This is a genomic window from Lachnoclostridium sp. An138 (assembly GCF_002160765.1).
Taxonomy (GTDB): Bacteria; Bacillota; Clostridia; order Lachnospirales; family Lachnospiraceae; genus Laedolimicola; species Laedolimicola faecalis.
Window position 1 is genome coordinate 1 of sequence record NZ_NFLF01000020.1, and the last position, 57,671, is coordinate 57,671.

The following is a 57,671-nucleotide window of genomic DNA, read 5'->3' on the forward strand; positions in this document are numbered from 1 at the left end:
CATGGATCGTATTTCTTACGATTCATATAAGATTAACATTGAGAGCATCGATCCATCGAAAGACCTTTCCATGAGAGAGGTCTATGGTCTGGATCCTGCTCAAGCTGAGTAACTATCAACCGTGGCTCCGTTAGTCCGGACAGGTGGCTCACGCCACACCGGACTGGCGGCTCCGCCGCACCGTAATATTCACCCTGCCGGTCATGACAGTATTGTCTGCTGTGAAACAGAACACATCGACCATATCCAACCTCATGATAATTTCCCAGCTCAATCATTTCACTTTCGTTTCGGCTCTGCTGCTCCCTGCTGTCCTACGCTTAAGCCTGGCGTTACCGCTTCGGTTCCAAGGACTCGGTACAGGCGGTTGGCTAGACCTTACCTGATAGGATTTTCCTACAGTATTGTTATCAGCTTACCAGGGCTTGCAGAGTTTCCTCCGCTTGCCAGGGGAAATCAGCTAGGCTGATTTCACAGCTCGCACCTGATTATTATCATACCTCAACTTTTAACCTTTGCAAATAAATATTGAAACAAAACTTATTCTCTGAATTTCTTCTTTCTGCCCCTTTTCCTATTTCCTCTTCAACAGGAATAAAATTACAGAGATACCGCCCGCAACATCCTTTAGGCGATATCTCTGCGTAAAATTTCTTTTTATTATTACATTTTATAGTGTTTCCTCTTCGATTTTCCCGAAAGCAGTCTTAATTTCTTTTTCAGTCCTCCAGCGAGAAATACTCCGAAATTCTTCCTGTACTTTTGAGCAATGTCGTGTTGAGTTTGATAAATTCATTTACTTTTTATGTGTAAAGTTAATAAATGGTATGTTATACGCACCAAATGGCGATGCTGCTGTAATTTGAGTTACAATCGGCCTGACATATGACAAAAGCAATGAAGGCGCATTTTGATTTAATAACTTATTTACCAGGGCTTCCTCCATTTCTTCTCCCCATCTAAATCTTGCAGCTTCCAAAGCAGTAATAAAAAATGGCATTTCAGAACTCTTTTCACCAAGTTCAATCTTGAGAGTTACCTCTGCTTCATTTCTGCTTTCATTCCTATTTACAGATACAGACATATTAATCTGAATTTGTACTTCTTTATTTTCTTTGCTGTTAAATCCCTCATTCAATCCAAATTCTAACCCGGTTAAAGCCGGGTTGGTAAACTGAAACATACTTTCCATATCAACCTCACTAAGCAGCTATTTGCGCTATTTCATTTGTATTGCAGGATGTAAATTCTGTCTTTGAAGCAGGAACAAACATTTGCGTAACCATCTGGGGTAAGGAACTCTCACTTACAGAGCAAAAGTCATTTGTTTGCACTTTAACAGACACCGTAACTGTGACACTCACCCGTTCTTCCCTTAACTCCTCCTTTAAAAACGACAAATCCAAATCAGCAGCATCTCCTATGAAACCATCTTGCGTGCTTTTTACATTCACTTGCTCGCTTCTTCTTGCTCGTATAACTTCACGTTCTCTGATTTCTTCAACAGATGGACAAAAAAATGAGTGTACAAAGCTCGCAGCATCTTCGCCTGTCAAATGCAAAGTTCCAATTCTGCCATTTCTCATAATCTACCTCCTTTATATTAAGCCTTCATACATTTCTTCAATATAAGCCTGTAATTCTTCTGGATGTCTAATGCAGCTGTCCCAATTTTCCTTTTTTGATATTTCTTTTTTATTGCAATAAATCTGATGTGAATTGCTGACAACATGTTTTCCTTTACACCCGTATCTATATCTGATATATCGTCAGGAAAATACTCCAGTTCAACATCTCTAAATAAAAATTGTATATACCCCAAGGTCTTTCCTTCACCAATAATGCAATATGTATACGCATGTTGCGCAAGTGAAGGGTAATAAGAATCCTTCACATACTCATTAATTGATTCTATACCACAATCAAAATCATCATTCGCGACTGTATCTTTTGTTACTTTTTTAAAATCCAGTTTCGCCATGCTTCATCTCATTCTTTATAATATATTACGAACCCATATAAATATTTACCATATTATCTCTTTTATCTATGTTCGTCTTATCTTTCTCTAATCCTGTACCAATCATTATTTGAAATTATTATAGCATAGTTCGATTGCTGTTGAAATAACAGCCTGGCAGATTTAATATATAAATTTTATTATTGCCATAAATCTACCGCCCTTATACACAAGTCCGGCATTCTATTATTTTACCGTATATAACATTTGATAAAGACTATATACCTGTCCGTAATATGTCAGCACATACTCCTGTGCCATTTTCTCATATTTAAGCTGATTCTTTTCTTTTATCTTTCCAAAGGGATTCTCTTCCTTTTTTGTTTTAAAATCATCCCAAAACTCGCGGAATGCCTGCTGTCTTTCGCCTGATAGCTCCTGTTCCATCCAAGTGTTTATCTGCTCTTCTGTCTTTCCGCTGTCCTGAATCATTCGTTTAATGATTTCGACAGGATTATTAGACACAAAATAGTCCACTTTCATCTTTGGAAAGAGGGATTGCCCTTCGAGCATCTTCTGGATTTTTTCCATATCGCCTGCAGTTTTGACAATACAGCTATAATCATCCAGCAGAATCTCCAGTTGTTTTAAAAAATGGAATTTTGCCAAAATGTTTACGCTTTTCTCTCGTTTCTCAATCTCCAATTCATCGCACAGACAAATATAATTAAGCTTGCGGTTCTGAATCATAGTCACTTTTTCATAACTCTGCCCACATTTACACTGGTAGAACCCATTCTTTTCCTTTATCAGCCTGCCGCACTGCCCACATTGCAGAAAATTATGCTTTTCATTTATAAGAATCTTAAAACGGTTCCACTCCTGCATGTCATCACAGAGTCTTACCATATAAGAAACCGGATCTGTCAGATACACCATCCGCATTCCCTCAGGAAACCGATCTGTATGGTGATAAATAGCTACTGCCGTCATCTCAATAATGCACCTTTCTTCCGGTTCGAGAAAATAAATCTTCCCATTGTGATAAAAGTGCATAAGCAGGCTTAAAGCCGACAATACCCCATGATCATCTACCGCATATTTCTCCTGAATCTTTTTTGCATCCACATAACGGAACAGCCAGCTGTCTAAAAGACTGGACTTGATATCTGCAAATTCTGCCTTTACCGTCGGACACAAAATTTTCAGGTACGGCGGATACTCTGTCATCTGTTTTGCGGAACGCAGATAATAAGCCAGTGGATATCCTATATCATGCAGCAGGGAAGAAACCATAAATATTTTATAGCACAACTCCTCCAGTTTCTTTAGCACTTCTTTTTCTTCCGCTTTCTTCAAAAGACATCTCGCTTCACGCGCTAAACGCCGGGTAATCGGACTCTGCTCCTGATAAATTTTCTTTGCCATATCTGGGAGATATCCGCATTCCAGCAGAAGAACTGAGCCCAGATAGGCATTTTTCATCTGATGTTTTGCGTGTTCCCGTATGTTTCTGGAATTGCCTGCCGCGTCATGCTCCAGAAATATACTGTTTTCAATTTCACCATAGTTATTAATGAAAAGCTCTTCCAGTCCCTTTATTCCTATATATTCATGCAGAAATTTTTCCAGTGTTTCCAGAAGACAGATCTGTCTTTCCGCATCCTCTTCTCCATATAGCAATTCTTTTGTTCCAATCAGTTTTGAAACATTGCGCTCAGTCAGGCCATATTCCAGCTCATCCTGCTTCACCTTCCATCTCTTCAAAAGCTCTGTTTCTTCTCCATAGAGCAGCTGTTCAAAATACTGGTACATCTCCGCATCATTGATCAGAAATTCTTTGTTTCTTTTCATATCACTTTACACCTTTCTCTTCTAACCTCTCATCTCCTTGTCTTTCGTCTGGTAAACAGTCTGATAATTCTCATCTGTAAAAATATACCATTCCGGATGATTCTCCACTGCGCATTCACTTCCATAGATACTCTGCTGCGCAAATTCCTGAGAATATTTCCATTTTCTGATTGTGACCCGGCTGTCATGGATATTTCTGCATATTTTGCTGACAATATCTTTCCATTTTTCTTCAAGTGTTCCCGGTTCTACCTCGTCCACGTAGCCGGAATAATTTTGCAGATCATTAATAACTATATTTATATTTCTATACTCCATGGCAACCGGGATTCCAGACGCAATTCCGTTCAGGCATTGAATGCATTTCTGCATATGGGTAGAATCCAGCGTTGTGACATACTCCTCATCTACTTCTACCTTTCCCTGCAGCATCAGATAATAACATTCCTGCAGGAGTGCCTGCTCCATACTTGAAAATCCAGGTGCACAGTCCAGCACAAGCAAAGTTCCCGGTACTTTTCGTATCTGCTCTTTCATAAACTGGAGTATTTTGTTTTTCAGGAATTCCTCTGCCAGCCTCTGATGATTTATAAAATATTCTGTACCAAATACAGATTTATTTTTTAATTCCGGATTCAAGTGGGCGATATAGATGCTCCCTGTTTCATCCCCCAGTTTCAGTTCTATTTCTACTGGTTTCCCCGTTTTTTCGAAGCAATTCTCCTCTGTCAAACGACCCTCGCCGAAAAGATAACAGGTCCCCGTTCCCAGTACGTCCAGATCCATATATATCACATTTTCATACTGTCCTTTCTGATAAAAAACATGATTGATACAATACATCAAGGCAAGCGTGGTTTTTCCTGCTCCTCCCTTAAAAGAATTTACAAAGATTACTTTGCTCTTTTTGTCCATTCCGCTATTCCTCTCCGATTTTCTTTTGTATTTCCAGCAGTTTTTGATAAAGTTCCGTTTCCAGAAGTTCCTCTCCCTGATCGCATCCCAGAATACGATCCAGAAGTTCCACATCATACCTTTCGCGGAATTCCTGAACCGTCCGGCTGTCAATAGCAGCTTTTTTATCTGCAAAACTAAGAATTTCCTGTATTTTTACTGCCTCCATACAGTCTTCTTCCGGAATGATTTCCCTTTTCAGCTCTGATACGTTCTTTTCATCATAGAATACTTCTATATGAGCTCCTTTTCGCAGCCTTCCTGCCATAAGTGCAGCCGGAACACTGCGCGCTCCTTCCACCCACTGATTCATCCACAATTCACTGAAATATCTGCCCAGAACATTTTTCTTCCCAAACAGTTCTTCAAACTGCCAGTGAATCCAAGTATCACATTCTTCCTGACCGTCTTCTTCTCCGCTTTCTTCTCTGTACAATGTAATGATACAGTGGAATTGTACATCCTTCCAGTATAATTCCATTGTGATATCTTTAATCTCTTCTGAAAGGAAATAAGCAATATTCTCAATATCCAGAGATGTATCATAAAATTCAGACAAAGAATAGGAAATACTGGCCTTATCATCCAGAGGTAGCTTCCATGTCATATTCTCTTTTGCAAAGTTTATCACTGTAATATTTTTTCCATTGTATTTCCGTCTGTGAGCTTGAATGTACCGGCTATTGTGAATTTCATTCAAAATATTATCGTTGGAACTGAGCACAACTATAGTACAGTTCTGTTTTTCTGAAACTGCCTGATTAATATATGCCAGAACCTCGCCATTTATCTCCTGGCTTTTCCAAAACCAGAAACCTTCTTCCCTGCTCCGCTCCGCATGCTGCAGCGTATCCCATAAAACAGCTATGTCTGACTCGCCATATATATAATAGTGTTCTATCTGTTCCCGGATATTGATTTCCATCAGACGATTTCTCAGAGGATTGGCACCTTCTCTGAGCTGCTCCATACGTGATTCGTAGTACAGAACTGAACTGTCCGCAAACACTGTCATATCAGCTTCCGCTATGATCGCTCTGACATCATACCCCTTTTCCCCATAAAACTGGTTTCTTCCAAACCGAAAACGAACCTTCTCTTCTGTACCCAGGGTATCCCACATCTGAGAAAGCTGCTTTTTCAAAAGCTCTTCTTTGGAAGACAGAATCCAGAAATTTACTCTTCCTATATTATATCGATCCATTCGTGACATATGGAGAATTTTTTCCACAGTCTGCGGCAGTCCGTTAAGATTGCTAATCTCTACCAGCGCAATGGTTATCTCTGTAGCCAGCGGATTCCTGCTGAGATATCCTGTAATTTGCTTTTCTATTACTCTGAAATCCAGCGCTGAATAGGTCACCTCTGCCCTGGCATCTGTAAATTCCACCTTTCCTTTATTCCAGACTGTAGTATAGTCAAGGGCATACAGTCTGTTATTTCCACTTATAAACTCAATTGGAAACTGCATGCTCTGTTTTTTCAGCAACGCATAAAATATTGTCTGTTCCAGGTTTCGAATCTTCTGGTCCAGTTTCTGCCCGCCTATATATTCATACATCCTTTTCAGACCAGTGTAATATACCACATTGACCGGATGGTAAAAAGGCATTGAAATTTTTGTTTCATCAATTTTACAAAAAAGGGTCTCCAGGCGGGATATAATCTCAGAGTTTAGTAATTCCTGACACAGCATCCTTTCTGACAGAATATAAGAAAGCAGTTCAAAATACTTTTGCGTATAGGCTTCTGCTTTATTACAAAATCCATGCAGACAAATGGGGGTATACTTTTTCACTTCAGGAAGTGCCTGTTCAAATATTTCTACAAATTCAGAAAATTTTTTCTGAAAAAGTTCAATTTTATTCTCCGGCAGATTCATAGCAGCAATCCGCTTTTTCAATTCCTGTATCTGCCTGTGGCGTATATTATCTTCCGGAATATTATAGATACTCCAGTTCAATCCTGGTTCTCCTTCTTCTTCCTCCCTTTCTTTCAGCCACAGAGTCTCAATTTCTTCAATTGCTTCCTCAGACTGTTCCCGCATTTTGTATTCATAAGAGCAGCTATAAATCTCGTCGTCCTCTGCCGTCTCTTCTATGCGGGATAATTCAGCGTTACCATCTCTCGTAATCCCCTTCAGAGACTCTTCCACTTTACTGTAAGGAACTTTTTCTATAATCTTTTTTATCTCTCCCTTTGCAAGGCTGCTCTCAATAACCCCTTTCGATTTTCCCCAGGCTTCTGTTCTTCCGCTCATCAGCGCCCTGGTTAGCTGCCGTTCCACTACATCCTCTTTTGACTTTTTTATCATGCTGCGGATTCTGCCTTTTGTGAGAAGTCTTCTTTCTTCGCTGTGCCAGATTCCCAAGCTTGACAGATTTCTGTTCAGTTTCTGTACTTTTATCTGCCCTGCGTCAATACAAGAATAAAGATACCGAAAGAACTCCAGAAAAGAAGCTGGTCCCTCCCGCAGCAAAATATCCAGAAAATCCCGGATATCCCTGCTGATCTCAATTTGAAAGGCATCCTCAATACATGGCCAGAATATATTTTTGTCCTCTGCACACACGGAATACTCATTAAAATCCTTCAGAGAATCAATTTGCTGCACTCCTTCTCCCGACATCAGAACAATCCTTTTTATCTCAAAGTCGTTCCGCAGCCTCACTGCTTCGGAGTAATCCTTTTTATTTATGACGATCGTAACGTATTCCTCAGACATGTTATCATCTAGGCTGTCCAGAAGCCCTTCTTCCATATCGCAGATAGAAAGAAAAAACTCCTGCCTGCCCTCTGTCAGTTCTTTTATATATCTCTTCAGATAGCGTACAAACAGCTGCTGTAGATTTCTTTCCTCCATCCCTGTCATATAAGTTTAAAAGCCCCTTTCTCTTCCGGGAGAGTCACTACGTAACCACTGTCTGATAATTTAATCAGACAATTAATATTATTGAGTACATCAATAAATGCCGCCTGATTCTTCGCATACTCCTGAGCGTTCAGAGTAATACGCATTGATCTCAGCATTTTTTCCCCTTCCGCAGATTTTTTAATCACAATCCTGTATCTGTTCTGCAGATCTTCTATAAAATTATCCAGGTAATCATACTTCTGATTCTTCCTGGCCAGGTACAGCCTCACGTAAAATTCTGACAGCGTCTCAGACATGGCAAAATATTTCTGCCTAGAACGATTTCTCGGAAAAATCATGTCTATCTGCCTGCCGCTGGTGGGCAGTGTCGAAGATATTTTAGTAAGTGTTGACCCTCTTCTGCTCCCTGTCAGATCAATATACCGCATAACCAACTCCTCTACAGACAACTTTCTTTCTTCTCCTTCTCCCAGTTCAAAGGTCTTCCGGATGTCTTCATAATGAAGGTTTGTCTTTCTTGCCAGATTATTTTCCCGAAAAAAAGCGTTGAACTCTTTATTGTTAATGTAAATCTCCTGTTCGGAAGCTCTGATTCTTAAAATTTCGTTCTCAGGATTCTTTGTAATAGCATCTTTGTAAAAATCTGTAAGCAATTTAGGGAACAACTTGCGAATATTCGCATAATTATTACAGCTCGCCCTGTGGACAGCTCCATTCAGTCTGCTGTCTATCGGCGCTCCCTGGCAGAGAATACAGGCAGAACTTCCTGCTCTGCATACGATATACTGAATCACATAGCTTGTCAGCAGTACCGCCAGATAATTATAACGACGGTAAAAATCCAGCCCACAAAAGTACCGATGTGTCAGCAGCGTTTCCAGATCCCCGTTTAACTGTCCACCAAGCTTAACCATCCTGCCACGTTCCGCAGACTCGAGCATACTCCAAAAACTATCTACAGCTTTTTTATCGACCCCGCTCTTTAACCGACTTTTTTCCTCTTGATTTTGGAACAAAATCCGAAAGATATGATTAATCCCTGTATCGTCCTGAAAAATATATTGTTCCAAAAGAGCCTGGGTTTTCTTAAAATCAAAATTTTTTCCAATATTCTGCAGATAGAACAACATATGCCGCAGTGTAGGAGTACTGCTCGCCAACATGTTTTGTGTAACAGGAAAATAATAATGCCTGTTTCTATTCAACCGGCTGTTTCCCTCGCGAATGCTGTCCTCACCCAGATATTTTCTCAGGAACCGATCAAAGGAATAACGCAGCTGGCGTTCGTTTTTTTCATCTTCTGTGTACAAAGTCTCCATTGCTATACATGTCTCATAATTATATTCCTGCTCTGCCTTTCCGAAAGGCTCAAAATACTCAAGCAGAAAATTATTCGCCAACAAAAACCTGGGTGTCTCCGGAGCAGTGATTCCCACATATGCCGCCAGGCCTTCATTTGCTATTTCTCTTCTGTCTGCCATTTTCCAAAGCACTCCTCTCAGTCTTCCTTACGTATCCGGACTGACCGTGTCTTTTCCCCTGTAAAAAAGTCCTCGCTTTCATGCACTGTCAGCGAAAAATCACAGGTCCCATCCTCTTTATTATCAAACCGAATCAAAATAGAATCATACACCTGCTCCCTTTCCTGCAGAATTTTCCGGTAAAAAGTATTGACTGCATGTTCTTCTACTGTCAGTTCATTTCTGTTCACAAAATAATCTTCGCTGCACAGCATCAGATATCGAAACTGCTGATAATCAATCAGCAGGCTTATCAGTCTGCGATCCTTAGGAGAACGGTAGCTTAGATAAAATTTATTCCAAAATTTCCCTGTTTCCTGGCCCGCTTTACTGTCTTCGATATCGTATTTATGCCATATCATATTGATATCCTGCATGACCATAAACTCCGTCCGGATCTGAGTTCCTAGAATTACAGGTGTATCTGTGACAACCAGTCCCGTATCGCTCTTTCCCTGGCTGCTCATTTTGTTAATTCCTTTTTTCAGGCTTTGTAAAACCAGGTTTTTGTCCTGTATAGTATCATAATGGTACGGCGGAGTATTCATATACTTTAAGACCTGATAGAAAGGCACCAGGTAATCCACATTCAGCATTTCATAGTAATTTACCTGTGCTTCGAAATAATTTTTTCTTCTGTAATTAATATACTTTTCTTTCGTGTCGATTTCTTTTGGACAACTCCCCTTTTTCAACGCCGGATCCATCCTGCTGACCTTTTCCAGAAGCGCATCTGCTTTTGGCTCAAATATCTGATAATACTTTATCTTCTCTTCTTCTCCCCCTGCCTCAATATATCGTCTCCGCTCTTCACAGTCCTGACCAAATGTAACCATATAGGAAATCAGCGACAACAGTTCGCGGAAGGTAAGATGCCCTCCTGTCAGATATATGGCATTACAGATTGCACGCAATGCTTCCCGGCCGGGAGCCGATAATACCTTATGGATATTTTCCCGGAAGCCACATTTTTCATAATGAATGCAGGAATAATTTTTGCAGACAATACTCTCTTTCCCGTCGCCTGCCAGAAAATCTTCTACAATTTTTTGAAAAACATCTTCATTTTCCGCCAGATTACGATTCTCAAAATTGCACAAATAAACATCTTCTCGTTTCTTTGTCAATTCTTCCATCAAAGACAGATCAAATTTTAGTACTGCCTGCGTAAATGCTCCTATGTTGGCCGCTACTACCATTTTATCCTTAGCTTCTCCGCTCAGTACAGCCCGTATTTTCTTTATTAACTGTTCTTTTTCCGCTGCTGTTAATGCAGAAAAATCAATACACAAATCATGAAATTCATATTTTACAAATACTTCTTTGAGATTCCGCATAATCCGGGTTTTTCCGTCACCTGCTTCTCCCGTAAAAAGTATCAGATGAAGCTTTTCGATATTTTGGCGTATGAATTTTTCCTCTGGCAGCTCTACATTAAACCCGTCATTTAAATTGCGCTCATCCATCATATATCCATGCGCCTGATACTGCCTGCAGTATCTTACGATTTTATCTATATTTTCTTTTAACATTTATCTGACAATACCTCCAAAATGCCCTCTTTCTGGAAATCCTCTCTCCTCTATCATTGTATTTTTTCTATTTCCTATTGTCAATCATTATTATTCCTGAGCTTCCGCAGTCTGTCCGCAATGCTCAGACCCTGCCTTACTGATTACGATTAATATAACAAAAGAGGTAACATAAAGTCACCTCTCGCTACAAATGATAAGGACTCCTCCGCCCTTATCGTTTCCCAATTATTTCTTTATCGTATAGGTAGGCACAATTTCCTGCACCATCTGTCGGATAGAATCAGAATCCTGATCCGCCATTTTCTTAAGAGCGTCCAGCTGCTTCCGGAATTTCTCCTCGTCAAACTCAATGGGCTTTCCGATGTGGATCAGCTTGTTCGATGTCTCCTGCAGGCCCTCCTCGCTCATCAGAAGCTCTTCGTATAATTTTTCCCCGGGACGTAAGCCTGTAAACTCAATATCGATGTCCTCATAGGGCTTGTACCCGGAAAGACGGATCAGATTTTCCGCCAGATCGAGAATCTTTACAGGCTCTCCCATGTCCAGAACAAAAATCTCCCCGCCTTTGGCAAGAGCGCCCGCCTGAAGAACCAGAGACACCGCCTCCGGAATTGTCATAAAGTAGCGGATGATATCCGGATGGGTTACCGTCACGGGACCTCCCTTTTCTATCTGTTTCTTGAAAAGCGGAATCACACTTCCATTGCTTCCCAGCACGTTTCCGAATCGTACCGCCACAAATTCTGTCTTTGAATGACGGTTCATCATCTGAATCACCATTTCACAGATACGCTTGGAAGCTCCCATGATATTTGTAGGATTTACCGCCTTGTCTGTGGAAATCAGCACAAACCGCTTCGTACCGTACCGATCGGCAGCCATGGCTGTCTTGTAGGTTCCAAACACATTGTTTTTAATGGACTCGTTGGGGCTGTCCTCCATCAGCGGCACATGCTTGTGCGCAGCCGCGTGGTAGACGATATCCGGACGGTACTTTTCAAACACGGAATTGATGCGGTGCGTGTTGCGCACGGAACCGATCAGAACCACCAGATTGAGCTCCGGAAATTTCCGTTTCAGCTCCTGCTGAATATCGTAGGCGTTATTTTCATAAATATCAAAAATGATCAGCTGCTTTGGATCGTGTGCCGCCACCTGCCGGCAGAGCTCGCTTCCGATGGAACCGCCTCCGCCTGTCACAAGCACCACCTTGCCGGACACATAATCCATAATCTCATCCAGACGGATACGGATGGGCTCGCGGCCCAGCAGGTCCTCGATCTCCACCTTCCTCAGCTTGGAGATGCTGACTTCTCCCCGGATCATCTGGTAAAGACCGGGCAGCACCTTCATTTCGCAGCCTGTCTCCTTGCAGATATTCAGAATATCCCGGATCTCAGACTGCGGAGCAGAGGGCATCGCCACAATGATCTCGTCGATCTTAAGTTCCTTTGCAAGACGAATGATATCCTGCCGCCCGCCCATGATTTTAATACCGCGCAGATATTTTCCCTGCTTTGATACGTTGTCATCGATCACACAGCAGACTCTCTGATTCAGATAATCGCTGTTCTGGAATTCTTTGATAATCATAGCTCCGGCTTCTCCGCCGCCTACAATCATGGTATTTTTTTTCTGCTTCTCGCCTCCGAACAGCCGCTTTTCCTGCAGCATCCGCAGAATCCGGTAGGCAAAGCGTAGAGCGCCCACACCGACGATCAGCAGCACATATTTCATCAGGTAATAGCTGACCGGCATACGCATTTCCAGAATCCCCATGCCGATAATCTGCAGAATGATACTGCCGGAACAGGCCCCTATTACGTTCAGAAGCTCTGTCGAACTGGCAAAACGCCAGACGCTTCGATACAGCTTAAACAGTACAAACAACAGCAGCGTCACCACAAGATTCACCGGAAGATACAGGATCTCATAGTCCACATATCTCATATCCATCTGACTGAATCGGAAATCATAACGGATATATAACGCCAGGAATCCGGACAGGGTGATCAGAAAAATATCTATGATAACAAGCAATGCAATCCGGTTTCTGGGCGCATTTTTCTCAATGAATTTCTCTAAATTCATGACTTTTCTCCTTTCACACAGTCCACTTATTATATCCCATTTTCCTTAAAATAACAATACCCCGCGATACCCTGAGCAGTTTTGAACGGTAAAAAACTTTTTGCAAAGATTACAAACAGACGGAATATGGATAACGAGCAGTAAAATCACTGACATGGAAAAGTTCTGCCGGCAGCACTGGGATAATTCCTCTGTGAGGAGATATTACATAGATCTGTGCATGAAAGCGAAGGATTATGAGCCGTCGCTGGAAGCTCTCATCTCTGGGACCTTCGCTCTGGTGATGATATTCGTAAGATTATGGATCAGATTCAACTCATCATCCAGTCCCGCAAAGGTAAAGCGGGTTGTTTCTCCCAGATCTCTTTTTATACTTTCCGTCATCCCCGTAACCATGCCAAACTCATGGAGATGACGTGTTTCTGAGGGGGCGCAGTCCAGCAAAACCGCGCTTCTTACTCCCTGACTTATCGGATTGAGATAAAGTCCCTGCATCAGCACCTTACAGCTTTTGCAAAGGGCGTTGGAAGAACTTTTTTCAATAGCTATCACGTTTTCATTATTGAGGACAATCAAATATAGAACCCCTTCTTTGTTATGCTCTTCTCCTCACCCCATGCCTCCACCGCTGCAGATACATAGGCTCATCATTCCGCCGTTTTTAAATATCTCCAGGCTTTTCCGGATGGCCGTCGCATTGGTCTGGGCTTTCGTGTCCCCTCAAAATATGCCGTGTAAAACTCCTGGTGTTCAGTGGGGCGCAACACTGTTTTTATTTCAGTTTTTCCTCTGTTTCCAACGCCACTTTTTTCAGATACTCTTGCATCTCCAAAAGCCTCGCCTGACAAAAATTGAAATCTTCTGAATCAATTCCATCGTCTTTTACGGCATCACCGCTAATATACGAATTGATGTAGGCTTGCAAATTAAAGTCATCCTTATTCTGCAATTGCCGAATCTGTTCTGAATAATCTGCCGGTATGTTCGAATTAATTTCATTCAAACTTGCATTGAGTTCCTGTCCAATATCACACAATGTATTGTATAAACTAAACCCTTTTCTCTTTCGTCTCGAAAAACTTGAAGCAGATAATGCTTCCGGTAGCTTTATTAACATCTTCTGTATTTCAACTAATGCTTTGTTTATCTGTGCAAAAATTGTAAGGTTCTTACTTTTTTGAAAGTACTTAACTGACTTATATGCTCCTAGACCGGATACGATTGCAAGGAGCACATTAATAATTGTTAAAATAACATCCAACATGCCCATCTATTCTACCAGTCTTCCCAGTCTTGTATTTTTATAGTACTGAAGAATTCGAACATAGTTATCATACTCAGATGCTAATTCTTCCGCATTTTCTTCATTCCATGCAAACTGTCCAATTACACCTGAAAATCCTTTTTCTTTCTTTCCCCAATACTCCTCATCCTGTAAAAATTTAAACAAGGTATCATAATCAAATATTTTACCATCATCCACTGTTTGACAAATAAAATCAAACCAGCGTTCTTCATCACAAGGATGCGATGAACCGGTAGATTTATTTGCAGCGTTACAAAAAAGAGTCAATTTCTTTAATGCTTCTTCAGAGATATAATCAAGCGGATTAAACTGACCAGATGATGGTCCGACAACTTTAATGTCATCATGTGTTTCACCATACACCCTGGCTATATCATTATAAAACAAGTCAAGCAACTGATTATATTCATCAATTGTCAGCTGATTTTTTTGTAGTGGAACAATATTGCAGACTTTGACATATCCTTCACGCCATGTATCTTTTCCATAGTAAATTGATACCTCTGCATGAGGAGCTTGTTTCCCGATATAATCTGCAAGAATATAATCTTTCAGCATCTGATTGCTTTTAGGCTTAACCCAATCCGCCGGAAATACATTGTATATATCTCTTGCCAGTTTATCCAATTCCGGTTTGCCTCCAACAAAACTCAGTTCTTTATATACCTGCATGCATCATTCCTCCTCTTACTTTTATCATATCTCAGCAGATTATAAATCGTTTCCTTCATATAAAAAACCATCATTCATGTTTTTTACACTCACTTACCCGCTTCTTCTTGTAAATTCCGGCCGACCAGTACGTCCATTCCAAAATCAGCGGCGCGTCTATTCTAAAATAGCAGTACGCTGATTCCATTCTAAACGGTGTGCTTTCTTTTACTATAAACAATGGAACTCGTTCATTACAAGTCGAAAAAGGGACACCAAATACAAAAATAATCAACAACCATTTGTATGATTGAATTACGCCAGAGCATCATTAATTTTCTCAACCTAACTGCTGTCACTGCTCTCAAAAAGCTTCGAAAATTTTCAAAAATTACTGCTTCCAGCAATCGAATCTGTCATGCTCAGTTCCTTTCGCCGGCAAATATCCCTTTCCTGTATTTCTCCATGACATCGGGTGTGTCTCTTACTCCCTGCTTCGCTGTGAAATATGCAAGCAAACAGACATCCCCCTTCCGCATCTTTGTGCACGAACCAGATCTAAAAACCGTTTCAGTCCTAAAACGGAAGATCGTCGTCATCCCAGTCTCCAAAAGAATACTCATCCTCGTCATCCATATCAAAATCTGCAAGTTCTGCCTCCAGACGCTCCCCGTATTCCTTTATCGCCCTGTCAGTCTGCTGCTTTTCCTTTTTTCGTCCCATTGCTTCATACAGCTTCGACGCTGCAGTAAACATGAGCTCATTTTCTTCCGTGCATTCTGTGGGATTCAGAATAAACCCGGCGGCCAGCTTTTCTGCTTCCTCATATTCTTTTGTTCTGATAAACGCATAGACTCCGGCCGTAGAAGCCACGACATTCTCCGGCTCCTTCTGGATCCACTTCCTGCAGTATTCCACTGCCTCCCTGTTCCTGCCAAGCTCCCCCAATGCGGATACCTTCAGAAACTTAATGTCCGAACCGGAGTATTCAGGCCAGCCAAACATCTTAAGCAGATCGTCGCACATCCTCAGCAGTGTCTCATAGTCCTTCCGCATATCCATCTCATCCAGGCAATCCTCGAGCCATCCCTGCACATCGTGTTCATAATCTGTAGCATCGTCCACCAGTTCCAGCTCAGACATACTGGAAGGATTCTCCTGCCGTTCTTCTCTGATAATTTCTTTCAAAAGTTCAAATGCCTGCTGCCAGCAGCTTCCGTCTTTTTCTGAAGCAATCAGATTATCGTAGCATTTCTCTGTCAGCCTGTCGAATGTTCTCCATTTTTTACTGTGCATTTTTTGCTCCTTTTTATAATCAAACAGCCGAATGATATCTACTTTATTTTACTTTAAAATGACAGAGATTTCAATGCAATGACGGAGATAAAATCTCTGTTTCCTATTACAAAATGGTCGAATACAGATAATAAACCAGCAGATTTCGCATTGACCTGTCTCTGTTCACACGATACAATAATAATATCCATTTATAAAGAAAAGAGTTGTTTACCCGCTGTATCAGCGAATAGCAGTATATGAAAGGGAGTGAAATATGGAATATACGAACGCAAAACAGGCTATGAAAGAACTGACTATGGCACTGATCTATTTGTCAAAATTCTGCGAGCGGGATAGGTTTTCCAATGCAAATGACTTTTACGCCTGGAAAGGATACGATTTCGATGTATTGAATTTTCTGGACGAAAAGGATTATATCCGGCAGGGAAATCATCCTTCCCGGACAAAAAGCGTGTACATCACAGAAACAGGAAAAGAATATGCAAAATCTATACTCGAAAAGTACGGCATCAGTGACTGGAAGTCAAACACCCCACAGCAAACTGACGAGGCAGGAAAATAGTTAGCGCAGCAGAGCTGTGGGGTATTTGACCCTCGCGGCGCTCGCCAAATGGACGCGCGATCGCGCCCGCTTGGCTCGCTGCCCGTGGGAATAAAGATCAGCAAGCCGCATAGTACAGGAGATCCGAAATGAATATTCTTCTCTTTGGCATATCCAACGTTGGGAAAACTACGACAGGCCGGCTGCTGGCCGGCAAATTGGGATATAAATTTTACGATATGGATGAGGAAGTAAAATCCTGTCTGCATATCACGCTGGAGGAGTTTGTGAATACAGTCTGGCCATATGAACGTGATAAAATCCGTGGTAAGATTCTGGAAAATCTGGTCCCCCGTCCGGAAAACAAGGTCATAGCGGTCACGCCAATGTATTACTCCCGCTGGTTTCATAAATATCTGCAGCGAGACGACGTGCTGGCAGTCGAACTGCAGGACGCGCCGGAGCACATATTCAGCCGCCTTGTGTTCAGTGATGAGAATGATCAGGTATATAAGGATGATAAATACAGAGACGCTCATGCCTCTCACTATCTTGGGGAGATCAAAAAAGATATCACATATTACAGGAAAGCTTTTTCAAAGATCACAAATAAGCTGAATATAGATGGTGACTCGCCAGAAAAAGTGGTTGAACGCCTGATGAAGCAATTTAATCTTCAGCCATATTCATTATCCGGAAAATAGGTTTTGATAATAATGGCACCCTTATATCAAAGAATGAAAGAACTACAGGAGCCGAAACATCATGAACTGGAAATCACGATTCGCAAAACATATCCTGGAACGGGGATACAATTATTACTGCATGGACGCAGTAGAAAATCTGGATATTTCAGAAGAGCTCGTCCGGGCTGACGTAAGCGGCACGGAAGACTATGAAGTGGAGATTTCTCTGGAGAACGGGGAAATCACAGACATGTACTGCTCCTGTCCCTATGCAGAAGATGGAAGGAACTGCAAGCACATGGCGGCTGTCTTATATGAATGGGAAGATGCCCGGCAGGAATATGAGCAGGATGAGAGCGCCCTGTTCATCCAGGCACATACGGCAGAGGCGTTCCGAAAAAAGCAGGACGCCATTCAGGCCCTGGTGGAACAAGCTGATATTTCCATTGTAAAATCTTATCTGGTGTCTGCTCTGGCAGAAAATGAAAAGACTCTGTTACGGTTTTACAGCGCCGTCTGCGGCGGAGAACAGGAAGAAGATGTAAGATCTTATACCAGACAGGTAGACAGGATTGTCCGAAGCTATCTTGGAAGAAATGGATATATTGAATACCATCGGACGGGCAGGTTTATAATGGAACTGGGCGAAATTCTGGATAATGACGTGAAACGCATGATGGATAACAGACATTACAGGAGCGCGTTTCAACTGATGAATCATATCTTTGTGCTTATTGGCGAAGTAGACATGGATGATTCCGACGGCGGTACCGGAATACTGGCGGATGAAATTTATGATCTTTGGACAAAATTGCTGGAGCAGGCCGGCGCGGACGAAAAGCGGAAAATGTTCCAGTGGTTTACAGAGCATCTGGACGGCAGCGTGATTGATTATCTGGAAGAATACATCGAGCGGATTCTGATGGAAGGTTTTTCAGAAAAAGAATATATGCCGCAGAAGCTTTCCTTTGTGGAAGACATGCTGGATAAGGCGGAAAAATCGGAATCCGACTGGAGCAGAAGCTACGCTGTCGGAAAATGGGCTCTGAAATATCTGAACCTGCTGGAGCAGCAGAAAGCCAGCCGCACTGACATGGAAAAGTTCTGCCGGCAGCACTGGGAAAATTCCTCTGTGAGAAGATATTATATAGACCTGTGCATGAAGGCGAAGGATTATGATCTGGCGCTGGAAGCTCTGGATGAAAGCCTTGTTCTGGATAAAGAGTATGCCGGGCTTCTCGCAGATTACGCAGACAAGAAGAAGGAAATTTATCTTCTGCAGGGAGACCAGGACGCTTATGTAAAGCAGCTTTGGGATCTGGTGCTTCGATACCGTCCAGGAGAACTGAAGGTATACAAAGAGCTGAAAGCACAGTACGCAGAAGAGGAATGGACACAGGAAAGGGAAAAGATATTCCAGGCGCTTCCCAGATACACGGATGTGAATGAGTTGTATAAAGAGGAAGGTCTCTATGACAGGCTGCTGTCTTCCGTACTGAGAAGTCCGGCGCTCTATCAACTGGAGAGATATGAAGACGTCCTGAAGGCAGAATATCCGGAGCAACTGCTGGATAAATACCGGGAAGAACTGGAAAAGATGGCGTTCCGCACCAGCAACCGGAAAACCTACCAGGAGATCGCCGGCCTTCTGCGCAGAATGAAGAAAATCAAGGGCGGTTCCAGAATTGTCAGTGACATCCTCGCGGACTGGAAGGAAAAATACAGAAACCGCCCGGCGATGATGGATGAACTGAGCAGTCTGTAGGCAGACGGAGAATAGCGGTTGATTTTACAGAATTTTTTCAGAGAAAATGCCTGATGGAAAAAAGGAAGCCTGCGGGCCTCCTTTTCCGTTAACCTGATTTTACTGTGCAGACAACACCATGAAATATGCTGCTACATTTACATAAAAATGCATATCTTCAAATCTTTTCATATCTCTTCTCCTTATTCCAGACAATCATTAATTTTCTCAATCCAACTGCTATCGTTGCTCTCAAAAAGCTCCAGGAATCTTCCGAAATTACTGCTTCCAGCAGCCGAATCTATCATGCTCAATTCCTTTACCCGCCGGCACATATCCGGATAATTCTCTGCCGTGATACATTCCATTATTCTGCAAATCTGATCTGCCCTTCCTTTATAGTTTTCCACCCCGGTAAATTCCTGGAGCAATGGAGCATTTACCGATTTAGATGGAGATCTTATCAACTTATCCGTCCAATGTTTTGCTATAATCTGCATTGTACATGGATTTCCAAAAATAATAACGGCATCAGATGCGGTATCCGTTCCATGAAATTCATTCACTTTACGTTTAATATCTGTATACTGTTCATGCGGTTTTTTCTCCGTGTCACAAAATATAAGCACCAGTTCATATGCCCCATTTTGATACCTGTCCTAATATCTGGCCGGTATGTTTCCGTTTCCTCCGGCATTGTCAAGCGTTATCTCATATTGCTGATTCCAGACTTTTAACTCCTTCAGCTTTGTAAGATACGCATATTCTTCGTTTCCTTCACAAATAATGCATATTTTATGCCCGCTGTAAAGAGCAGGAATTCTATTCGCCATCCTCAGCCGCTCCCTCCTCATCATCTTTGATACTTAAAAGGGAATTTATCAGCTCCGGTTCCGGGATCGCACCAAATACCCCTTTCCTGTATTTCTCCATGACATCGGATGTATCCCTTACTCCCTGCTGCGCTGTAAAGTCTGCAAGCGAATAAACATATACCCCATCCTTATCTTTATGCACAAACCATATCTGTTCCTTACGAAACATCCTTTTACAATCCATAAGATCGATATCGTGTACTGTAAAAATAAGCTGTGCATCCGTATTAAGTTCATTGTTAAACATTGCCACAATAGCTCTCGTAAGCTTAAAATGAATACTGCTGTCCAGTTCATCTACAACCAGCATTCTTCCCTGCTCCAAAGCTTCTATTACATAGCTTGCAAGTGCTGCTATCTTTTTGGTGCCTGTAGAATCAAACAGCATACTTGGTACGGGAACACCTTTATAGGTCGATACCAGTCGAATCTGGTCCATAATCCTATCCGGAATATTTAAAACTTTTTCTTCCGGCTTTTCCTCCTCTTCCCCAAATTTAAAATGTATCTGATCTATATCGAGATACTCAAAGTTATCCATATATAAATCTGCATTTTTAATAAATTCCACAACTTTTTTCTGCAGTTGATTTTTATTCTTCATTAAATCAATTGTATGCTGCATTGGAATGTTATTCATATTAATCACATCAATTTTATTTGCAAATTCAATAAGAATACGCTTCATTTCATCAAGATGAGGAAATTTTCCTGTGTCTATCAGATAGCATAGCAGGTTTTGCTTTGAAATGAGTGGAATCATTTCCTGCACACCTTCATCTGCACAGTAATATTGGCCTGTTTCCGCATTTTTCTTCAGCCAGCATACCTCTTTTTCATTTCCATAGCTGTCTTTGAAAATCTCGGAAAATGCTTCATAAGGATATTCTTCTGTCTCCGTATTATAGCTGAAGTCATAAGAAAATTTTCTTCCTGACACCATAAATGTAACGCCCAGTTCACATACAGCATTACCCGAAAATATATTGGACATTAAATTTATCTTTTTATTTAGCAGCGCCTCCCTGATCGTTCGGATACACTTTATCAGGCAGGTCTTTCCACTATTATTCGGTCCATATATCCCTGCAGACTTCAGTACATTGAAATTATTTTCTCTATGGACATTAAAAGCAAACTTTTTATTCCTCATGTCCGCTTTCATAGAAAACACAATCTGTTCTTCAAAGGAAAAACAATTTTTTGCCCTTATTTCTATAATCATAATATCTTTCCTCCTGATTCTTATCCTCTTCTTACAATCATAGTATATCTCAACTCATTTTTTATGCAACTATTTTTCACAAAAAATATAATCTCGTTTTTACTTTATCATTAAAACATACTCGTTTTAATAAATACGTATAAGAAAAAGAGGCAACATAATGTCACCCCTTCGCTGCAGACAGTTTCCGAAACGCACCGCCTATACCTCACGATATTTCCCTATCTCTTAAAAACAAACACCGGCATCGGCGGACAATTCCCCCGGTTATAATACTCATTCACAATCACCGTATACTCCCTGGAAGAAAGCCCTTTCACATACTCCAGTATCCTCTCCTTCTCCTCAAATCCCGTGTCTCCGCCGCTGTAGATACACAGGCTCATCATTCCGCCGCTTTTCAGTATTTCCAGGCCCTTCCGGACAGCCGTCACACTGGCCTGGGCCTTCGTGGCAATGGCATGATCTCCGCCCGGAAGATATCCGAAATTAAAACATATCACGTCTGCTGTCTGTGGGGCGAGATACCGGTCCATGTTTTCATGTCCGTCCTTTATCAGATGCGCGTTTTTCCCATATCCATGTTCCGCCAATAAAGCTTTTGTTGCCTCCAGCGCCTGTTTCTGAATGTCAAACGCCCATACGCTCCCCTTATCACCGGCCATCTGGCATAAAAATAAAGTATCATGTCCGTTTCCCATGGTTGCGTCGATATAGGTGCCCCCGCTTTCAGCCTGGGACTTTATAATAGAATGGCACCAGTACGTAATCTGGGACTGTTTCAGATGTTCTCGCTTCATTTTCTACTCAATCCCGCTCAGCTCCCGATACAGCGTCCGCGCATAGGTATCTGTCATTCCGCTGATGTAATCTGTGACCATCAGGAGGCGTAGGTACAGGTCATATCCTTCCTTATGAGTTTTCGCGTTCATGTAATCCTGTTTATAGTTCTCCGAAAATATGGAAAAGTACTTTTTGTCTGCCTTCGTCTGAACATAACCATGCTCTTCATCTGCATATTCGGCATCAAAGTATAGGGCCGCGTTCACAAATTTCTGCAAAAGGAAGGACAGAATCGTCTCGGAGGACAGTTCCAGCTTCAGGATATCTGCCGAGTCAAACACAAATGCAGGCATGGCTTTTTTCAGAATCTTGATCGTCAGACTGTGATTTGTAGCATAGAACAGGTCCTGCTTATAGGTTCCGTCTTTGATTTCCCCATAGCTCTTTGAAAACCTGTATATAGCCACAAACATCAGCCAGCGCCGGGTATAATTCAGCCATGTGCCGAAGGCAGCTGAGTCCTTCATGCTCTCACGCCGTTTTTTCAGGTCCAGGATCAGCTGTTTCGTGTAGTATTCCGGCGACTGATGGGCGGCGATTTTGGAAGCATCATAAGAGTTTTCATAGAAATCTGTAAACTCATCCAGTGTAAACAGGTTTTTCTTAAAGGCGTCTTCCAGGTCTGCGGTGGCATAGGCGATATCATCCGCCGCTTCCAGCATGTATGTCAGCGGATGCCTGCACAGGTTGTTTCCGGCATCCATGGTTCCTGTTATTTGGGAAAGGGTGCGGAGAGTCTCTTCTTCCGCCGCAAAATAGCCGAGTTTATGTTTCTTAATATCCGGACTGTCCTTATCAAAGGAGCAGGAATCGGTGGGGTATTTTACCAGAGTGCTGATGACGGCTGCAGACAGATTGATTCCTGAATGATATCTCGCCTTTGCCAAAATCCTGAGCGCCTGCGCATTTCCTTCGAAATTTTCCAGATCTCTGGCCATCTGCGGCGTCAGCCATTCCCGGAGAGGTTTCTTCTTATATCGGATATCGTCGAGATGCTTTTTGAACCAGTCGCCGATGGTCGTTTCTCCAAAATGGCCGAAGGGAGGATTCCCCAGATCGTGAAGAAGCCCCGCGCAAAGCAGGACCGAGGAGATCCCTTCCGCAGCCTCCGCATTGATATCTGCCGGCCTGTACTGGGTTCTGTTTTTGGAAAGCATGATTCCCAGCTGGCGCGCCACTGTGGAGACCTCAATCGAATGAGTCAGCCTGGTCCGGATAAAGTCGCTTTTATCCAGCGGAAAGACCTGCGTTTTGTCCTGCAGCCTGCGGAATGCAGAGCTGGAGACAATTTTGTTATAGTCTTTTTCGAATTCATTCATGGGATAACGGCTGAATTCTTCCGGCTCCTTTTCATCGTTACCCAGTTTCTGTGTTGACAGCAAAGCTTCCCAGTTCATGGACGTTCCCCTCTCTTCTTTTGTAGTAAATGTTCTTTCCAAAATCATTCGCTGCGGTACAGCGCTTCATACACCGCCGCCTTCCAGGTATTCATTCTGGTCTTTTGCTCGTCCTGCATCCGCTCCAGTATTTCCTGTCTTGCAATCTCTTCCCCGCACCGCTGAAACAATCTGTGAATCCAGCGGATTTCCGTCGTAAGCATCTCTGACGCATACGGTTTTTACAGTTCATTCAGCTTAAATACTTCCAAATGATTTTTTTCTCGATTATATTTCTCATTTGTCCAGGTGTCTGGTCTGCATACATAAAAACGGAAGGCCACGGGTTCTTCCTCAATGACCTCTGCTTTGATCCACACCGCATCATCAAGCATATCGTGATACGAATGTATGGTTTCCAGTTCCCACGAATCCGGCGCTTCAGCCTGCTTGGCCTTATTGCAGTCAGAGCAGCATGGAATCAGATTATAGGGGACCACGGCCAGCAAAGGATTTAACTCCCTGAACCTTGGAACGACGACCTGTTCAAATGCCTCCTGTTCCCTGCGCCGTCTTTCCCTATTAAAATATGAATATTGGGTGGCGGCTTTGCCTCGCATTCTACATTAAATGACAACTACGCTCCATCCTCCGCAAGCTCAGAGGGCAGTCTGTATATAAAATCATAATCCATAACCTGGTACTCTTCCAGCTTTGCGTTATAATAAACAACCTTATATGCCGTCTCAAATTTAAACCAGTCGTCCCAGTTATCGTGAATCAAATATATGGTATTCTGTATCGGTCCCGCTATGCTGAATACAACCCTGATTTTATCACGTTCTTTTTTCTATTCTTCATGATTGAGCATTGTGTACCTCCAGCCTGTCTTCTATGATTTAGGCCTTCTCCTTCACCGCCCGGTACACTTCCCGGTAACTCTTTCCACTCTTCCGTGCCAGCTCCCTCACACTCTCATACTCCGGATAAAAAACCTCTCCGCCGTCCGGCAGCGTACACACCTTGACCTTCGCCGTTCCCAGCGGCGTCTCGACTTCCGCAAGCCGCCGCTCCAGAATGTCGCGCTCTACCCGGCAGCGCCGCACGCCGATGGTGGTCGTCTCCCGAAACAGGATATCATCCATCTCCCGGATATGCTCCTCATCACAGAGCACGGAAAGCTTGTAGGCCGGCCGGTTTTTCTTCATGTAAACCGGCGTGAAAAACGCGTCTCTGGCTCCTGCTTCCAGCAGGCATTCCATGGCATAGCCAAGGGTCTCTCCGGTGCAGTCGTCGATATTGGTCTCCAGCAGCCACAGGTCTCCCTCCGGCTCTTCCTCGATCAGCATGGCCCGCAGGATATTGGCTTTCGGGAATTCTTTTTTGCCGGCTCCCAGGCCCACCTTCTTCACGCGGAAGCGTGAAGGCCGCTGTCCTTCGGACAGCGCGGCGATGGCGGCGCCGGTAGGCGTCACCATCTCGCCCTGCTGCTCCGTCAAACGCAGGGTGAGGTGGTGCGCCGCCGCAATCTCCAGCACCGCGGGCACGGGTACGGGCAGCACTCCGTGCTGGCAGCGCACGTGCCCGCTGCCTTCCCACAAGTCGGAGACCAGCACCTTCTCCACGCCCAGCTCTTCCAGGCAGGCTGCGGTTCCTACGATATCCACGATGGAATCTACGGCGCCCACCTCATGGAAGTGCACCTTCTCCGGCGGACAGCCATGGGCTTTTCCTTCTGCTTCCGCCACAGAGCGGAACATCTGTCTGGACAGCTCCAGAACCCGCGGCTTCAGATCCGCGGCTTCCAGAATCTCTTCGATGTCCCTCCAGGTCCGGTGTATGTGCGCATGCGCATGACCGCCGTGGCTATGATGATGTTCCTGGCTATCCCCGTGAATATGTTCGTGGCTGTGATGGTCCTCATGAGCTTCCGTATCGTGGACATGCTCATGGCTGTGCTCTGCCTCTTCCTCCAGAATCACGTCAAAATCACAGACTTCCAGCCCGTTTTTTATCAGTCTCTGCACTTTTATCTCATACCCGCCCACCGGAAGCTTGGCAAGGGTCCGGCGCAGGTTCTCTTCAGTGGCTCCGAGATCCAGAAGAGCCGCCACAGTCATATCTCCGCTGATGCCGGAGCGGCACTCCAGATATAAAGTATTTTTATCACTCATGTCTTTTTTTCCTCCTGCAAAACAATTTCCAACCCGGGGTAACGGAACATACGGAATTCTCTCTATCCGCCATGTTCCTCTCTCTTCATCATAACGGAAATCCGGATTATTTCAAGTTATTTTTCCCGACTCCCGGCACAGCTTCATAAATGCTTTCATATTTTTGGTAAGATACTTACCCTTATGGTAAATGATATTCAGGCTGCGCTGCAGCGGATGCTTCAGAGGGATCTGCTTTACTGTCTGCGCTTCGATATCTTTCTTGATGAGAAGATAAGGCAGCACCGCCACGCCCAGTCCCTCGGCCACGCTGCGCACAATGGCCTGGGTGCTGCTGCTTTCCATCCTGGGCCGCACAGAAATCTGTCTGACCGCAAAGCAGGCGTCCAGAATGTCACGTCCGGCGCTTCCCTTTTCCCGCATGAGAAAGGGATATTGGGCCATTTCTTCCAGCGCAAGCTCCTTCCGGCAGGACAGAGGATGCCCGACCGGAACGATGGCGCACAATTCATCCTGCATAAACGGCCTGGAACAGATATCCGGATGCTCGGGCTGGTTTTCAATCAGGCCGATGTCTATGGAATTGTCCAGGATCTTTCTTTCTATGAACGCGGAACGGTTGACGACTACTTCTATCGTAAGCTCCGGATACATTTTCTGATACCGTTCCAGAAGAATCGGAAGAATGTGCGTGCCGATGGTGATGCTGGTTCCCAGACGCAGGGTACCCAGCGTATCCCAGTTTTTGATTTTTGTCTCCATTTCATCGAACAGGGAGACGATGTGGAGCGCGTACCCGTAAAATTCTTTTGCCCCTTCTGTGGGAGAAATCCCGCGCCCTATCCGCTCAAACAGACGAATGCCATAATATTCTTCCAGTTCCTTGATCGCAAGGCTTACCGAGGGCTGCGCCAGATGCAGCTCCTCTGCCGCCCTGGTAATATTGCTGTTTCGAAAAACAGCCGTAAATATTTTCATATGTCTGAGTGTCATTTCTATCCTCCTTATCGATGTTCTTCGTTGATATTCTTCATTGCCGCTTTTTATTCATAACAAATTTATTATCCTTATAATAGATTAATACTATTTTACATATGAATCAAGACTGAATATACTGAGTGCAAAGGAGGAAAAGTGAATATGAAAAACAAAAAAGAAGTACTGTTCAAGCTATTTATTTCCACGCTGTATCTGAGCGCCTTTACCTTCGGCGGCGGATATGTGATTGTAACGCTGATGAAGAAAAAATTTGTAGATGAGCTGCAGTGGATCGAAGAAGACGAGATGCTGGATCTGGTTGCGATCGCCCAGTCTGCTCCGGGCGCGATCGCGGTAAACGGAGCCATCGTGGTAGGCTATAAACTGGCCGGGATCATCGGTGTCCTTACGGCTATTATCGCCACAATTATTCCGCCTTTTGTTATCATCTCTCTGATTTCCGTTTTTTACGCCGCTTTTCGGAGCAATGTGATTATCAGCCAGCTTCTGGAAGGAATGCAGGCCGGTGTCGGAGCCGTCATCGCCGCGGTCGTATATGAGATGGGCCTTGGCGTCGCCCAGAGCAGGAACGCCGCGTCCATCCTGATTATGATAACCGCGTTTGTTGCGGCCTGTGTGTTCCAGGTCAATGTCATATACATTGTGCTGATATGTATTCTGATTGGTATTGTCAGAACCTGTATCCATCATAAGAAGGAGGCGGTAAAATGATTTATTTGCAGCTGTTTTTAAGCTTTCTCCAGATCGGCCTGTTCAGTTTCGGCGGCGGATACGCAGCCATGCCCCTTATACAGGGACAGGTAGTGTCCACCCATGGCTGGCTCAGCATGAGCGAGTTTACCGACCTGATTACGATTTCCCAAATGACTCCCGGACCTATCGCTGTCAATTCCGCCACGTTTGTGGGAATCAAAATCGCCGGCATTCCCGGAGCGCTGATAGCCACTATCGGATGCATCCTGCCTTCCTGTATTATCGTAACGCTGATTGCGAAGCTTTATCTGAAATACCAGAATGTAGACACGCTGCAGAGCGTTCTGAATTCTCTGCGTCCTGCCGTAGTCGCCATGATCGCCTCCGCCGGAATTTCGATTCTGATCTCCGCCTTCTGGGGAAGCGAAGCCATCGTTACCCTTGCCGGCACCCGCTGGTCTCTGGTGGCAATCTTTGCGGTCTGCGTCCTGCTGCTTCAGAAATTTAAAATGAATCCCATCTGGGTCATGATTCTTGCCGGCGTTATAAAAGCTGTCCTGTCTTTTGCCGGACTCTGATGAAAGGTTTGGAGGGTGAGAAAATGAAAATTACCGTAAAATCATGTGTAAACAGATATGAACTCTACACAGAACCAGATAACAGACTGATCGGCCAGCTTCGAAAGAAGCGCTGCGGCGGAAAGAAACTGGACATTCTGGATGCTGAAGGAAATCTGGCCGCGTCCGTCCACCAGGAAGAAGAAACGCTTTTCATCACAGGCAGAGACGGCAGGACGGTTTCCTGCATGCTGCTGTACAAAGAAGACGGCAGCGGGCACAAAATTTCCGGCTCTCTGGTCCGTCCTCCCATGCCGGAACGGATTCAGCTGAATCTTCCCCAGGGAAGTCTTTCTGTCATTCAGACGCCCCGCCGGAATTTCGAAGTCTATCTGAATGACCGGAAAATCTGCGAAATGACACATATGCTTGGGCTGGCCAAGGAGATTCATATTCTGTCCGACGGAATTCAGGATACCTATTGCAGCATTCTGTTTGCTCTTGCGTTTCTGATGCTGCACGACGACGATATCGACATCATCTAATTTTTTCCTTTGATACGGAGGCGGCGCCCGGACACCAGGTCCGGGACACCGCCTCCCTTTTTCCACAGTTCTGCCTGCCCGGCTTACTGCCGTCTGCCCTGGCTTCTAATTTCTTTTCCCGCAGGCAAGCCGGTTAATCTGGGTCGCCACATAAGCCGCCCCGTAGCCGTTGTCAATATTTACTGTCGTAATCCCGTTCGCGCAGGAATTCAGCATGGTCAGAAGCGCCGACAGTCCTCCAAAGCTGGCCCCGTAGCCTACAGACGTGGGAACCGCGATAACAGGCACATCCACCAGACCGGCCACCACGCCGGCCAGAGCCCCTTCCATGCCGGCTGCGGCAATGACGCAGTTCGCTCCATGGAAGACATCCAGATTCGAAAGCAGCCGGTGTATTCCGGCCACGCCCACATCAAAGAGGCGGACCACATTCGTTCCAAAAAACTCTGCCACCTGAGCGGCCTCTTCCGCCACAGGCACATCGGCCGTGCCTCCGGTGCAGACCACAACGCGTCCGATATGTTCTTTTTCCCGTTTTTCCACTTTCAGAATCCGGGAAATCTCATCCCATACAGCTTCCGGGACAGCCTCTTTCACCGCCTCATACTGTTCCCGGCTGGCTCGGGTTCCCAGCACATCGATTCCTTCTGATGTCAGAGTCTGGTAGATCCTGACCAGATGCTCCGTGGCCTTGCCCTGGCAGTAAACCACTTCTTCAAAGCCCTGGCGGACCTTCCGGTGATGATCCAGCTTTGCGAAGCCCAGATCTTCATAAGGAAGATTCTTCAGCTGTTCTTCCGCCTGCTCTATCGTAATTTCATTGTTTTTCACCTGAGTCAACAGTTTCGCTACGTCCATGATGTCTCTTCGCCTCCTCGTGTCTCCTGCGGGGAACTGTCCGCGCAGATCATGTCTTTTTCGTCACGGTTCAGGCCCTGAACCGTGATTTTCTTCATCATACCACAGTCTGCATCCCGGTACAAGCGCACGGCTCCTTCCCTTTCTCTTTCCTTTTCACAGCGGACAGAATCTGCTATACTGTAAAAAGGCCCAAATGACTATTTTCATATATTTCCGAGGAGGTACTCTTATGTCAGATTTATCACTTACCCGCAGCGGTCTTGCTGCATACATCGATCATACGCTTCTGAAGCCTGACGCGTCCCGCGCCCAGATAGAGGCTGTCTGCGCAGAAGCGAAACAATACCGCTTCGCCTCTGTCTGTGTGAATCCCTGCTGGATTCCTGTCGTGGCGGAGGAACTGAAAGGCACCGGCATAGCGCCCTGCTGTGTCATCGGTTTCCCGCTGGGAGCCAGCTTTTCTTCCATAAAAGCGGAAGAAGCCAGAACTGCCGTTTCCGCGGGAGCAAAGGAAATCGATATGGTCATCAATATAGGCGCTGTAAAAAGCGGAGACTGGGAACTGGTGCGAAAGGACATCGCCGCTGTGAATGAAGCGAAAGGGCCTGCGAAACTGAAGGTGATCATGGAAACCTGCCTTCTGACCGATGAGGAAAAGATCCAGGTCTGCAAAATTGCGAAGGAAACAGGTGCGGATTTTGTAAAGACTTCCACCGGTTTCTCTACCGGAGGCGCCACCGTTCATGACGTGGCTCTTATGCGGAAAACAGTAGGACCGGATATGGGCGTAAAGGCTTCCGGCGGCATCCGGACACTGGAGGACGCCTTATCCATGATCGAGGCGGGCGCAAACCGTCTCGGAGCCAGCGCCGGCGTAAAGATCGTGGAGGCCCTCTAACTCTTTTTTAACAAGGCGTATTGCGGCATTTCGCCGCGCAAAGGGATAAAGGAGCAGTCAAAATAACCTGCCTGTTCCTGACAAAAGAGCCGGGGAAAATTGCCCCGGCTCTTTTGCCTTTGATCTATGATTATCCTAACACTCTCACTCTTATCTCATGGTCCGATACAGCGGTCCGTAAGTAGCGCATGCACGGAAATCCTGTCCCTCTTTGTCCATTCCAAACGCGTTCCATGCGGCCGGACGGAAGATCTTCTCTTCCGGCACATTGTGCATGCACACCGGAATTCTCAGCATGGAGCACATGGTAATCAGGTCTGCGCCGATATGGCCGTAGCTGATTGCGCCATGGTTTGCGCCCCAGTTGTTCATCACATCATACGCGCTCTTGAAGGCTCCCTTTCCTGTGCAGCGCGGTGTGAACCAGGTGCAGGGCCAGGTCGGATTTGTACGTTCCATCAGGATATCTGAAACCTCATCCGGCAGTTTTACAGTCCAGCCCTCTGCGATCTGCATCACAGGTCCAAGTCCCTTTACCAGGTTCAGACGAATCATGGTGACAGGCATCTCGGCTCTCGTGGTGAAGTGAGAGGAGAATCCGCCGCCGCGGAAGTTATCAAAGCCGGCCTCGCACCATACGGTAGCATCGGTCATCTTCTTGATATCCTCATCGGTTACATCCCACCACTGCTTCATGACATGGTTGCCATTTTCGTCTGTGCACTCGCCGCAGGCATCCAGGCAGGCAGCGCCGGAGTTCAGCAGATGGATGATACCGCCGTTCTCTTTTGCATGTCCCTCAAGGTCATAGCCGGTCACGCGCTTGGTAGCCTCCGGTGACCAGTAAGTACGCACATCCGCAAAGATCTGGGCGCGGTTGGTCAGAAGTTTCATGAACAGCATTCCAAGACCATTCAGCACGTCGTTCTCCGTAGCCAGAATGATGGGCTCTTTCTTTCCTTCAAAATCAAAGGAAGAGTTCAGAACTGCCTCCGGATAGTCGCAGTTCGGCCAGTGGTCTGTCCACTGACGCTGTCCCTGGAATCCGCCGGCAATGGCGTTATGTCCCAGCATTTCCTCATCAAACTGCGGCGGCAGGTTCTTGTTGCCTTTCATCAGATCCTTGATGATGCAGTACATTTTGATGGTGAATTCCCACTGCTTATCTTTCTGCTCACGATTGAATTTTACAAAATCAGGATTGTCGTCGCGGCCTTCCTTACAATGTTCCTTTGTCCAGGCAAGGGCTCTCTCATACTCTTCATGATCATAGATGCCCTCTTCCATACGGCGGAGAATCTCCACCTCATCGATAGACTCTACGCGCATGCCCAGATACTCTTCCATAAACGCCTGATCAATGATGGAGCCGCCGATTCCCATACACATGGAACCAATCTGCAGATAGGATTTGCCCTTCATGGTAGCGGCTGCAATAGCAGCGCGGCCGAAGCGGAGCAGCTTTTCCTTTACATCCTCAGGAATCTCCGTCACCTGATCTCTATCCTGTACTTCATGTCCGTAAATGCCGAATGCCGGAAGTCCCTTCTGTGCGTGGGTAGCCAGAACGGATGCCAGATACACTGCGCCCGGACGCTCGGTTCCATTGAATCCCCACACACCTTTGATGGTCAGCGGGTCCATATCCATGGTCTCTGAGCCGTAGCACCAGCAGGGAGTCACTGTCAGCGTAATGCCCACGCCTTCCTTCTGGAATTTCTCCGCGCAGGCGGCAGACTCCGGAACACGGCCGATCGTCGTATCTGCGATCACGACCTTCACCTTTGAGCCGTCTGAATAGCGAAGATTCTCTTCAAACAGCGCTTTGGCAGCCTCAGCCAGTGCCATAGTCTGATCTTCCAGACTGTCTCTCAGCTTCATGGGGCCGGTTCTTCCATCGATAACAGGACGAATGCCGATTGCGGGATAACTTCCGATAAGTGTTTTGTTTGCCACTTTCAATACCCTCCGTTTCCTTAAATTACTTTTCCGTTTGATAAAGGATTTGCGCAAAGCGGAAATCCCCGTTCTTGATGACCTAATTATATAACAGTTCAGGGAAAATTGCACGTAAAATTCCATTCATATCTGGACATTTTTTGTGCTAATTGTTATACTTTCTTTATAACAAAACCGCTTTTTTATTCATTCCACCCAAAATACACTTTCAAGAAAGGCACAGGAGAGATATGAAAGCATTCCACGAGGTGCGCAGCTACGATTCGGATTTCATGGTCTGGCATTCCAATTACGAAAATATCGGTTTTCTCGCCCACTGGCACAAGGAGATCGAACTGATTTACGTGCGTTCAGGAAGCTGTTCTTTAAGCATCACCGATCACTCTTTCACAGCCCATGCCGGCGATCTGGCCGTCTGCGAAAGCGGCGTGATTCATTACAGCGATTCTCACGGCATGGACAATTCCCTGGATTTCATCATATTTGACACTTCCATTCTGGGACAGCTCTTTCAGAACCCGGGCTTCACCTTTCCGCTGGTGACAAAAGAGCAGCTGGAAAGCTATGGCCTGACCGCCCGCCTGGAGGCCCTGATCCGCACCGTATCCAGCGAGCTTACAGATAAGGCGCCTTTCTACCAGGACGTGGTTACTTCATCCATTCAAACCTTCTGGGCCCTTTTAAAACGATTCCATCCCAGAGCCGACGCCGATCAGCTTCCCGACGGCCGCCGCTCCCGGATGCTCTCGGAGCTGCAGGAGCTCCTTGCCTATATCGATGTGCACTATGCGGATAACATCTCCCTGGAATACGCGGCCGGGCGCATGAATTTCAGCCCCAGCCATTTTTCCAAAACCTTTAAAAAGCTGATGGGAATTAATTTTGTAACCTATCTGAATATGGTACGGGTGGAACAGGCCGCGCAGGAACTGCGCCATACGGAAAAGAAATTTACAGACGTGGCGTTAAGCTGCGGCTTCAATAATATCCGGACTTTCAACCGGGTCTTCAAGGAGATCACCGGCTGTACGCCTTCGGAATTTCTGGCTCTGCCGGACCCGGATCTCTACAAGCGCACCTACTACAACCGCCGTTCAGAAGAAAAGGAGTATGTGAGAGATGATTCCATGACTCTCGTGAAAAACTTTCAATAATCCAGAGCGATGACTGCCATCGTATGAAGCCGCCGCGCCCCGCAACCGCAGCACTGCTTCATACGCCGGCCTGCCTTTCTCTCTCAAATTTATATCATCAATATAATAAGAAGGAGGCTTTTTCATGTCAGAAAAACCCGTATTGTACCGGAAACGCCTGATCCCCTCTGAATGCATCCGCCTGGACAGCGACGAGATTCTGCTGCGCAGCGGCCGCCTGCTCGTCACCCGTTGGAAAACCATCCGTCCCAAGAAAACCCTAAGCCACGGAGCCTCCTGCTATCTTCTGGACAAAGGCTGGAAAATCAGCCGTTTTCTTGATCATGAGGACCGTCTGATCTGCTGGTACTGCGACATCATCGATTATTCCCACGACGCCGGAACGGATACCTACATCTTCACCGACCTGCTGGCCGATGTGCTCATCTATCCCTCCGGCGAGATCCGCGTCGTAGACCTGGACGAAGTGGCCCAGGCCCTGGAAGAAGGACTGCTGACTCCGGAGCAGGCCTGCGTCTGCATGCGCAGACTGGACGGCCTGCTCCGGGAAATCTACGCCGGCAGCCTGCTGCCGGCGCTGGAGGAGTATTGGCCGGGGTGAGGAAGGTCTCCATTGACACAGCACAGCTTTATAGTATTTTATAAAAAAGAGCTAATTCACAACCACCACTTCAAGTGGTGGTTGTGAATTAGTTCAAAGGACGGGCGTTTGGATATATGCTAAAAAATTGTGCTTGCCATCCAATTTCTGCGTGAAACTGCAGGAATTTCCCGGATATCTGTTTATACAGCGCCCTTATTTTACATATACAAGAAAATGTATCGTATATATCCAAAAACAGCGGTCGTCAACCTTTCCACCGGCTCCGTTTCACCACTCTATTTTCTGCCGCCGATGATAAAAACCTGCTTTACGAGGATGGCCGTTATGAGGGACGTCCCCTGTTCCTTTGCAAGCAAGTGGCGGAAACAATCTTCATGAGCTAAAGTATTGAGTTTTTAAGATACAAATCACATTTTCAATGTGGGAGTTTTGTGGCAAAATAATTAAACAAATGTCGAATCTAACTTCTACAAGCAAAACAGGAAAGGACCGCGCTGTCTGAACAGCACAGTCCTTTCCTGTTTTCTATCATCTTATAAACTTATTTATTTAATTCATTTATCTGAATTGTTCCAGTCTTACCCCGTCACTCTCTCCGTATACACCTTGATCTTCGGCTCTGTTCCTGACGGCCGGATCTGGGCCTGGGAGCCGTCCTCCATCCACAGCTGAAGTACATTGGAGGCCGGGATGCCGTCGACGCCATCCTTGTAGTCTGTATAGCGGGTGACTTTGGAACCGGCGAATTTCATGCCCTCCGGGCTCTTCAGGCCCTCGCGGATGCGGCTCATACGGCGGTCTGCCTCTTCGCCGGTGAATTCGTAGGTCTTAAGCGTGGTCTCGTAGTGACCGTAGGTCTGGTACAGTTCTTCCAGATAGTCCCACAGAGTCTTCCCTTGTGCCTTGCAGGTATCGGCCAGCTCGCAGAGTATCATGGCCGCGCCTACGGCGTCTTTATCGCGGACATAGCTGCCGATCAGGTAGCCGCAGCTTTCCTCGAAACCGTAGACGAAGCGGTCTGCCTCGCCCGCCTGTTCCAGGCGGCCGACGGCTCCGCCGATCCACTTGAAACCGGTCAGAGTCTGAATGACTTCCGCGCCGTAATGCTCCGCTATCTTATCTGTCATGGTCGTGCTCACGATAGTACGGACGACAGCAGGATGCTCCGGAAGGGTGCCTGCCTCCCTGCGGCTCTTCAGAATATAGTCCAACAGAAGAATTCCTACCTGGTTTCCGTTCAGACGCTCGTATTTCCCATCCTTTTTGGCGACTACGCCCAGGCGGTCGCTGTCCGGATCGGTTGCAATCAGAATGTCAGCGTCTGTCTTTTTACACCACTCAATGCCCAGCTCCAGCGCTTTCGGATCTTCCGGATTCGGATAGGGACAGGTGGGGAAATCTCCGTTCGGTTTCGCCTGCTCTGTCACTATCTGAAGATTTTTTACGCCGATATATTTCAGAATGCTGGTCACGAGGCTTAAGCCCGCTCCGTAGAGCGGCGTGTATACTACCTTCAGATCGGACTCCAGCTGCTTCTTTGTCCGTTTCCGGATAATGGCAGCCAGAAACGCTTTCAGAGTCTTGTCGTCAATCAGAACGATGTCTCCGCTTTCCACGAAATCTTTGAAGGTTCTGGTATCGGCCGCTTCCACCCGGTTGGCTGCCCAGATAGCTTTCTGAATACTGTCCGCCGCCTCGCTGGTTACCTGGCAGCCGTCGGAGCCGTATACCTTGTACCCGTTATATTCTCTCGGATTGTGACTGGCCGTGACACAGATTCCCACGGTGCATTTCAGGTGGCGTACCGCGAAAGACAGGGTGGGTGTGGGCGACAGCTTTGGATAGATGTATGCTTTCACGCCTTTTAACGCCAGCACCCGGGCTGCCTCTCTCGCAAACTCCTCCGAATGATTCCGGCTGTCATATGCGATAGCCGCGCTCGGGCTTTCACTCTGCTCCTTTGCGTAAGCTGCCACGCCAAGCGTAGCTTCCTGAATGGTTTCCAGATTCAGGTGATCCGGCCCCGGCCCCATTGTGGCCCTTAAGCCCCCCGTTCCAAATTTCAGATTCATGTTCGATACCTCTCTTATTCTTTCTGCTCTGTCCGGCCCGGCTCAGAGGCCTCCCGGCTTTCCTCTCCTGTAGATACCAGCAGTTTCATTTTTCCTTCCAGCCGATAGAATTCCATTCCTTCCGGAAGGCAGATACTCATGCCCGCGTCAAGACGCAGACTTTTTCCTCCTCCCGTAAGGACTCCTTCTCCCTCCAGTATCAACAGGGAGCGGAAGCCCTGAAGGGTATCCCCCTCCAGATTTTCTTCTATCTCGTATAATTGTACCACAAAATAAGGACATTGCACTAATAAAGTTCTGGAATAACCATTTTTTTGAATCCTTGGACCCATGGGGTGGTGTCCGGCCAGCGGCGGCATGAAACCTGCCACCAGAGCCGCCTTATCGATGTGAAGCTCCCGCTTTTCGTGCTGTGCGTTTTCGCGGTTGTAATCATAGACCCGGTATGTCACATCTGAGCTCTGCTGTATCTCTGCCACAGTAATTCCGGCTCCAATGGCGTGAAGAAGCCCTGCCGGGATGTAGAAGACGTCGCCTCTTTTTACCGGCACCTTTCTGCAGACTTCCAGAATGGTCTGGTTTTTGATTCGTTTGCGGAACTCATCTTCGGATATTTTGTGCTTCAGTCCATAATAAAGGTATGCGCCGGGCTCGCAGTCCAGCACATACCACATTTCCGTCTTTCCGCTTTTCTGTTCCGCCTCTCTGGCAAATTCATTGTCCGGATGCACCTGGACAGACAGAGCTTCCCTGGCACGGATGATTTTGATCAGCAGCGGGTATTTTTCCATTCCTTTATGCAGCCAGGAGAACATCCAGTCTTCTGTTCCCCAGATGTATTCCTTTCGTATGGGTTCCAGTATGACAGGGGCAGGACTCTGTTCCATCTGACGCTCTGCCGGCTGCTTTAACGGCTGCTTTAACGGCTGTTCCACCGGCTGTTTTTTCTGTCCTTTCATTCGCTGTTCCATCTGACGCTTACCGCTGGGCGAAATCGCCGGATTCATACCGCTCACAAAACCACTCGTAGGTCTGCTTGAGGCCTGTCTCCAGATCAATCTTCGGCTCCCAGCCCAGGGCTTTTATCCTGCTGATGTCAGTCAGTTTCCGGGGGGTGCCGTCCGGCTTGGAAGCGTCGAGCACAATCTCTCCTGTATATCCGGTTACCTTTTTTATCAACTCCGCCAGTTCTCTTATGGTCACCTCTCTGCCGTATCCTACATTAAAGAATTCGTTGCCGTCATAATGGTCCATCAGATACAGGCAGGCGTCTGCCAGATCGTCCACGTTCAGAAATTCCCGAAGCGGACGGCCGCTGCCCCAGACCGTGACTGCAGGCGCGCCGCCAAGCTTCGCCTCATGGAATTTCCGCATGAGAGCCGGCAGTACGTGAGAGTTTTCCAGCGCAAAGTTATCGTTGATTCCGTACAGGTTGCAGGGCATCACGCTGATATAATGGGTTCCGTACTGGCGGTTGTAAAAGGCGCACATCTTCAGTCCGGCGATTTTGGCCAGCGCATAGGCTTCGTTGGTCTTTTCCAGATACCCGGACAGCAGGTATTCTTCTTTGATGGGCTGGGGGCAGTCTCGGGGATAGATACAGGAGCTTCCCAGAAACAGCAGCTTTTTCACCTGGTTTTTATATGCCGCGTCAATCACGTTGCACTCGATCTGCAGGTTCTTCATAATAAAATCCGCGGGATAGGTATCGTTTGCGTAGATGCCGCCCACCTTTGCCGCTGCCAGAATGACATACTCCGGTTTTTCCTGCTCAAAAAACGCTTCCACATCCGCCTGGCGGGTCAGATCCAGCTCCGCGTGTGTCCTGGTAATAAGATTGGTAAACCCGTCCTTTTCCAGCCTCCGCACAAGAGCAGAACCCACCAGCCCTCTGTGGCCGGCCACATAAATCTTTCCGCTGCGGTCAAGAGGTTCTGTCTCCCGGCGGACTTTTGCAGTTCTCTTTTCCATATCCTTCATTTCCATGCTTTTTCCTTCTTTCTCATTCCTGCGTGCGCAGCTTTCCTATTTCAGCACGCCTTCCGTTCCTCCGCGCTTTACCAGTTCTATATCGTGCTCTGTCATGATTTTCACCAGCTCGTCAAAGGAGGTCTTCCGCGGATTCCATCCCAGAAGCTCCCTCGCCTTCGCCGGATCGCCCAGCAGCAGTTCCACCTCCGCCGGCCGGAAGAATTCCGGCGATACCTCCACCAGCACCCGGCCTGTGGCGGCGTCGATTCCTTTCTCTTCCACGCCTTCTCCTTCCCAGCGGAGGCGGATGCCCGCGTGGGCAAATGCCGCTTCGGTAAATTCCCTTACCGTCCGGGTCTCGCCTGTGGCAATCACAAAATCCTCCGGCGTGTCATGCTGCAGGATCATCCACATACATTCCACATAATCCTTCGCATAGCCCCAGTCGCGTTTTGCGTTCAGATTTCCCAGATACAGCTTCTCCTGGCGGCCTGCCAGAATATTCGCCACCGCCAGGGTAATCTTTCTCGTCACAAAAGTTTCTCCCCGGCGTTCCGATTCATGGTTGAACAGGATGCCGTTTACCGCGTACATGCCGTAGGCTTCCCGATAGTGCCGGGTGATCCAGTATCCGTAGAGCTTGGCCACGGCGTAAGGAGAACGGGGATGGAAGGGCGTGGTCTCTTTTTGAGGAATCTCCTCCACCTTCCCAAACAGCTCTGATGTAGAGGCCTGATAGATCCGGGCAGTCTCTGCCAGGCCGGCGATACGGACTGCTTCCAGAATTCTTAAGACTCCGATCCCGTCCGCGTTCGCCGTATACTCCGGCTCTTCAAAAGACACTGCCACATGAGACTGGGCCGCCAGATTATAGATTTCATCCGGACGGATTTCCAGCATCAGGCGCACCAGATTCATGGAATCTGTCATATCGCCGTAGACCAGGTGAAGGCCATCTCCTTTCTTTTCCCGTTCTTCCAGGAGATGGGCGATACGCTGGGCTGTGTTTGTGGAGCCCCGGCGGAAAAGCCCGTAGACCTGATATCCCTTTTCCAGCAGAAATTCCGCCAGATAGGAACCGTCCTGTCCTGTAATGCCTGTAATCAGCGCTGTTTTGCTCATCGTTTTTCTCCTTTTCTTATAAAATATGACTCAGTTCAATCTCGTCCCAGTTGAACGTGATCCGGTTGATATCCTCATTTCCCACACTTGTGCCCACATGGATTTCTATATATTCAAAGTCCTGCAGCGCCTTCACCGCGTGACGCTGGTTCTTCCGGATGCAGACAGCCTTCCCGGGGCCCAGAGGTATCCTTGTTCCCTCCAGAATCAGTTCCCCTGTTCCGCTTAAGATGGTCCAGATTTCATCCCGTTCCTTGTGGAAATGATAGCTGGAAGTCATTCCATCGTAAATATGAATTTTTCTGGTGAGTGTGGACAGCCCCCGGTATTCTGTCTCGTCCAGGGTCTCCAGCGTGCCCCAGCGGCGCTCCTCGAACATGGGGCGTGACGCGAAGGCAGCTGCCACTTCTTTTACTCTTGCGCTCTGGTTTTTATCTGTCACCAGAATTCCGTCCTGGGAAGCCACCACCACCAAATCCCTGGCTCCGAGCACTGCCACCGGAACCTTCAGTTCGTTGATCACCTGAGTATTCTCACAGCTTTCATCCAGGGCCACATTTCCAACTGTGTCCGTGCTCATCTGGTCGGCCATAGCATCCCAGGTTCCGAGATCCTTCCAGTATCCCCGGAATTCCACCGCCGCCAGGTTCCGGGCCTTTTCCAGCACTTCATAGTCAAAGCTGATTCTGGGCAGCCGGTCATACGCGGCGCAGAGCCCTTCGTAATCCTCCGGCACGCCATAGGAGACGGCCCTCTTCAGGATATCTCCTATGCGGACGCAGAATACGCCGCAGTTCCAGAGCGCCCCCTGCTTCATCAGTTCTTCCGCCTTTTCCTCATCGGGTTTCTCCGCAAACCCCTTTACGGAGATCCAGCCGTCTTTGCGTTCTCCCGGCAGGATGTAGCCGTATTTCACGGATGGATAGGAAGGAACAGCTCCCATAAGCCCCACCTCGGCGCCAGACTTTTTCATGACCTCTTCCAGCTGTTTTACCGTCTCAAAATAGGCCTCTTCCGTGTATGGATCTACAGGCATAACCGCCGCGTAATCATCCTTAGAGGCCCCGCCTCTGCTCCACAGCCAGGCGCAGCTTAAAAGCACAGCTCCGAAAGTATCACGTCTTCCCGGCTCCACCGCAATCTGCGCTTCCCTGACCTGGCTTTTAATCAGCTCTCTCTGATCTGCTCCGGCCGTAATGACAGTACGCTCTGCCATTCCCGCCTCCTTCAGCTGCGCCCAGACACGCTGGAGCATGGAACACCGCTCCATGGAATTATCTTCTTTATTCACCAGCTTCAGATACTGCTTGGGCCGCGCTTCGTTTGAAAGTGGCCACAGCCTTCTGCCGGAGCCTCCTGACAGCAGCACATAATACATCGTCTCATCCTTTCCCTGTTTACTGTTACCGGACTTCCGCCGCGGAACTGTATTTTATTGTAGAAATTTATTTCTCATTTATTCTTGCTTTTGCAAGTATAACCCTGTATATTTGAGTTAACAAGTGAGGATATTGCCGAAAACAGGTATTATATTGCTATAGCGTATCTGACATAAAATCAGAAGAAAAGGAGAAATCAGCCATGGATGACTATTTTGACAGATTTCCGGACTCCTATGTGGAGAGCTCCCGCCGCAGAATCCAGACTCCCAGCGCTTTTGCCCGTTCCGCGTTCTTCTACGTACAGGAAACCGGCTATCTCAAGCTTCGGGAAAGCCATGTAGCGCGAAGGAAGAATCTGGAGTCCTATCTGGTGGTTCTCGTCCTGTCCGGCAGCGGCATTCTCATGTATGGGCAGAAGACCTACGAGCTGAAAAAAGGCTCCTGTTTCTTTATCGACTGTATGGTTCCCTATTACCACCAGAGCAGCAGCGCCGATCCCTGGGAACTGGTCTGGGTCCATTTCAACGGCTGCACTTCTGAGGAATATTACCGTTATTTCTCTTCCAACAGTCTTCCCGCTTTCTCTCCACCCAGCTTTCCGGAACTGCGGGAGAAGCTGGAAAGCCTTCTGGATGTGAATTCCGTCTCGGATTTTCAGGCAGAAATCACTTCCTCCCGCCTTATAGTGGATATTCTCTCCATTCTGCTTCAGGACATTACCGGCTCAAAAGAAAAAAAACACCCCGACCGTCTGAAAATGGCCGAGGTGCGCAAATACCTGGATGAACATTATACGGAAAAATTTTCTCTGGATGATCTCTCTGAACAGTTCTTTATCAGCAAATACCATCTGTCCCGGGAATTTCACCAGTATTACAGTGTCACGCTGGGACAATATGTTATCTCCCGCCGTCTGACCAGGGCAAAAAAGCTTCTTCGCTTTTCGGACTGTACTCTGGAGGAAATCGCCCGTTCCTGCGGGTTCTACGACGCCAGCTATCTGAACCGTCAGTTCCGGAAGTCGGAAGGTATCAGCGCCTCGGAATTCCGGCGGAAGTGGATCAATTAGGTGGTAAATGATTCGTAAAACGGACGCTGCCGGTTTTCTATATCCTGTGTTCGGCCCAGGCCGCCCTCTCTTGCCACATTGCGGCAATTCACCTTGCGGACATCTCAGAGCCATCTGTATGCTCCCGGACGGACTAAAAAGCAGTCCGCCGTTATCACACAGATGGCTCTGAAAAGCCGGACACTTGGATAATAGAAAACCGGCAGCTGTGTTTCCCGAAAAATTTACTTCAGTTAAGTTATAACGTTAATTTATCTATATCTCAGATAAAAATATTCACAGAGCAGTCCAAGTTACATATCGGTACCATACCGCTGCATCATCAAAATTATTTATATATCAACAGCTGTGTGGCCGGGTCGTTCAGGTTTTCGGCCGTGATCCAGTAATAGCCGGTTTCGATAACAGAGGCATTTTCCATCCGGGCGATTTCCCGCATGGCGGCTACTGCGGATGCATAGCCCATTCCATAAGGATTCTGAGCCATGACGCCGGCCAGAGTTCCATTCTGAATCGACTCAATTTCGCTATGGGCCGCGTCAAAACCGGTCACGGTAATCGTACGGTCCTCCGGGCCGTACATCTCCAGAGCTGACAGCAGCTCCCGCGTCGTGTCTTCGTTCATGGCGCTATAAGCCTTCAGCTCCGGGTACTCCGCAAGTACGGCCGCAGCAATGTCATCCGTACTTCTTTCGTCCTGATCCTGATACGCCACGTTTACGATTTCCACATTGGGATGATTCTGCTCAATCTCATCTGTGAATCCCTTTTCCCTCTCGATTCCAGTCTCCGTCTCAGAGCTGTGCACCAGAAGGGCAATCTGTCCCTCGTCTCCAATGAGCTCGCAGAGACGGACAGCCGCTTCCTTTCCGGCCTGATAATTATCTGTCTTGCTCTCGCTGATAATCAGCGAATTCTCGATTCCCGAGTCTACGGCAAATACCGGCACTCCGTTGCTGTCTGCCAGCTCCAGCTGGGTCTTTCCCGAATTGATATCTACAAATCCGATAATCAGGGCGTCGGGACTTTTATCCAGCATCTGGTCTATGATGTCTATCTGTTCCGCAATATCCCCGTCTCCCGGCGCGTCATAATTCAGCTGTACCTTCTCGTCTCCTGTGAATCCCAGCGCTTTGTTGATGTCATCCACCGCCTGCTGCGCGCCCTCATGCACCTGCTTCCAGAAACTGCTGCCGGAATCTTTTCCAACCATAGACAGGCGGATTCCCGGCGGAAGCTGAATTCCTTCTACCGAAAGATAATCAATTCCTTCCGAGGTAATATCAAAATAGTCCTGAAACAATGCCGTTTCACTCTGCTCTGCTTCTGTCTCAGTCTCCTGAGGCTCTTCGCTTTCTGCCTCCTCCGCAGGACTCTCTCCCTCACCCTGCGCCAGAGTCTCCTGCGCCTCCTGCGGCGCAGTATTTTCGGCATTTCCGGCCGTGCATCCGGCCAGAAGTCCCATCACACACAATACCGCCAAAATCTTTTTCTTCATTTCGTTAAAATCCACACTTTCCCGTAAAAACAATGGTCTTCAGTATCGATGTTTCTCAGTATAGCAGGGAAAGGGGTATGCCGCAAGACATACCCCCTCAAATACCGAAAATATTAAGAAATTGTTTTGATTTTGTTAAGGCGCCCTTACCTGCTGCAGAAACTGTCTGCCGCAGACACGGATTTTTATACCACTACGCCTTTCTGCAGCATGATATTTGCGTACAGCGCTTTCTCACTGGTAGCAATGATGGCATAAGCTTTCTTTGCCTCCTCATAGAAAGCGAAGCGCTCGATATTTCCCACACATGCGTCTCCGCGGGAATCGTACTTTTTGATAATATCCTTGTAGGTATCCCAGATAGGCGTCTCCACATCGTCGCCCGGAACCACCTCCATCAGCGTCACCGGCTTTTCCACATAGGTATCCAGCGGCATCAGCTGCAGGATCGCGTCCAGAAGCTCCGGAACGCCGTGTCCGTCACAGCGGATCACGATAGCGTCCTTTCCCATGGATTCTGCCGGGAAATTGCCGTCGGAAATCACGATACGGTCGCCATGTCCCATTTCGCACAGAACCATCAGAAGCTCCGGTGATAAAATCTGTGGAATTCCTTTTAACATTTCTTTTTCCTCCTTCTTTCGGAACCCGGTCCTGCCCTCTGAGCCGCGGCTCCCGCGCGGGGGCCGCGGAGCATCTGCCTGACCGGGCAGACACACCGGCAGGACCGCAGACCGGGTTGTCAAAGGGGCACACCGGATGGTGCGCCCCTCTGCAGTTATTTCAGTTTTTGTAAGCGAACAAGGTTCCGATTACTCGTACAGATTACTCATACAGGTTCTGTGCGATTTCCGGATCGTCCATGTTCTCAGCTGTGTACCACTGGCATCCGGTGTCGATATCTTCTACAGTCTCACCGTTTGCAGCAGCTACCAGAGTCTCAACCAGGTACTCGCCCATTGCTACAGGAGCCTGGGTAACAGCGCCAGCGAATACTCCGCTTCTTACAGCGTTCATGATACTTGCGCCAGAGTCAAATCCAGCTGCGACAACCTGGCCTTCGCCGGTTCCGCACTTGTTCAGGTTCTCGTTAGCAGTAATGATTCCGTTTGCAGAATGCTCATTGGAACCATAGATAGCGATGGTGTCTTCCTGCTCCAGGATAGCAGAAGCGTCTGCTGCGGAAAGCTCGGAAGTAACGCTTGCCGGTACACGAACCTCGATAACTACGTCAGCCTCGTCGTTTACTTCAACGCCGGAGTCGGTTACGTAACGCTCGTTGGATACGGAAGCCATACCAACTGTCTTGCCGGAATCTGCAACCAGAGAAGCCATCTCCTGGATGAATCCAAGACCACGGTTTACAACGGACTCAGAAGTAGCGTCCTGAGCAACTACGCCGATACGAACAGTGCCTTCTGCATTAGCGATTCTGTCGGAAATCAGAGCGTAAACTTCATCTGCTGCCAGTCCGCCTGCTGCCAGGTTGTCAGTGGAGCAGTTTGCTACGATAGCGCCTTCCGGAGCGCCCGGAACACCAGAGTCGAATCCAACGATCGGGATTCCGGAATCAACTGCGGTCTGCAGAAGATCCATTACAGAGTTTGTATCCAGAGCTGCCAGTCCGATTGCGCTCGGATCTGCGTTCAGAGCTGTCTCCAGCTGCTGTACCTGCTGCTGAATGTTAGACTCACTGTCCGGTCCTACAAAGTTTACAGAAACGCCAAGCTCTTCCGCCTTGGAATTAACGCCGTTCAGTACTGCCTGCCAGTATGCATGCTGAAGTCCCTTGGATACGATCTCCAGATGAAGGCCGGAATTGTCTGTCGTTGCTTCCGCATCCGCAGTCTCCTCGGTTTCAGCCGCATCTGTGGTTTCCTCAGTCTCAGCCGCATCCGTAGTTGTGTCTGTTGTCGTGGTGTCTCCACCGCCGCCGCAGCCTGCAAGCAGAGTTGCTACCATTGCTACGCTGATAAGCGCTGCTAAGAGTTTCTTTTTCATTTTGAATCCTCCTTTTACTTTGTTCTCCCTTTTGGGTTTTATGTAAGCCGCCTTGCCTGGCGGTACATATCTTAAATTAAAATTACTGAAATCTTTTCTCTTTCCGTTACCGCCCTTCCGGGCGCCGGGTTTAAGAAAGCTTCTTGTTCTTCAGAACGTCGATGTATACTGCCACCAGCAGCACCACGCCGATGATAATCTGCTGATAGTTCGCCTGAAGTCCAACCTTCGGAAGACCTGTCTGCAGAATCGACATGATAAACACTCCGAGGATGGTTCCGGCTATGGTTCCTGAGCCGCCGCTCATGGAAGTTCCGCCGATGATAGCTCCGCCGATGGCGTTCAGTTCTACGCCGCCGCCTCCTCCGGGAGTCATGGACTGGAATGCCGAACTGTAAGCCAGAGCTGCAAGTCCGGTAAAGAAACCGCAGATCAGATATGCCAGCGTCTGATATTTCGCCACGTTGATTCCGGAAAGGCGCGTCGCCTCTTTATTGCTTCCAATAGCGATAATATAACGTCCCGGCCGGGTCTTATTCAGGATAATACTCATAACCACCGCGGCAATCAGTACCCAGAGAAAGCCCAGCGGAATTTTCGTTCCGGACGGCAGCGTAAATTTGAACAGATTTCTCGTCCAGCCTTCCGGAGTACCCGCGATCGGCCATGTGATACTGGAGCCGCCGGTAATGATGGCGCCCAGACCCCGGACAATCATCATCGTACACAGCGTAGCCAGGAACGGAGCATGCCCTCCCTTTGAGACAATCAGACCGTTTACCAGTCCTACCAGAATTCCCATGCCCATAGTCACCAGAATTCCCACGATAACCGGCATATCCAGTTTTGTAATCAGATAACCGCCGGCCAGCGCGTAACAGAACATTCCTGTTCCGATGGAAAGATCCACGCCTCCCGTAATCAGGCAGAAGGTTACGCCTATTCCTAAGAAAGCCAGGTAATAAGTATAATCCATGATACTCAGCAGAGAAGCATAGGTCCAGAACGATGAGCTTTTCACGCTGAAAAAGACAAGCAGAAGAATCAGCACCAGCACAACGACGATTTTCTGTACGCCAATCGCTCTCACTATCGGATTGTTCGTAAATGCGTTTCCTTTTTTCTTATTTGTCATTGCTCTGTTCCCTCCTAATTTCTAAGCGTCGCCGCATGCATAATCCGCTCCTGGGTCGCTTCCTCAATTCCAAGCTCTCCCGTCTTGCGTCCCTCACACATGATCACGATTCGGTCGCTCATACGCAGTATCTCTGTCATCTCCGAGGAAACCATGATAATGGATTTTCCTTCCGCCACCAGTTCGTTCATCAGATGATAAATCTCACTCTTGGCTCCTACGTCGATTCCCCGCGTCGGCTCGTCAAAAATAAGGATGTCACAGTTGCGCACCAGCCATTTGGCGATAACCACCTTCTGCTGGTTTCCTCCGGACAGGTTCACCACCAGCTGATCCACGCCCGGCGTCTTTGTCTTCAGGATATCCACATATTTCTGCGCTACTTCCTTCTCTTTCTTCTTGTCTATGAAGAGTCCCTTCATATACTCGTCCAGAGAAGCCATTGTGGAGTTCTCAGCCACCGTCTTATCTACGATAATACCAAAACGCTTCCGGTCCTCGGAAAGATACCCGATGCCGTGGCTTACAGCGTCTTTGGGCGTCTTGATGTCTACCTTCTCGCCATTGATATAGATATCTCCGCTCTGCTTGGGGTCCGCTCCGAACAGCGCTCTCATAGTCTCTGTACGTCCGGCTCCCATCAGTCCGGAGAAACCTAAGATTTCACCCTTGTGAAGCTCGAAGCTTACATCCTGCACCATTCGTCCGGCATTCAGATGCTCTACCTTCAGAACCACCGGGGCATCCTTCGCCACCTGGCTCTCCGTCTTCGGGTCCTCATAGATGACACGGCCTACCATCATGTTGATGATATCTTCCTTGGTACAGTCTTTCGTAATCAGCGTTCCCACATAGCCTCCGTCACGCATGACGGTTACGCGGTCCGTAATGACTTTAATCTCATCCATACGGTGGGATATGTATACGATTCCCAGCTGTCTCTCTCTCAGATCGCGGATGATTTTGAAGAGCTCTTCTATCTCCGCCTCTGTAAGAGCTGCAGACGGCTCGTCGAAAATGATAACCTTCGCGTCATGGGAAATTGCCTTTGCAATCTCGCACATCTGCTGTTTTCCTACTGTCAAGCGGCTCATGGTCTCCGTCGGATCAATGTCGATGCCCAGCTGGTCAAACAGCTTTCTGGCCTCTTCATTCATCTTTCTGTCGTCGATGAATTTACCTTTCATAAATTCACGGCCGATAAAGATGTTCTGCGCTACGGTCAGATGGCCCAGCATGTTCAGCTCCTGATGCACGATTACGATTCCCGCGTCCTGAGCCTCTCTCGGATTGGTAAATTCCACTTCTTTTCCTTCAAAAGTAATGGTTCCTTCGTCCTTGCTGTAGATACCCGTCAGCACCTTCATCAGAGTGGATTTTCCCGCTCCGTTCTCTCCCATCAGAGCATGTACCTCGCCTCTGCGGACTTCCAGATCCACATGATCCAGCGCATGTACACCGGGGAATGATTTGTCAATGCCTTTCATGGTTAAAATTACGTCGCCCATTTTTCTCTTCCCCCTTCCCTTTAATTGCGCCGGCGGCGGCTTCTCAGGTCCGCATATACTACTACCAGAACGATAAGTCCGGTAATAATGTACTGATAATTAATCTGCAGGCCCATGGTCATAATGCCCTCCTGCAGAAGAGCCATAATCAGCACGCCGATCAGGGTTCCTCCGATGGAAGCCACGCCTCCGGTCATGGATGTTCCGCCCATAACGCAGCCTGCGATAGCCTCGTTATTGAAGGTGTCGCCCAGACCCGGCTGAACCGTCGTGTAAACGCCTACATAAAAGATAGCTGCTATGCCGGCCAGGGTTCCGCAGAGAATGTATGCCAGCGTCTCCCAGCCCTTAGTATTGACACCGGACAGACGAACTGCTTCCCGGTTGCTGCCGATGCAGAGAATGTAGCGTCCGGCTTTTGTCTTATTCAGAATGATTGCGCAGATAACAGCTCCGATTACAAGAAGCACCAGTCCCGTAGGAACAGTCATTCCTCCGACCTGCATTCTGACCAGATTCCGGTACCAGCCGTTTCCGCTCGCGTCAGACAGCTGCGGCCAGCTCACCGGCTGCGTCTTCGTGAAGACAGAGCCAAGTCCCTTTGCAATCATCATGCTTGCCATGGATGTGATAAAGGACGGCAGCCCCAGATAAGTTACCAGAAGTCCGTTCAGAACTCCGAAAGCTGTTCCCACCAGGATACACAGTATCAGGCAGAGAGCCAGCGGCCATCCATTCGTAGTAAGCTGATAGCCCGCGATCAGCGCCGCGCAGAACATCACAGGACCGATAGAAAAATCGATTCCTCCGGTCGCGATAACAAAGGTCACGCCCAGCGATAAAAAGCCCATAAAGCACGCATAATTCATGGCACTGAGAATATGCGCCCAGGTCACAAAATTTGCATTTGCGTCAGAGTTCACGACTGGTACCAGAACCGCAAACAATATGTACAGCAATATCAGAATGCAGAACAGTACCAGACTGTTGAATCCGATCTTCTTCACAAATGCATTCTCTTTAATCTTATCCACGTTCTTCCCTCCTAGTTACCGGGCATATTGCCCTTCCCGTCCAGTATCCTGCAGAAACGGCGGTAAAGAACGATATTTACCCCTTGTCCGTTTCTGAATCTATGTACATTATATGTCCAAACTGTGAATAAATTAATAGAAAATCCTTTTTGAAAAGGTTAAAATTTTCCACATCTGTGATATGTGAAGAAAAAAATAAGACACATTTTATTTTATAAAAAACACAAGACATCCCTCCAGCCCTTTCATGGCCTTCGGGATGCCTCATGCTTTTTAGAGAGTCTTTTTATAGAAACTATATAACATACACCGTTAATCATCCGCTGGATCTACGTCTATTAAAACTTTCATAGTTGTCTCACGGTTTTCCTCAATATACTGATAAGCTTTCTGATAAGCTTCAAAAGCAAAGTGGCGGCTCATCAGAGGCTTCAGCTGGATCTTTCCCTCATTTACAAGGCGTATTGCATCCACATAATCTTCATGACGGTACATCATTGTAGTATCCAGATCCAGTTCGTGATCATTCAGCGTAAAAAGATCCACCGTAGCCGGCCCTGCAAATACTGCCACCAGTACGATCTTGCTGCCTTTCCGGGCATACTTGATGGCCTGGCCCATGGTAACATTATTTCCCGCACAGTCATAAATCACATCTGCCTTATCTGTCCCAAAAGCTTCCGTCATAGCTTCCCCAAAATCTTTTTCCGATGTATTTACAGCGAAATCCGCTCCTACACTCTTCGCCAGAGACAACCGGTAATCCGACACATCCGTAATCAAAACCTGAGAGGCTCCCAGAGCCCTGCAGGACTGAGCAAGCAGAATTCCAATGGGGCCGCATCCCAGGATAGCTACTTTTGCCCCTTTCAGCTGTTCAAAACGCTTGGCCGCATGTACTGTAACTGCCAGCGGTTCCAGCATAGCTCCTTCATCATATCCCATGTCATCAGGAAGCGGAGTTACCTTAGAGGCATCTACTGCAAAATATTCACTGGCCGTCCCTGTCGTCTGAAATCCCATGACCTTCAGATTTTCGCACAGATTATATTTGCCATGAGTGCAGGGATAGCATTTTCCGCAGTATACCTGAGGCTCAATAGTCACCTTCTGACCCACATGCAGCCCTTCCACGCCGCCGCCCAGCTGAACAACTTTTCCAGACACCTCATGCCCCTGAGTCACCGGATAGCTGGTTGTAGCATGTTCGCCATAATAAACATGAATGTCACTGCCGCAGATTCCTATCCTTTTTATTTTTACCAGAACCTGTCCCTCCTGCACCTCCGGAACTGGAATCCGCCGGAAAGTAATTTTCCCGGGTTCTGTCATGACCTGTTGAATCATCGTGTTTTCCACTTCGCATCACTCCTCTCACACATTTCTCGCGTATCTCCTGCGCTCCTCTTCCCTCAGTCCACCAGTCCTCCGGCAAGAGGCAGCCAGTCAAGCACCCTGCGGATATAGGGATCCCAGAAATCAAAATTATGTACGCCCGGACCTTCCTCATAAGTCAGATCCACAGATAAACTCCTGGCCAAATCCCTGAATCTGAGATTGCTCTCATGAAGAAAATCTTCTGTACCGCAGCACTGATACAGCCTGGGAAGCTTTATTCCCGCTGCCGCCTGATTTCTCAAAATCACTGATACATCATGCTTTGCAGGATCAAAGTATTCGTTGTTCATTCCATAACAGCTCCGGTTCCATGCCTGAATATAGGGCATGGCTCCTCCAGGAGCCTCCACTTCTGCCTCCAGGCCCCCGGAAAGGCTTGCCGCTGCCGCATATTTTTCAGGATTCAAAAGTGCTGCTTTAAATGCTCCTCCCCCTCCCATGGAAAGTCCTGCAATAAAATTATTTTCCCTCTTTGCAGACAACGGCAATAAAGAACGAAGCATCTCCGGAAGTTCTTTTATCAGATAACTGTAATAATTGCCTCCCCACGGATTATCCACATAATGACTGTTATATCCGTCAGGCATCACGACTGCTATATTTTTTTCCTGAGCATATCTTTCAATTGAAGAGAACCTCTGCCAGTCCGATTCATCTGCTGAAATACCGTGAAGCAGCCAGAGTACCTGATATTTCTGCCCCGGTTCCGGAAACTTTACTGCCGACTCAAAAAAGCAGTTTCCAGAGTCGGGAGTCGGAAGCGTTACATTAACATTGACGCTTCGAAAAAGCTCTTTTGAAAATAACTTGCATTGAAATAAAGCCATTATTCTGCTCTCTCCTTTCTTATGACCAGGGATGGATCATAACTTTAATGGATTCGCTGCTCATCTGCATATGAACTGCTTCATCCAGATGTTCCAAATCATAGGAATGAGTAATCAGCTCTTTGATCATCATCCTTCCGCTGTTCAGCAGATTGACCGCTCTCTGATGTGTATCCGGATTGATAATGGAACCGGTAATGCACAGCTCCTTTTTATAGATATCAAACAGCGGCATCTCCACAGTGGAATTCACGCCCGGCACACTGAACAGAAGGATATGGCATCCCGTTCCCGCTGCACTGAAAGCCTGCGTCACCGCCACAGGTTTTCCCACGCATTCTATAATTACATCTGCTCCATCCCGGCCAGTCATCTGGCGGATACGTTCAGACACATTCTCATGAATAGGATCGATCACTCCGTCCGCCCCTGCCTGCAGTCCGATTGCGCGGCGCATCTCCACCGGTTCACTCAGCAGAACTGCAGAAGCTCCGGACAGCCTTGCAAGCTGTACCATAAGAAGCCCGATTGTTCCGCCGCCAATAATCAAAACTGTCTGCCCCGTCTGAATCTGGACCTGATCGATTCCGTGTACTGCGCATGCCAGAGGCTCCACCATAGCTGCCACATCAAAATCCAGATTCTTATCCACTCTAAAACACTGGCTGTCAGGGCACAGACTATACTGGGCAAAACCGCCATTGGCATTCACGCCCAGCGCATACAGATGCTCACAGTTCTGTTTCTTTCCCATCCGGCAGGGAAAACATTTTCCACAGTACATATTGGGATCTATAGCCACATGATCGCCCGGCTCAAGCCCTTCTACAGCACTGCCGGCTGCTTCTACGATTCCCGCAAATTCATGTCCCAGTATTACGGGAGGCAGGACTTCTGCGCTTCCTTTTTCTCCATGATAAATATGAACATCTGTCCCGCAAATGCCGCAGGCCATATTTTTTACAAGGACCTCATGAGGGCCTGGTTTTCCGAATTCCATCTCTCTCACCTGGAATTTCGGTGTATGATCTGAACCCAGAAAATAGGTTCCTCTGCTCGTCATAACAGCCCTCCTCTCTATTGTTCTATCTCAGGCATTGCCTTGATAATATCATCCATGGCCTCAAATGTTTTCTGCTGTGGCCGGTTCAGAAACGCGTGAACCATGCCTTTGTAAATTTTGTATTCCACCTGATTTCCCTGGTCCTGAAGTTTAGCCGCATACATCAGTGCCTGGTCCAGCAGAGGATCACACTCTGCGGATGTGAAAAACGCAGGCGGAAGATTTGAAAGATCTTCTGAAAGCAAAGGTGACACATATGGATTCTGCGTGTCCTCCGGATTTTCAAGATAATAAGAATATCCGTATTCCTCGCTGTTAATTTTCAGGAAATAGTCCCCATTCCCATAGCGCTGCTCGGACTTTGTTCTATACCCGATGCCCAGCACCACAGCAGGAAAAATCAAAAACTGCTTATGTATTCTGGGCCCTTTGCGGTCCCGTGCCATAAGACTCACGGCAGCCGCAAAATTTCCCCCTGCGGAATCTCCGCAGACGCTGATGCTTCCCGGACTTCCGCCATATTCCCGCGCGTGTTCGCAAGCCCACACGAGTGTGTCATAACAGTCTTCCAGCCCTTTCGGGAATTTATGTTCAGGCGCCAGCCGGTATTCCGGTGTGACGACAAGCACATTTCCGTATTTTGCAAAATAGCGGGGCACAAAATCATATACATCCAGGCTGTTCATGCTCCAGCCGCCGCCATGATAAAACACCAGAACTTTATGAGGTCCTTCTCCCTCCGGCAGATAGACCCGCACTGGAATATCATAATCCTCTTTCTGAATAAATGTATTGACTGTTTTTACTGTCATAATCTTTCGAAAGCAGAAGCAGCTTTTCCACTGATTTGTCAGGGCCGCTATCGTCTCAAAGTTCATACAGATGCGGGCTTCCGTGGGATGCTCCAAGTCCATATTCTGCGGCTCTTCCACGATAGCGTCCGGCGCCGCCTCCCCATACTCCGGCTCCAGAAATTTCCGATAAAGTTCTTCCATCACACAGCCCCCTTATGCTTTCTTCTTAAAATGAATTCCAAACAGATTCAGACTGTTGTGCTGAATACTGTCAAGAACAACAGCCAGCAGGAATACAGAACCTGTAATTACCATCTGTACATATTCGTTGACCCCGGCCAGTGTAAGTCCATTGGTCAGCATCGTGATCAAGAGGATACCGCCCACAGCTTTGGTTACCTTTCCTTCACCGCCCAGGAAGCTGACACCTCCAATGACCAGCGCAGACAAAACATCCATATCCAGAGTAGAACCAGAGGTGGGATTTCCGGAACCCACTCTTCCAGCCATCAGAAGGCCGGCGATGCCGCACATGGCACCGCAGATGGTATAAGCCGCGATAAAGACACTGTCCGCATTGATTCCTGACAGTCTTGCTGCCTCTCGGTTGCTTCCGGTGGCGAAGATATAGCGTCCAAAATAGGTATACTTGAACATAATACCCATGATAATAATGATCACTGCCGCAAGAATAATCGGTACCGGCAGAAAACCGATGCTTCCCTGATAAAATACCTTAATGCTGTCAGGAATTCCGGAGATGGGAAGTCCTCCGCACATCAGGTACGCAGCTCCGCTGATAATGGTTGACAGGGCCATCGTTCCGATCATCGGTACAATTTTGGTCTTGTTAATAATCACTCCCGTGAGAAAGCCTACTGCAATATTAAGCAGGACCGTCAGAAGTATAACCACCGGCCAGGGCAGTTCCATGTGGACTGAAAGAATCGCAATCAATACAGAAGACATGGCCACGCAGGCTCCCATGGAAAGATTCAGTCCGCCTACCACTATCAGGCTCATTTCTCCCATGCCCAGAATTCCCATGATACAGGACTGGCGGAGAATCGTCAGGATATTGCTGGTCCTGAGAAAGGCGGGATTTTTTACTGCAAATACAATCGCCAGGGCGATCAGAATGATAAAGATGGTATATTCTTTGATAATATCAACTGCCTTTTTCATGTAAAGCACCTCTTTCTTCTTATTCGCCGGAGGCATAGGTCAGGATCTTTTCCTGTGTATATTCCGCGCGTTCCAGCTGTCCGGTCAGTTTTCCTTCATATAAGATCAGCATTCGGTCTGTGATGCCTATCAACTCTTCCATATCCGATGAAATCATGATGATACCGCATCCTTTTGACGCCAGCTCATTGATCAAATTGTAAATTTCCTGTTTTGCGGCCACATCAATTCCCCGGGTAGGCTCATCCAAAATCAGCACCCTGCAGTCATTGGCCAGCCACTTTGCCAGTACTACTTTCTGCTGGTTTCCGCCTGACAGGTTATTGACTTTCTGCTCAGCAGAAGGTGTCTTAATCCTCAGTGCCTGTATCTCTTCATTTGTGATATCACGTTCTTGTCTGCTGTTCACAAAACCCGCTCTATTTGAAATGCGTTTTAAAATCGGCAGTACTATATTTTCCCGGATATTCATCCGCAGCAGCGCTCCGTTCAGTTTCCGGTCCTCGGGTACCATTCCGATGCCGGCCTTTACCGCGTCTCTGGGAGACCTGATGTCAGCCTTTTCTCCGTTGATATAAATTTCTCCGCATTCTTTTCGCGCCGCTCCAAAAATCAGCTGTGCGTATTCTGTACGTCCAGCACCCACCAGACCTCCGAGTCCCAGCACCTCGCCCTTATGCAGCTGCAGAGAAAACGGCTTTACTCCATTGCCCCCAAGGTCTCTGGTCTCCAACAGTATCTCGGACGTCTCCGTATTCCGTCTTCCGAAATTCTTTTTCAGTTCACGGCCTACCATATAGGCAATCAGCTGATCCTTCGTCACATCCTTTGTCTCCTGGGTTGTAATGTAACATCCGTCACGCATAACCGTTACCCTGTCAGCCACTTCATACAGCTCATCCAGCCGGTGGGAAATATATATAATTGTTATCCCTTTCTCCTTCAGCTCTTTGATAATTCGAAACAGGACCTGCACTTCCCTGTCAGTCAAAGGCGCAGTGGGTTCGTCCATAATAACCAGCTTGGCGCTTTTGGCAATTGTCTTCGCAATCTCTACCAGCTGCTGATAGGCTGTGGGCAGTGTACGCACCAGGGCAGAAGCTTTGAGATTTTCTACTTTAAACTGATCCAGAATCTCCTGAGCCTTTTTATTCATCAGCTTTTCGTTCTGAAACAAACCTTTTGTCAGATGCTCTCCCAGGTAAATATTTTCGGCAACACTCAGAGGGGGACAGAGATTAAACTCCTGATAAATAACCCCGATTCCGAGCTCCTTAGAGAGCGCCGGTGTCAGCTCCGAATATTCTTTCCCCTCAAAAACAATTGTTCCGGAGTCCGGAGTAATCGCTCCTGCTATCGACTTGATCAAGGTGGACTTGCCGGCTCCGTTTTCTCCCACCAGCGCATGGCATTCGCCCCTCCGCACTTCCAGAGAAAATTTGTCCAGAGCCGTAACTCCAGGATATGTCTTGACCAGATCATGGATTTCCAGAATATTTTCCATGAATCCTTCTCCTCCTTTTTAAGGTAAGATGCAGGCACAACCGCCTCCGGCGGATTATGCCTGCATGATTCAAATTGTCAGAGATGCTTTCCGCAAGGCTGTCTTTTCATGCTGTCAGCCCTGCCTTCTGCTGTCCTGCAGCCGTTCTGTTACATCCACTCTTCCACATTGTCCGCTGTAATCAGTGTAAAATCTCCCCAATGATCGCCCTTTGCACTTTCATCGCCTTTAGCCAGACCTACTGCAATATCGATAAATTCCGGAGCCAGCTTTACAAGTCCCGTATTGATTGTTCCTTTATAGATGCCGCCTTCTGCAATAGCATCCAGAGCTTCGGGATCAGAATCACATCCAAACAGGCCCAGCGTCTCAGGATCTCCATAACCTGCTGCCTGGAACGCCTGATATACGCCGCATAACCCGGAGTCATTGATTGCACAGACAAGGTTCAGATCATAGCCGCACTGAGTAAAGTTCTCGCCTGCTGTTACACCATTATCAGTTGTTCCTCCTTCTGCTTCCACAACCCAGTCGATAGTTGCTTCGCAGAGCTCATCAAGAGCCGCTTTATATCCTTCTTCACGAGTCAGCAGGAAGTCCGCGGACGGATAGTTATTGCTGGCAGCATATACCGTATCGCCTGCTCCAAAGTTTTCATTTACCCAATTAGCCGCATTGGTTCCGATAGCATATCCCAGATCGTAATTATCCCAGCCATAGTAAGCATCATCGCCTTCGATCTTTGTGTCGTAAGAAAACCATGGAATTCCTGCCTCCTGGCAGTTCTTCATGCTTTCTGCAAAGGTATCAGCACTGGTCACATGAACAATCAGGCAGTCAACACCCATCGCAATGTAATTATCGATGGCTTCCAGCTGAGCATCCGTCTGCTCCTGTGCGCTGTACAGAAAATTCACTCCTATCTCATCACAGTATTCCTGCATGGCCGTCACCTGGTCGCGGAATATCTGCGTAGTCAGAGCATTCGTAGAATAGGCAATTGTAATGTCACTATTTTCTTTTGCGCCGCTGTCCCCGGAATCCGCAGCTTCACTCTGAGAATCCGTACTTGTCTCCGCACCTCCGCTGCAGGCTGTCAGCGACATCCCCAGTGCCAAAACCAACAGTAATGCCATAAGCTTTTTCATTTCGTAGTCCTCCTTTTTCTTCTCGAATTGGTATACTTTCTTTCGCTCGTTTATATACCTGCTTTATTAAGATACTTTATTTATACCACATTTTGCACTAAAATTCAATATTGTTTTGGCATTCTACTGTCTTTTTGTCTATTTGTACAAAGAATCCCGCGAGCTCACTTCGTTATTTCGCTCACATTTGTGCTAAATATCCAAATTTGATACACAGTTTTTTACAATTTCTCAATGAACTGTTCGATAAAATGAAGGGCTCCTCCCACCGCTGCCGCCTCTTCTCGGTACCGGCTGAGAAAAACAAATTCTTTCGATTCATCAAAAATATTATGTCTGATAATTTTCTCCTTTAATTGAGACAAATAGGGAGCCAGATAACTGCCCACGTATCCGCCTATCACAATATCCAGATCCGTGAAAATATGAAGATTGTAAACCATAAGAGCCAGCATATCCAGGTACTCATCGAAAACTTCTGCAAGCCGGGAATCTCCTTCCTCCAGCCGCGCAAAAAATGTTTCCACTCTTCCGCCCGCCTGCTCAGCCAAAACCCGGGCAGAACAATAGGCATCAAAATGTCCGCGGCGTCCGCAGTAGCACTTTTTCCCGCCGGGAACCAGGCAGATGTGTCCGATTTCTCCACCTCGTATGTTTTTCCCTTCCACAATTTTCTTATCAATCACCATAGAACCGCCCACCGTATTACTCAGCATTACATAGACAAAGCTGTCCGGCATATTTTCGGAATAACATTCCGCCATACAGCAGGCCGTTCCATCATTTACAAACATATATGGGTACTGAATATCTTTCGATATATTCAGGCGCATGGGAGTTTTCAGTTCAAAGATATGCGAATATTCCAGCCATCTCTGATTTTTGCTTACGATACCAGGCATAGAGCAGCTTTGGCCTACCAGGCTGTCGTTTTCAATTCCATATTTTTTCAAGAACTCTCGTTTTCTCTGCACCAGGCCATGATAATAGGTGAGCAGATTCGCAAACTCATACTCCTGCCTTTCACCCGCTATAATTTCTCCACGCAGATTCACTACCACAAAATATACATGATTTTTTGTAATATCTATTCCAAGAGACAGCCTGGCATTCTCTATGAGCTGAAGGGCAATGGCAGGCCGGCCTCCATTGGAAGCCTGCATGCCGATTTCGCAGAGCAG

55 protein-coding genes (1 of these 55 running past the window's edge) are annotated in these 57,671 nt (G+C 47.1%); 10 read left to right on the plus strand and 45 right to left on the minus strand.

The window, feature by feature from the left end:
* Nucleotides 1–796 precede the first annotated feature (796 nt).
* The 13 genes from B5E82_RS14200 to B5E82_RS14260 all read right to left on the minus strand — a co-directional run bounded on the left by B5E82_RS14200 (nt 797) and on the right by B5E82_RS14260 (nt 16,042).
* Nucleotides 797–1,192 (minus strand): protein-export chaperone SecB, encoded by a 396-nt coding sequence (locus B5E82_RS14200; protein WP_087308211.1) that lies wholly within the window; start codon nt 1,190–1,192, stop codon nt 797–799.
* A 10-nt stretch (nt 1,193–1,202) separates the two neighbouring features.
* On the minus strand, nt 1,203–1,586 hold the full coding sequence (locus tag B5E82_RS14205) for a hypothetical protein (RefSeq protein WP_087308212.1): 384 nt from the start codon (nt 1,584–1,586) through the stop codon (nt 1,203–1,205).
* Between the two features lie 17 nt (nt 1,587–1,603).
* Nucleotides 1,604–1,981, minus strand: a complete 378-nt coding sequence (locus tag B5E82_RS14210) for a hypothetical protein (RefSeq protein ID WP_087308213.1) — start codon at nt 1,979–1,981, stop codon at nt 1,604–1,606.
* 225 nt (nt 1,982–2,206) lie between these two features.
* Entirely contained in the window at nt 2,207–3,814 is a 1,608-nt protein-coding gene (locus B5E82_RS14215; protein ID WP_087308214.1) for a hypothetical protein, read from the minus strand.
* Between the two features lie 21 nt (nt 3,815–3,835).
* Nucleotides 3,836–4,729, minus strand: coding sequence for a hypothetical protein (locus tag B5E82_RS14220; RefSeq protein ID WP_087308215.1), 894 nt, complete (start codon nt 4,727–4,729; stop codon nt 3,836–3,838).
* Nucleotides 4,730–4,733: 4 nt separating this feature from the next.
* Complete coding sequence (locus tag B5E82_RS14225; RefSeq protein WP_087308216.1) at nt 4,734–7,640, minus strand: hypothetical protein; 2,907 nt, start codon at nt 7,638–7,640, stop codon at nt 4,734–4,736.
* Complete coding sequence (locus B5E82_RS17980) at nt 7,637–8,557, minus strand: hypothetical protein (RefSeq protein ID WP_140393154.1); 921 nt, start codon at nt 8,555–8,557, stop codon at nt 7,637–7,639. Before B5E82_RS17980 ends, B5E82_RS14225 begins: the two co-directional genes overlap by 4 nt.
* 584 nt (nt 8,558–9,141) lie before the next feature.
* A complete protein-coding gene (locus B5E82_RS14235; RefSeq protein ID WP_087308218.1) occupies nt 9,142–10,695 on the minus strand; it encodes a hypothetical protein in 1,554 nt (517 codons plus the stop codon).
* Between the two features lie 228 nt (nt 10,696–10,923).
* Complete coding sequence (locus tag B5E82_RS14240; protein ID WP_087308219.1) at nt 10,924–12,789, minus strand: polysaccharide biosynthesis protein; 1,866 nt, start codon at nt 12,787–12,789, stop codon at nt 10,924–10,926.
* A gap of 234 nt (nt 12,790–13,023) precedes the next feature.
* Nucleotides 13,024–13,365: a hypothetical protein gene (locus tag B5E82_RS14245; RefSeq protein ID WP_087308220.1), complete on the minus strand. Its 342-nt coding sequence runs from the start codon at nt 13,363–13,365 to the stop codon at nt 13,024–13,026.
* Between the two features lie 196 nt (nt 13,366–13,561).
* A complete protein-coding gene (locus B5E82_RS14250; protein ID WP_087308221.1) occupies nt 13,562–14,059 on the minus strand; it encodes a hypothetical protein in 498 nt (165 codons plus the stop codon).
* A complete protein-coding gene (locus B5E82_RS14255) occupies nt 14,060–14,767 on the minus strand; it encodes a hypothetical protein (protein WP_087308222.1) in 708 nt (235 codons plus the stop codon).
* A 555-nt stretch (nt 14,768–15,322) separates the two neighbouring features.
* The gene (locus tag B5E82_RS14260; RefSeq protein WP_242966332.1) at nt 15,323–16,042 is read right to left on the minus strand and encodes a tetratricopeptide repeat protein; all 720 of its coding nucleotides are present in this window, start codon (nt 16,040–16,042) and stop codon (nt 15,323–15,325) included.
* 256 nt (nt 16,043–16,298) lie between these two features.
* Here B5E82_RS14260 and B5E82_RS14265 point away from each other — a divergent pair, with 256 nt between their 5' ends.
* The 3 genes from B5E82_RS14265 to B5E82_RS14275 all read left to right on the plus strand — a co-directional run bounded on the left by B5E82_RS14265 (nt 16,299) and on the right by B5E82_RS14275 (nt 19,037).
* Complete coding sequence (locus B5E82_RS14265; RefSeq protein WP_087308223.1) at nt 16,299–16,607, plus strand: DUF6429 family protein; 309 nt, start codon at nt 16,299–16,301, stop codon at nt 16,605–16,607.
* A 128-nt stretch (nt 16,608–16,735) separates the two neighbouring features.
* Entirely contained in the window at nt 16,736–17,290 is a 555-nt protein-coding gene (locus B5E82_RS14270; RefSeq protein ID WP_087308224.1) for a shikimate kinase, read from the plus strand.
* Nucleotides 17,291–17,351: 61 nt separating this feature from the next.
* Complete coding sequence (locus tag B5E82_RS14275; RefSeq protein WP_087308225.1) at nt 17,352–19,037, plus strand: SWIM zinc finger family protein; 1,686 nt, start codon at nt 17,352–17,354, stop codon at nt 19,035–19,037.
* Nucleotides 19,038–19,219: 182 nt separating this feature from the next.
* Here the strand turns inward: B5E82_RS14275 and B5E82_RS18560 are convergent, their stop codons facing one another.
* From B5E82_RS18560 to B5E82_RS14310, 10 genes are all read right to left on the minus strand, one after another.
* The gene (locus tag B5E82_RS18560) at nt 19,220–19,516 is read right to left on the minus strand and encodes a hypothetical protein (protein ID WP_242966333.1); all 297 of its coding nucleotides are present in this window, start codon (nt 19,514–19,516) and stop codon (nt 19,220–19,222) included.
* A gap of 159 nt (nt 19,517–19,675) precedes the next feature.
* Nucleotides 19,676–19,849, minus strand: coding sequence for a hypothetical protein (locus B5E82_RS18565; protein ID WP_242966334.1), 174 nt, complete (start codon nt 19,847–19,849; stop codon nt 19,676–19,678).
* A complete protein-coding gene (locus B5E82_RS14285; protein ID WP_087308226.1) occupies nt 19,839–21,116 on the minus strand; it encodes an AAA family ATPase in 1,278 nt (425 codons plus the stop codon). Before B5E82_RS14285 ends, B5E82_RS18565 begins: the two co-directional genes overlap by 11 nt.
* A 221-nt stretch (nt 21,117–21,337) precedes the next feature.
* Nucleotides 21,338–21,901 (minus strand): tRNA (mnm(5)s(2)U34)-methyltransferase, encoded by a 564-nt coding sequence (locus B5E82_RS14290; protein WP_087308261.1) that lies wholly within the window; start codon nt 21,899–21,901, stop codon nt 21,338–21,340.
* Between the two features lie 18 nt (nt 21,902–21,919).
* Nucleotides 21,920–23,398 carry a deoxyguanosinetriphosphate triphosphohydrolase gene (locus B5E82_RS14295; RefSeq protein ID WP_242966336.1) on the minus strand — a complete coding sequence of 493 codons (1,479 nt, stop codon included), beginning with the start codon at nt 23,396–23,398 and terminating at the stop codon, nt 21,920–21,922.
* 2 nt (nt 23,399–23,400) lie between these two features.
* Nucleotides 23,401–23,559, minus strand: a complete 159-nt coding sequence (locus B5E82_RS18140; RefSeq protein ID WP_162610790.1) for a hypothetical protein — start codon at nt 23,557–23,559, stop codon at nt 23,401–23,403.
* 18 nt (nt 23,560–23,577) lie between these two features.
* Nucleotides 23,578–23,844 carry a hypothetical protein gene (locus tag B5E82_RS14300; protein WP_087308227.1) on the minus strand — a complete coding sequence of 89 codons (267 nt, stop codon included), beginning with the start codon at nt 23,842–23,844 and terminating at the stop codon, nt 23,578–23,580.
* Between the two features lie 128 nt (nt 23,845–23,972).
* Nucleotides 23,973–24,119, minus strand: a complete 147-nt coding sequence (locus B5E82_RS18145) for a hypothetical protein (protein WP_162610791.1) — start codon at nt 24,117–24,119, stop codon at nt 23,973–23,975.
* A 115-nt stretch (nt 24,120–24,234) separates the two neighbouring features.
* On the minus strand, nt 24,235–25,509 hold the full coding sequence (gene larC / locus B5E82_RS14305; RefSeq protein ID WP_087308228.1) for a nickel pincer cofactor biosynthesis protein LarC: 1,275 nt from the start codon (nt 25,507–25,509) through the stop codon (nt 24,235–24,237).
* Between the two features lie 111 nt (nt 25,510–25,620).
* Nucleotides 25,621–26,502: a LysR family transcriptional regulator gene (locus B5E82_RS14310; protein WP_087308229.1), complete on the minus strand. Its 882-nt coding sequence runs from the start codon at nt 26,500–26,502 to the stop codon at nt 25,621–25,623.
* A 147-nt stretch (nt 26,503–26,649) separates the two neighbouring features.
* On the opposite strand from B5E82_RS14310, the gene B5E82_RS14315 reads away from it, so the two are divergent.
* The 3 genes from B5E82_RS14315 to B5E82_RS14325 are packed head-to-tail and all read left to right on the plus strand — an operon-like array spanning nt 26,650 to nt 28,303.
* Entirely contained in the window at nt 26,650–27,219 is a 570-nt protein-coding gene (locus B5E82_RS14315) for a chromate transporter (protein ID WP_087308230.1), read from the plus strand.
* The gene (locus B5E82_RS14320) at nt 27,216–27,779 is read left to right on the plus strand and encodes a chromate transporter (protein WP_087308231.1); all 564 of its coding nucleotides are present in this window, start codon (nt 27,216–27,218) and stop codon (nt 27,777–27,779) included. Before B5E82_RS14315 ends, B5E82_RS14320 begins: the two co-directional genes overlap by 4 nt.
* A gap of 23 nt (nt 27,780–27,802) precedes the next feature.
* Nucleotides 27,803–28,303: a hypothetical protein gene (locus B5E82_RS14325; protein WP_087308232.1), complete on the plus strand. Its 501-nt coding sequence runs from the start codon at nt 27,803–27,805 to the stop codon at nt 28,301–28,303.
* A 105-nt stretch (nt 28,304–28,408) separates the two neighbouring features.
* Here the strand turns inward: B5E82_RS14325 and larB are convergent, their stop codons facing one another.
* Nucleotides 28,409–29,161, minus strand: coding sequence for a nickel pincer cofactor biosynthesis protein LarB (gene larB, locus B5E82_RS14330; protein ID WP_087308233.1), 753 nt, complete (start codon nt 29,159–29,161; stop codon nt 28,409–28,411).
* The gene (locus B5E82_RS18630) at nt 29,152–29,286 is read right to left on the minus strand and encodes a hypothetical protein (protein ID WP_275533165.1); all 135 of its coding nucleotides are present in this window, start codon (nt 29,284–29,286) and stop codon (nt 29,152–29,154) included. Before B5E82_RS18630 ends, larB begins: the two co-directional genes overlap by 10 nt.
* 107 nt (nt 29,287–29,393) lie before the next feature.
* On the opposite strand from B5E82_RS18630, the gene deoC reads away from it, so the two are divergent.
* A complete protein-coding gene (deoC, locus tag B5E82_RS14335; RefSeq protein ID WP_087308234.1) occupies nt 29,394–30,062 on the plus strand; it encodes a deoxyribose-phosphate aldolase in 669 nt (222 codons plus the stop codon).
* Nucleotides 30,063–30,212: 150 nt separating this feature from the next.
* Here the strand turns inward: deoC and B5E82_RS14340 are convergent, their stop codons facing one another.
* Nucleotides 30,213–32,018, minus strand: coding sequence for an L-fucose isomerase (locus B5E82_RS14340; protein WP_087308263.1), 1,806 nt, complete (start codon nt 32,016–32,018; stop codon nt 30,213–30,215).
* 233 nt (nt 32,019–32,251) lie between these two features.
* On the opposite strand from B5E82_RS14340, the gene B5E82_RS14345 reads away from it, so the two are divergent.
* Both B5E82_RS14345 and B5E82_RS14350 read left to right on the plus strand, forming a co-directional pair.
* The gene (locus tag B5E82_RS14345) at nt 32,252–33,175 is read left to right on the plus strand and encodes an AraC family transcriptional regulator (RefSeq protein WP_087308235.1); all 924 of its coding nucleotides are present in this window, start codon (nt 32,252–32,254) and stop codon (nt 33,173–33,175) included.
* 124 nt (nt 33,176–33,299) lie between these two features.
* Nucleotides 33,300–33,776 carry a DUF402 domain-containing protein gene (locus B5E82_RS14350; protein WP_087308236.1) on the plus strand — a complete coding sequence of 159 codons (477 nt, stop codon included), beginning with the start codon at nt 33,300–33,302 and terminating at the stop codon, nt 33,774–33,776.
* A gap of 581 nt (nt 33,777–34,357) precedes the next feature.
* On the opposite strand, the gene B5E82_RS14355 is transcribed toward B5E82_RS14350, so the two are convergent.
* The 5 genes from B5E82_RS14355 to B5E82_RS14375 are packed head-to-tail and all read right to left on the minus strand — an operon-like array spanning nt 34,358 to nt 40,322.
* Complete coding sequence (locus B5E82_RS14355) at nt 34,358–35,851, minus strand: phospho-sugar mutase (RefSeq protein ID WP_087308237.1); 1,494 nt, start codon at nt 35,849–35,851, stop codon at nt 34,358–34,360.
* Between the two features lie 14 nt (nt 35,852–35,865).
* On the minus strand, nt 35,866–36,810 hold the full coding sequence (locus B5E82_RS14360; RefSeq protein WP_162610792.1) for a type I phosphomannose isomerase catalytic subunit: 945 nt from the start codon (nt 36,808–36,810) through the stop codon (nt 35,866–35,868).
* A gap of 19 nt (nt 36,811–36,829) precedes the next feature.
* Nucleotides 36,830–37,837 (minus strand): GDP-L-fucose synthase family protein, encoded by a 1,008-nt coding sequence (locus B5E82_RS14365; RefSeq protein WP_275533166.1) that lies wholly within the window; start codon nt 37,835–37,837, stop codon nt 36,830–36,832.
* A 39-nt stretch (nt 37,838–37,876) separates the two neighbouring features.
* Nucleotides 37,877–38,944, minus strand: a complete 1,068-nt coding sequence (gene gmd / locus B5E82_RS14370) for a GDP-mannose 4,6-dehydratase (RefSeq protein ID WP_087308239.1) — start codon at nt 38,942–38,944, stop codon at nt 37,877–37,879.
* A 16-nt stretch (nt 38,945–38,960) separates the two neighbouring features.
* Nucleotides 38,961–40,322, minus strand: a complete 1,362-nt coding sequence (locus B5E82_RS14375) for a sugar phosphate nucleotidyltransferase (protein WP_087308240.1) — start codon at nt 40,320–40,322, stop codon at nt 38,961–38,963.
* A gap of 203 nt (nt 40,323–40,525) precedes the next feature.
* On the opposite strand from B5E82_RS14375, the gene B5E82_RS14380 reads away from it, so the two are divergent.
* Nucleotides 40,526–41,395: an AraC family transcriptional regulator gene (locus tag B5E82_RS14380; RefSeq protein ID WP_087308241.1), complete on the plus strand. Its 870-nt coding sequence runs from the start codon at nt 40,526–40,528 to the stop codon at nt 41,393–41,395.
* 328 nt (nt 41,396–41,723) lie between these two features.
* On the opposite strand, the gene B5E82_RS14385 is transcribed toward B5E82_RS14380, so the two are convergent.
* From B5E82_RS14385 to B5E82_RS14450, 14 genes are all read right to left on the minus strand, one after another.
* Complete coding sequence (locus tag B5E82_RS14385; RefSeq protein WP_087308242.1) at nt 41,724–42,893, minus strand: ABC transporter substrate-binding protein; 1,170 nt, start codon at nt 42,891–42,893, stop codon at nt 41,724–41,726.
* Nucleotides 42,894–43,078: 185 nt separating this feature from the next.
* Nucleotides 43,079–43,516, minus strand: a complete 438-nt coding sequence (locus B5E82_RS14390) for an RbsD/FucU family protein (protein WP_087308265.1) — start codon at nt 43,514–43,516, stop codon at nt 43,079–43,081.
* 202 nt (nt 43,517–43,718) lie between these two features.
* A complete protein-coding gene (locus B5E82_RS14395) occupies nt 43,719–44,894 on the minus strand; it encodes a substrate-binding domain-containing protein (protein WP_087308243.1) in 1,176 nt (391 codons plus the stop codon).
* Between the two features lie 130 nt (nt 44,895–45,024).
* Nucleotides 45,025–46,029, minus strand: coding sequence for an ABC transporter permease (locus tag B5E82_RS14400; RefSeq protein ID WP_087308244.1), 1,005 nt, complete (start codon nt 46,027–46,029; stop codon nt 45,025–45,027).
* 14 nt (nt 46,030–46,043) lie between these two features.
* Nucleotides 46,044–47,537: a sugar ABC transporter ATP-binding protein gene (locus tag B5E82_RS14405; protein ID WP_087308245.1), complete on the minus strand. Its 1,494-nt coding sequence runs from the start codon at nt 47,535–47,537 to the stop codon at nt 46,044–46,046.
* A 20-nt stretch (nt 47,538–47,557) separates the two neighbouring features.
* Entirely contained in the window at nt 47,558–48,571 is a 1,014-nt protein-coding gene (locus B5E82_RS14410) for an ABC transporter permease (protein WP_087308246.1), read from the minus strand.
* Nucleotides 48,572–48,883: 312 nt separating this feature from the next.
* On the minus strand, nt 48,884–49,918 hold the full coding sequence (locus B5E82_RS14415) for a zinc-dependent alcohol dehydrogenase (RefSeq protein ID WP_087308266.1): 1,035 nt from the start codon (nt 49,916–49,918) through the stop codon (nt 48,884–48,886).
* 65 nt (nt 49,919–49,983) lie between these two features.
* Nucleotides 49,984–50,796, minus strand: a complete 813-nt coding sequence (locus tag B5E82_RS14420) for an alpha/beta hydrolase (RefSeq protein WP_087308247.1) — start codon at nt 50,794–50,796, stop codon at nt 49,984–49,986.
* Between the two features lie 19 nt (nt 50,797–50,815).
* A complete protein-coding gene (locus tag B5E82_RS14425; protein ID WP_087308248.1) occupies nt 50,816–51,859 on the minus strand; it encodes a zinc-dependent alcohol dehydrogenase family protein in 1,044 nt (347 codons plus the stop codon).
* A 14-nt stretch (nt 51,860–51,873) separates the two neighbouring features.
* On the minus strand, nt 51,874–52,854 hold the full coding sequence (locus tag B5E82_RS14430) for an alpha/beta hydrolase (protein ID WP_087308249.1): 981 nt from the start codon (nt 52,852–52,854) through the stop codon (nt 51,874–51,876).
* A 12-nt stretch (nt 52,855–52,866) separates the two neighbouring features.
* Nucleotides 52,867–53,838, minus strand: coding sequence for an ABC transporter permease (locus tag B5E82_RS14435; protein WP_162610793.1), 972 nt, complete (start codon nt 53,836–53,838; stop codon nt 52,867–52,869).
* Nucleotides 53,839–53,857: 19 nt separating this feature from the next.
* Nucleotides 53,858–55,342 carry a sugar ABC transporter ATP-binding protein gene (locus B5E82_RS14440; protein WP_087308251.1) on the minus strand — a complete coding sequence of 495 codons (1,485 nt, stop codon included), beginning with the start codon at nt 55,340–55,342 and terminating at the stop codon, nt 53,858–53,860.
* Nucleotides 55,343–55,491: 149 nt separating this feature from the next.
* Entirely contained in the window at nt 55,492–56,490 is a 999-nt protein-coding gene (locus B5E82_RS14445; protein ID WP_087308252.1) for a sugar ABC transporter substrate-binding protein, read from the minus strand.
* 221 nt (nt 56,491–56,711) lie between these two features.
* Nucleotides 56,712–57,671: the 3' portion of an ROK family protein gene (locus B5E82_RS14450; protein WP_162610794.1), read on the minus strand. Its footprint extends 102 nt past the window's final position; the window shows 960 of its 1,062 coding nt (coding positions 103–1,062); the start codon falls outside the window, past its right edge; the stop codon is at nt 56,712–56,714.

What these genes read in the sequence shown, in the direction of transcription:
- B5E82_RS14200 (WP_087308211.1), bottom strand. Translation starts at nt 1,192, where the DNA reads ATGGAAAGTATGTTTCAGTTTACCAACCCGGCTTTAACCGGGTTAGAA.
- B5E82_RS14205 (WP_087308212.1), bottom strand. Translation starts at nt 1,586, where the DNA reads ATGAGAAATGGCAGAATTGGAACTTTGCATTTGACAGGCGAAGATGCT.
- B5E82_RS14210 (WP_087308213.1), bottom strand. Translation starts at nt 1,981, where the DNA reads ATGGCGAAACTGGATTTTAAAAAAGTAACAAAAGATACAGTCGCGAAT.
- B5E82_RS14215 (WP_087308214.1), bottom strand. Translation starts at nt 3,814, where the DNA reads ATGAAAAGAAACAAAGAATTTCTGATCAATGATGCGGAGATGTACCAG.
- B5E82_RS14220 (WP_087308215.1), bottom strand. Translation starts at nt 4,729, where the DNA reads ATGGACAAAAAGAGCAAAGTAATCTTTGTAAATTCTTTTAAGGGAGGA.
- B5E82_RS14225 (WP_087308216.1), bottom strand. Translation starts at nt 7,640, where the DNA reads ATGACAGGGATGGAGGAAAGAAATCTACAGCAGCTGTTTGTACGCTAT.
- B5E82_RS17980 (WP_140393154.1), bottom strand. Translation starts at nt 8,557, where the DNA reads ATGGTTAAGCTTGGTGGACAGTTAAACGGGGATCTGGAAACGCTGCTG.
- B5E82_RS14235 (WP_087308218.1), bottom strand. Translation starts at nt 10,695, where the DNA reads ATGTTAAAAGAAAATATAGATAAAATCGTAAGATACTGCAGGCAGTAT.
- B5E82_RS14240 (WP_087308219.1), bottom strand. Translation starts at nt 12,789, where the DNA reads ATGAATTTAGAGAAATTCATTGAGAAAAATGCGCCCAGAAACCGGATT.
- B5E82_RS14250 (WP_087308221.1), bottom strand. Translation starts at nt 14,059, where the DNA reads ATGGGCATGTTGGATGTTATTTTAACAATTATTAATGTGCTCCTTGCA.
- B5E82_RS14255 (WP_087308222.1), bottom strand. Translation starts at nt 14,767, where the DNA reads ATGCAGGTATATAAAGAACTGAGTTTTGTTGGAGGCAAACCGGAATTG.
- B5E82_RS14260 (WP_242966332.1), bottom strand. Translation starts at nt 16,042, where the DNA reads ATGCACAGTAAAAAATGGAGAACATTCGACAGGCTGACAGAGAAATGC.
- B5E82_RS14265 (WP_087308223.1), top strand. Translation starts at nt 16,299, where the DNA reads ATGGAATATACGAACGCAAAACAGGCTATGAAAGAACTGACTATGGCA.
- B5E82_RS14270 (WP_087308224.1), top strand. Translation starts at nt 16,736, where the DNA reads ATGAATATTCTTCTCTTTGGCATATCCAACGTTGGGAAAACTACGACA.
- B5E82_RS14275 (WP_087308225.1), top strand. Translation starts at nt 17,352, where the DNA reads ATGAACTGGAAATCACGATTCGCAAAACATATCCTGGAACGGGGATAC.
- B5E82_RS18560 (WP_242966333.1), bottom strand. Translation starts at nt 19,516, where the DNA reads ATGCAGATTATAGCAAAACATTGGACGGATAAGTTGATAAGATCTCCA.
- B5E82_RS18565 (WP_242966334.1), bottom strand. Translation starts at nt 19,849, where the DNA reads ATGGCGAATAGAATTCCTGCTCTTTACAGCGGGCATAAAATATGCATT.
- B5E82_RS14285 (WP_087308226.1), bottom strand. Translation starts at nt 21,116, where the DNA reads ATGATTATAGAAATAAGGGCAAAAAATTGTTTTTCCTTTGAAGAACAG.
- B5E82_RS18140 (WP_162610790.1), bottom strand. Translation starts at nt 23,559, where the DNA reads ATGCTTACGACGGAAATCCGCTGGATTCACAGATTGTTTCAGCGGTGC.
- larC (WP_087308228.1), bottom strand. Translation starts at nt 25,509, where the DNA reads ATGAGTGATAAAAATACTTTATATCTGGAGTGCCGCTCCGGCATCAGC.
- B5E82_RS14310 (WP_087308229.1), bottom strand. Translation starts at nt 26,502, where the DNA reads ATGACACTCAGACATATGAAAATATTTACGGCTGTTTTTCGAAACAGC.
- B5E82_RS14315 (WP_087308230.1), top strand. Translation starts at nt 26,650, where the DNA reads ATGAAAAACAAAAAAGAAGTACTGTTCAAGCTATTTATTTCCACGCTG.
- B5E82_RS14320 (WP_087308231.1), top strand. Translation starts at nt 27,216, where the DNA reads ATGATTTATTTGCAGCTGTTTTTAAGCTTTCTCCAGATCGGCCTGTTC.
- B5E82_RS14325 (WP_087308232.1), top strand. Translation starts at nt 27,803, where the DNA reads ATGAAAATTACCGTAAAATCATGTGTAAACAGATATGAACTCTACACA.
- larB (WP_087308233.1), bottom strand. Translation starts at nt 29,161, where the DNA reads ATGGACGTAGCGAAACTGTTGACTCAGGTGAAAAACAATGAAATTACG.
- deoC (WP_087308234.1), top strand. Translation starts at nt 29,394, where the DNA reads ATGTCAGATTTATCACTTACCCGCAGCGGTCTTGCTGCATACATCGAT.
- B5E82_RS14345 (WP_087308235.1), top strand. Translation starts at nt 32,252, where the DNA reads ATGAAAGCATTCCACGAGGTGCGCAGCTACGATTCGGATTTCATGGTC.
- B5E82_RS14350 (WP_087308236.1), top strand. Translation starts at nt 33,300, where the DNA reads ATGTCAGAAAAACCCGTATTGTACCGGAAACGCCTGATCCCCTCTGAA.
- B5E82_RS14355 (WP_087308237.1), bottom strand. Translation starts at nt 35,851, where the DNA reads ATGAATCTGAAATTTGGAACGGGGGGCTTAAGGGCCACAATGGGGCCG.
- B5E82_RS14360 (WP_162610792.1), bottom strand. Translation starts at nt 36,810, where the DNA reads ATGAAAGGACAGAAAAAACAGCCGGTGGAACAGCCGTTAAAGCAGCCG.
- B5E82_RS14365 (WP_275533166.1), bottom strand. Translation starts at nt 37,837, where the DNA reads ATGGAAATGAAGGATATGGAAAAGAGAACTGCAAAAGTCCGCCGGGAG.
- gmd (WP_087308239.1), bottom strand. Translation starts at nt 38,944, where the DNA reads ATGAGCAAAACAGCGCTGATTACAGGCATTACAGGACAGGACGGTTCC.
- B5E82_RS14375 (WP_087308240.1), bottom strand. Translation starts at nt 40,322, where the DNA reads ATGTATTATGTGCTGCTGTCAGGAGGCTCCGGCAGAAGGCTGTGGCCA.
- B5E82_RS14380 (WP_087308241.1), top strand. Translation starts at nt 40,526, where the DNA reads ATGGATGACTATTTTGACAGATTTCCGGACTCCTATGTGGAGAGCTCC.
- B5E82_RS14385 (WP_087308242.1), bottom strand. Translation starts at nt 42,893, where the DNA reads ATGAAGAAAAAGATTTTGGCGGTATTGTGTGTGATGGGACTTCTGGCC.
- B5E82_RS14390 (WP_087308265.1), bottom strand. Translation starts at nt 43,516, where the DNA reads ATGTTAAAAGGAATTCCACAGATTTTATCACCGGAGCTTCTGATGGTT.
- B5E82_RS14395 (WP_087308243.1), bottom strand. Translation starts at nt 44,894, where the DNA reads ATGAAAAAGAAACTCTTAGCAGCGCTTATCAGCGTAGCAATGGTAGCA.
- B5E82_RS14400 (WP_087308244.1), bottom strand. Translation starts at nt 46,029, where the DNA reads ATGACAAATAAGAAAAAAGGAAACGCATTTACGAACAATCCGATAGTG.
- B5E82_RS14405 (WP_087308245.1), bottom strand. Translation starts at nt 47,537, where the DNA reads ATGGGCGACGTAATTTTAACCATGAAAGGCATTGACAAATCATTCCCC.
- B5E82_RS14415 (WP_087308266.1), bottom strand. Translation starts at nt 49,918, where the DNA reads ATGATTCAACAGGTCATGACAGAACCCGGGAAAATTACTTTCCGGCGG.
- B5E82_RS14420 (WP_087308247.1), bottom strand. Translation starts at nt 50,796, where the DNA reads ATGGCTTTATTTCAATGCAAGTTATTTTCAAAAGAGCTTTTTCGAAGC.
- B5E82_RS14425 (WP_087308248.1), bottom strand. Translation starts at nt 51,859, where the DNA reads ATGACGAGCAGAGGAACCTATTTTCTGGGTTCAGATCATACACCGAAA.
- B5E82_RS14430 (WP_087308249.1), bottom strand. Translation starts at nt 52,854, where the DNA reads ATGGAAGAACTTTATCGGAAATTTCTGGAGCCGGAGTATGGGGAGGCG.
- B5E82_RS14435 (WP_162610793.1), bottom strand. Translation starts at nt 53,838, where the DNA reads ATGAAAAAGGCAGTTGATATTATCAAAGAATATACCATCTTTATCATT.
- B5E82_RS14440 (WP_087308251.1), bottom strand. Translation starts at nt 55,342, where the DNA reads ATGGAAAATATTCTGGAAATCCATGATCTGGTCAAGACATATCCTGGA.
- B5E82_RS14445 (WP_087308252.1), bottom strand. Translation starts at nt 56,490, where the DNA reads ATGAAAAAGCTTATGGCATTACTGTTGGTTTTGGCACTGGGGATGTCG.